At 73.0% G+C, this 57,671-nt stretch carries 44 protein-coding genes and 1 pseudogene (2 of these 45 cut by a window edge); 17 read left to right on the plus strand and 28 right to left on the minus strand.

What is annotated here, in order from left to right; all coding sequences use genetic code 11:
- Both HHX33_RS26365 and HHX33_RS26370 read right to left on the minus strand, forming a co-directional pair.
- Positions 1-1,231 carry the 5' portion of a phosphomannomutase/phosphoglucomutase gene (locus HHX33_RS26365; protein ID WP_182876952.1) on the minus strand. Its footprint begins 125 nt before the window's first position, so only the first 1,231 of its 1,356 coding nucleotides appear in the window; its start codon is at positions 1,229-1,231; its stop codon lies beyond the left edge, outside the window.
- 120 nt (positions 1,232-1,351) lie between these two features.
- On the minus strand, positions 1,352-1,717 hold the full coding sequence (locus HHX33_RS26370; protein ID WP_111701772.1) for a DUF3499 domain-containing protein: 366 nt from the start codon (positions 1,715-1,717) through the stop codon (positions 1,352-1,354).
- A 201-nt stretch (positions 1,718-1,918) separates the two neighbouring features.
- On the opposite strand from HHX33_RS26370, the gene HHX33_RS26375 reads away from it, so the two are divergent.
- Entirely contained in the window at positions 1,919-2,386 is a 468-nt protein-coding gene (locus tag HHX33_RS26375; protein WP_111701770.1) for a metallopeptidase family protein, read from the plus strand.
- A gap of 78 nt (positions 2,387-2,464) precedes the next feature.
- Here the strand turns inward: HHX33_RS26375 and HHX33_RS26380 are convergent, their stop codons facing one another.
- From HHX33_RS26380 to HHX33_RS26395, 4 genes are all read right to left on the minus strand, one after another.
- Positions 2,465-3,943, minus strand: coding sequence for a DUF5719 family protein (locus HHX33_RS26380; RefSeq protein WP_182876953.1), 1,479 nt, complete (start codon positions 3,941-3,943; stop codon positions 2,465-2,467).
- Positions 3,940-6,876, minus strand: coding sequence for a glycosyltransferase family 2 protein (locus tag HHX33_RS26385; RefSeq protein WP_182876954.1), 2,937 nt, complete (start codon positions 6,874-6,876; stop codon positions 3,940-3,942). The genes HHX33_RS26380 and HHX33_RS26385 overlap by 4 nt, the downstream gene beginning before the upstream one ends.
- A 285-nt stretch (positions 6,877-7,161) precedes the next feature.
- The gene (locus tag HHX33_RS26390; protein ID WP_111701756.1) at positions 7,162-7,419 is read right to left on the minus strand and encodes a WhiB family transcriptional regulator; all 258 of its coding nucleotides are present in this window, start codon (positions 7,417-7,419) and stop codon (positions 7,162-7,164) included.
- A 192-nt stretch (positions 7,420-7,611) separates the two neighbouring features.
- A complete protein-coding gene (locus tag HHX33_RS26395; protein WP_182876955.1) occupies positions 7,612-10,068 on the minus strand; it encodes a hypothetical protein in 2,457 nt (818 codons plus the stop codon).
- 171 nt (positions 10,069-10,239) lie between these two features.
- On the opposite strand from HHX33_RS26395, the gene cofD reads away from it, so the two are divergent.
- Positions 10,240-11,175: a 2-phospho-L-lactate transferase gene (gene cofD, locus HHX33_RS26400; RefSeq protein ID WP_111701752.1), complete on the plus strand. Its 936-nt coding sequence runs from the start codon at positions 10,240-10,242 to the stop codon at positions 11,173-11,175.
- Positions 11,176-11,217: 42 nt separating this feature from the next.
- Positions 11,218-12,585, plus strand: a complete 1,368-nt coding sequence (locus HHX33_RS26405) for a coenzyme F420-0:L-glutamate ligase (RefSeq protein WP_182876956.1) — start codon at positions 11,218-11,220, stop codon at positions 12,583-12,585.
- On the opposite strand, the gene HHX33_RS26410 is transcribed toward HHX33_RS26405, so the two are convergent.
- The gene (locus HHX33_RS26410; protein WP_182876957.1) at positions 12,575-15,400 is read right to left on the minus strand and encodes a bifunctional FO biosynthesis protein CofGH; all 2,826 of its coding nucleotides are present in this window, start codon (positions 15,398-15,400) and stop codon (positions 12,575-12,577) included. The genes HHX33_RS26405 and HHX33_RS26410 overlap by 11 nt on opposite strands.
- Before the next feature lie 424 nt (positions 15,401-15,824).
- Between HHX33_RS26410 and HHX33_RS26415 the strand changes: the two genes are divergently transcribed.
- Positions 15,825-16,118 (plus strand): hypothetical protein, encoded by a 294-nt coding sequence (locus HHX33_RS26415; protein WP_182876958.1) that lies wholly within the window; start codon positions 15,825-15,827, stop codon positions 16,116-16,118.
- Between the two features lie 12 nt (positions 16,119-16,130).
- On the opposite strand, the gene HHX33_RS37395 is transcribed toward HHX33_RS26415, so the two are convergent.
- The 5 genes from HHX33_RS37395 to HHX33_RS26445 form a co-directional block, all read right to left on the minus strand.
- Complete coding sequence (locus HHX33_RS37395; RefSeq protein ID WP_310741540.1) at positions 16,131-17,363, minus strand: DNA-3-methyladenine glycosylase 2 family protein; 1,233 nt, start codon at positions 17,361-17,363, stop codon at positions 16,131-16,133.
- 286 nt (positions 17,364-17,649) lie between these two features.
- A complete protein-coding gene (locus HHX33_RS26430; RefSeq protein ID WP_244301802.1) occupies positions 17,650-18,753 on the minus strand; it encodes a sugar phosphate nucleotidyltransferase in 1,104 nt (367 codons plus the stop codon).
- A gap of 516 nt (positions 18,754-19,269) precedes the next feature.
- Complete coding sequence (locus tag HHX33_RS26435; RefSeq protein ID WP_111701734.1) at positions 19,270-20,397, minus strand: glycosyltransferase family 4 protein; 1,128 nt, start codon at positions 20,395-20,397, stop codon at positions 19,270-19,272.
- A 226-nt stretch (positions 20,398-20,623) separates the two neighbouring features.
- Positions 20,624-21,550 (minus strand): lysylphosphatidylglycerol synthase transmembrane domain-containing protein, encoded by a 927-nt coding sequence (locus tag HHX33_RS26440; protein WP_182876959.1) that lies wholly within the window; start codon positions 21,548-21,550, stop codon positions 20,624-20,626.
- Positions 21,547-22,401 (minus strand): class I SAM-dependent methyltransferase, encoded by an 855-nt coding sequence (locus HHX33_RS26445; RefSeq protein WP_310741541.1) that lies wholly within the window; start codon positions 22,399-22,401, stop codon positions 21,547-21,549. Before HHX33_RS26445 ends, HHX33_RS26440 begins: the two co-directional genes overlap by 4 nt.
- 147 nt (positions 22,402-22,548) lie before the next feature.
- Between HHX33_RS26445 and HHX33_RS26450 the strand changes: the two genes are divergently transcribed.
- On the plus strand, positions 22,549-23,493 hold the full coding sequence (locus tag HHX33_RS26450; RefSeq protein ID WP_310741542.1) for a lysylphosphatidylglycerol synthase transmembrane domain-containing protein: 945 nt from the start codon (positions 22,549-22,551) through the stop codon (positions 23,491-23,493).
- Positions 23,494-23,638: 145 nt separating this feature from the next.
- Here HHX33_RS26450 and HHX33_RS26455 read toward each other — a convergent pair whose 3' ends face one another.
- The 3 genes from HHX33_RS26455 to HHX33_RS26465 form a co-directional block, all read right to left on the minus strand.
- Positions 23,639-24,724, minus strand: a complete 1,086-nt coding sequence (locus HHX33_RS26455) for a glycosyltransferase family 4 protein (protein ID WP_182876960.1) — start codon at positions 24,722-24,724, stop codon at positions 23,639-23,641.
- On the minus strand, positions 24,721-25,656 hold the full coding sequence (locus HHX33_RS26460) for a glycosyltransferase family 2 protein (protein ID WP_244301805.1): 936 nt from the start codon (positions 25,654-25,656) through the stop codon (positions 24,721-24,723). The genes HHX33_RS26455 and HHX33_RS26460 overlap by 4 nt, the downstream gene beginning before the upstream one ends.
- A gap of 114 nt (positions 25,657-25,770) precedes the next feature.
- Positions 25,771-27,948 (minus strand): hypothetical protein, encoded by a 2,178-nt coding sequence (locus tag HHX33_RS26465; protein WP_310741543.1) that lies wholly within the window; start codon positions 27,946-27,948, stop codon positions 25,771-25,773.
- A 171-nt stretch (positions 27,949-28,119) separates the two neighbouring features.
- Between HHX33_RS26465 and HHX33_RS26470 the strand changes: the two are divergent.
- The 6 genes and pseudogenes from HHX33_RS26470 to HHX33_RS26495 form a co-directional block, all read left to right on the plus strand.
- Positions 28,120-28,308 (plus strand): annotated as a pseudogene (locus HHX33_RS26470) (type II toxin-antitoxin system RelE/ParE family toxin); the annotation flags it as partial.
- Positions 28,305-28,637, plus strand: a complete 333-nt coding sequence (locus tag HHX33_RS26475; protein WP_182876961.1) for a helix-turn-helix domain-containing protein — start codon at positions 28,305-28,307, stop codon at positions 28,635-28,637. The pseudogene HHX33_RS26470 and the gene HHX33_RS26475, both read left to right, overlap by 4 nt.
- 396 nt (positions 28,638-29,033) lie before the next feature.
- Positions 29,034-30,743, plus strand: a complete 1,710-nt coding sequence (locus tag HHX33_RS26480) for a hypothetical protein (protein ID WP_310741544.1) — start codon at positions 29,034-29,036, stop codon at positions 30,741-30,743.
- Between the two features lie 322 nt (positions 30,744-31,065).
- Positions 31,066-33,168: an LCP family protein gene (locus HHX33_RS26485; protein WP_182876962.1), complete on the plus strand. Its 2,103-nt coding sequence runs from the start codon at positions 31,066-31,068 to the stop codon at positions 33,166-33,168.
- Between the two features lie 238 nt (positions 33,169-33,406).
- Positions 33,407-35,710: an acyltransferase family protein gene (locus HHX33_RS37400; RefSeq protein WP_182876963.1), complete on the plus strand. Its 2,304-nt coding sequence runs from the start codon at positions 33,407-33,409 to the stop codon at positions 35,708-35,710.
- A gap of 86 nt (positions 35,711-35,796) precedes the next feature.
- On the plus strand, positions 35,797-36,993 hold the full coding sequence (locus tag HHX33_RS26495) for a glycosyltransferase (protein WP_182876964.1): 1,197 nt from the start codon (positions 35,797-35,799) through the stop codon (positions 36,991-36,993).
- Positions 36,994-37,009: 16 nt separating this feature from the next.
- On the opposite strand, the gene HHX33_RS26500 is transcribed toward HHX33_RS26495, so the two are convergent.
- Both HHX33_RS26500 and HHX33_RS26505 read right to left on the minus strand, forming a co-directional pair.
- Complete coding sequence (locus HHX33_RS26500; RefSeq protein WP_182876965.1) at positions 37,010-37,879, minus strand: RNA polymerase sigma factor; 870 nt, start codon at positions 37,877-37,879, stop codon at positions 37,010-37,012.
- A gap of 51 nt (positions 37,880-37,930) precedes the next feature.
- Positions 37,931-38,299 (minus strand): YciI family protein, encoded by a 369-nt coding sequence (locus HHX33_RS26505; protein ID WP_182876966.1) that lies wholly within the window; start codon positions 38,297-38,299, stop codon positions 37,931-37,933.
- A gap of 147 nt (positions 38,300-38,446) precedes the next feature.
- Between HHX33_RS26505 and HHX33_RS26510 the strand changes: the two genes are divergently transcribed.
- Complete coding sequence (locus HHX33_RS26510; protein WP_182876967.1) at positions 38,447-39,196, plus strand: acetoacetate decarboxylase family protein; 750 nt, start codon at positions 38,447-38,449, stop codon at positions 39,194-39,196.
- Between the two features lie 21 nt (positions 39,197-39,217).
- Here the strand turns inward: HHX33_RS26510 and HHX33_RS26515 are convergent, their stop codons facing one another.
- The 6 genes from HHX33_RS26515 to HHX33_RS26540 all read right to left on the minus strand — a co-directional run bounded on the left by HHX33_RS26515 (position 39,218) and on the right by HHX33_RS26540 (position 45,335).
- Positions 39,218-40,099, minus strand: a complete 882-nt coding sequence (locus HHX33_RS26515) for a glycosyltransferase family 2 protein (protein WP_182876968.1) — start codon at positions 40,097-40,099, stop codon at positions 39,218-39,220.
- A 285-nt stretch (positions 40,100-40,384) separates the two neighbouring features.
- Positions 40,385-41,143 (minus strand): CDP-alcohol phosphatidyltransferase family protein, encoded by a 759-nt coding sequence (locus HHX33_RS26520; protein WP_182876969.1) that lies wholly within the window; start codon positions 41,141-41,143, stop codon positions 40,385-40,387.
- On the minus strand, positions 41,121-42,161 hold the full coding sequence (locus HHX33_RS26525) for an iron-containing alcohol dehydrogenase family protein (RefSeq protein ID WP_165900762.1): 1,041 nt from the start codon (positions 42,159-42,161) through the stop codon (positions 41,121-41,123). The genes HHX33_RS26520 and HHX33_RS26525 overlap by 23 nt, the downstream gene beginning before the upstream one ends.
- 44 nt (positions 42,162-42,205) lie before the next feature.
- Complete coding sequence (locus tag HHX33_RS26530) at positions 42,206-42,937, minus strand: sugar phosphate nucleotidyltransferase (RefSeq protein ID WP_111701708.1); 732 nt, start codon at positions 42,935-42,937, stop codon at positions 42,206-42,208.
- A gap of 93 nt (positions 42,938-43,030) precedes the next feature.
- Positions 43,031-43,696, minus strand: a complete 666-nt coding sequence (locus HHX33_RS26535) for a DUF5941 domain-containing protein (protein WP_220502213.1) — start codon at positions 43,694-43,696, stop codon at positions 43,031-43,033.
- 73 nt (positions 43,697-43,769) lie between these two features.
- A complete protein-coding gene (locus tag HHX33_RS26540) occupies positions 43,770-45,335 on the minus strand; it encodes a CDP-alcohol phosphatidyltransferase family protein (protein ID WP_310741545.1) in 1,566 nt (521 codons plus the stop codon).
- Between the two features lie 170 nt (positions 45,336-45,505).
- On the opposite strand from HHX33_RS26540, the gene HHX33_RS26545 reads away from it, so the two are divergent.
- The 3 genes from HHX33_RS26545 to HHX33_RS26555 are packed head-to-tail and all read left to right on the plus strand — an operon-like array spanning position 45,506 to position 49,491.
- Entirely contained in the window at positions 45,506-46,912 is a 1,407-nt protein-coding gene (locus HHX33_RS26545; RefSeq protein ID WP_182876971.1) for a bifunctional cytidylyltransferase/SDR family oxidoreductase, read from the plus strand.
- Positions 46,913-46,946: 34 nt separating this feature from the next.
- On the plus strand, positions 46,947-48,821 hold the full coding sequence (locus HHX33_RS26550; RefSeq protein ID WP_182876972.1) for a CDP-glycerol glycerophosphotransferase family protein: 1,875 nt from the start codon (positions 46,947-46,949) through the stop codon (positions 48,819-48,821).
- Between the two features lie 55 nt (positions 48,822-48,876).
- The gene (locus tag HHX33_RS26555; RefSeq protein ID WP_182876973.1) at positions 48,877-49,491 is read left to right on the plus strand and encodes a Uma2 family endonuclease; all 615 of its coding nucleotides are present in this window, start codon (positions 48,877-48,879) and stop codon (positions 49,489-49,491) included.
- On the opposite strand, the gene HHX33_RS26560 is transcribed toward HHX33_RS26555, so the two are convergent.
- The gene (locus HHX33_RS26560) at positions 49,468-50,526 is read right to left on the minus strand and encodes a glycosyltransferase family 2 protein (protein ID WP_111701696.1); all 1,059 of its coding nucleotides are present in this window, start codon (positions 50,524-50,526) and stop codon (positions 49,468-49,470) included. The two genes, HHX33_RS26555 and HHX33_RS26560, sit on opposite strands and share 24 nt — an antisense overlap.
- A gap of 54 nt (positions 50,527-50,580) precedes the next feature.
- Between HHX33_RS26560 and HHX33_RS26565 the strand changes: the two genes are divergently transcribed.
- Both HHX33_RS26565 and HHX33_RS26570 read left to right on the plus strand, forming a co-directional pair.
- On the plus strand, positions 50,581-52,095 hold the full coding sequence (locus HHX33_RS26565) for an LCP family protein (protein ID WP_182876974.1): 1,515 nt from the start codon (positions 50,581-50,583) through the stop codon (positions 52,093-52,095).
- 239 nt (positions 52,096-52,334) lie between these two features.
- Entirely contained in the window at positions 52,335-53,090 is a 756-nt protein-coding gene (locus HHX33_RS26570) for a hypothetical protein (protein ID WP_182876975.1), read from the plus strand.
- Between the two features lie 69 nt (positions 53,091-53,159).
- Here HHX33_RS26570 and HHX33_RS26575 read toward each other — a convergent pair whose 3' ends face one another.
- The 4 genes in view from HHX33_RS26575 to HHX33_RS26590 are tightly spaced (at most 51 nt apart) and all read right to left on the minus strand, a layout consistent with a single transcriptional unit that may run on beyond the window.
- On the minus strand, positions 53,160-54,488 hold the full coding sequence (locus HHX33_RS26575) for an HEXXH motif domain-containing protein (RefSeq protein ID WP_182876976.1): 1,329 nt from the start codon (positions 54,486-54,488) through the stop codon (positions 53,160-53,162).
- Positions 54,485-55,681, minus strand: coding sequence for an FxsB family cyclophane-forming radical SAM/SPASM peptide maturase (locus HHX33_RS26580; RefSeq protein WP_182876977.1), 1,197 nt, complete (start codon positions 55,679-55,681; stop codon positions 54,485-54,487). The genes HHX33_RS26575 and HHX33_RS26580 overlap by 4 nt, the downstream gene beginning before the upstream one ends.
- Before the next feature lie 51 nt (positions 55,682-55,732).
- Positions 55,733-57,379 (minus strand): tetratricopeptide repeat protein, encoded by a 1,647-nt coding sequence (locus HHX33_RS26585; RefSeq protein ID WP_182876978.1) that lies wholly within the window; start codon positions 57,377-57,379, stop codon positions 55,733-55,735.
- Positions 57,376-57,671: the 3' portion of an SIR2 family NAD-dependent protein deacylase gene (locus HHX33_RS26590; RefSeq protein WP_182876979.1), read on the minus strand. The gene runs 586 nt beyond the window's last position; only the last 296 of its 882 coding nucleotides appear in the window; its start codon lies off the right edge, out of view; it ends in the stop codon at positions 57,376-57,378. The genes HHX33_RS26585 and HHX33_RS26590 overlap by 4 nt, the downstream gene beginning before the upstream one ends.

Here is a 57,671-nt window from a genome sequence, read left to right on the forward strand (position 1 = left end):
GACCGCTGACGGTGAGTCCGTCCAGCTCGTCGAAGGTAACACCCTCCCGCGCCGCGAAGGTCTCCCGTACGCGGGCCAGGGCCGCCGCCTGGTCCTCGACCCTGCTGTTGATCTCTCCGGAGGCGGCGTAGCGCGAGTAGCGCGAGAGCACCTCCGAGAGCGGCCGGTCCTGCTCGCCCAGCGCGGCCAGCACGTGCAGCGCGGCCAGCATGCCGGAGTCGGCGAACCAGAAGTCGCGGAAGTAGTAGTGGGCCGAGTGCTCGCCGCCGAAGACCGCGCCGGTGCGGGCCATCTCGGCCTTGATGAACGAGTGGCCGACGCGGGTGCGGACCGGCCTGCCGCCGTGCTCGGCGACGATCTCCGGCACGCCCTTCGACGTGATCAGGTTGTGGATGACCGTGGCGCCGGGGTCCTTGGCCAGCTCGCGCACCGCGACCAGCGCCGTGATCGTGGACGGCGGCACCGACTCGCCCCGCTCGTCGATGACCCAGCAGCGGTCGGCGTCGCCGTCGAAGGCGATGCCGATGTCGGCGCCCTGCGCGACGACCGCCTTCTGCAGGTCGCGCAGGTTCTCCGGCTCGATCGGGTTGGCCTCGTGGTTGGGGAAGCTGCCGTCGAGCTCGAAGTAGAGCGGCGTCAGCTCGATCGGCAGCCCCTTGAAGACCTCGGGGACCGTGTAGCCGCCCATGCCGTTGCCGGCGTCGACGACCACCTTCAGCGGGCGGATGCCCGACAGGTCGACCAGGGTCTTGAGGTGGGCGGCGTAACCCTCCAGCAGGTTGCGTTCCGTCACCGTGCCCGCGCCGGGAGTGCCGCCCAGCCCGCTGTCGAGCAACTCGGCCGCGCGGTCGCGGATCTCCAGCAGCCCGGTGTCGGTGCCCACGGGAACGGCTCCGGCGCGGCACATCTTCATGCCGTTGTACTTGGCCGGGTTGTGGCTCGCGGTGAACATCACGCCCGGCAGGTTCAGGCTGCCGCTGGCGTAGTAGAGCATGTCGGTCGAGCCGAGGCCGGCGTTGACGACGTCGGCCCCCCGGGAGGTCGCGCCCCGCGCGAACGCCGCGGCCAGCGGGCCGGAGGAGGTGCGCATGTCGTGAGCCATCACCACCGACGTCGCACCGGTCAGCTCCACGAACGCCGCCCCGACGGCCTGCGCGATCTCCTCGTCGAGCTCGTCGGGCACCACACCGCGCACGTCGTACGCCTTGAAGATCCTGCTGAGGTCGGCCACTGCACGCCCCTAAAAGTCGTTAAGTCTTCGCACCTGAGCCTATAGCGCCTGATTGCCCCCACAACGGGCGATCCAACGCGGTGCGCGCGATCTCGTCGCGCGGGGTCTGATCGCGCTTCCTCAGCGCTCCCGATTGGGCTGCGCCGACTTGAGCACGCGCAGATGGCCCCGGCGCCCCACCTCGACCGCCTGGCCGACCGGCTCTCCCGCGGCGGGGGCGGGGCGGGCGGCCTCGCGGACCGCGTTCGCCAGCGCCTCCAGGTCGTCTCCGCTCGGGGACGCGGCCTCGGACGGAAGGCGCACGACCTCCCAGCCCCTGGGCGCGGTGAGCCGTTCCGCGTGCTCCGCGCACAGGTCGTAGCAATGGGGCTCGACGTACGTCGCCAGAGGGCCGAGTACGGCGGTCGAGTCGGCGTAGACATACGTGAGTGTGAAGACGGCAGGCTGCCTGCAGGCGGTACGGGAACAGCTGCGGACGGGGCTCACGGAGGGACCGTATCCGGTCCGCGTTCACATTGCCACCACCCCGCCGCTCTTATCGAGCGTGTCGCCACAATTCAGCGTTCTGAGAAGTCCTCATGAGATTGCCGGGCAAAGCGGACACAACGCCGCGCAGTCCGTCGTACCTGCGGAAGGTGCTCAGGCGGTGTCCCTCGGATCACGCCGGTCACGCCTTAAGCTGACTCCGTGAGCGATCGGAGCGGTGACAGGCCGGACCCCCGGCGGCGGGTACGCCGGCGCGACCGGCACGGTCGCGGGATGCGCGGCCCGCTCGCGCCCTCGCACGTTCCCATCGCCAAGTCCCGCGGGGAGCGTTTCGACGACCTGGTGCTCGACGCGGTCGACCGGCTCAAGCCCCGGTGGGGCGCCCAGCTCGCGTCCGTCGAGTTCGCCGTCGAGGAGGTGCCGCCGGCCGACGAGCTGGTGGACGGCCCCGCCCGGTTGTCGTCGGACCCGATCCCGCTGGGACGGGCGGACTCGGCCTCCGGGGACGACCCCGCGACCGTCGTCCTGTATCGCAGGCCGCTCGAAGCGCGGGCCCGCGACCGGGACACGCTCGGCACGCTCGTGCTGGACGTGGTGGTCGAGCAGGTGGCGAGCCTGCTGGGCCTCACGCCGGAGACGATCGACCCCGGCTACGACGACCGCCACTGAGACACCGCCGAGACCGCCCGGGACCCCGTGCCGGGAGCCGGGACCGCCGCCGTTCCGGGGAGATCGTTCGGAAGAACCTCAGGGGAGGACGACACCCGGTGCGTCGACGGCCGGGGGCACCAGGGCCCAGATGCGGCCCACGGCGAGCGGCTGCGCGGTGACCAGCTGGCCGTCCTTGGTCGCCTCGTCCAGGACGCGGCCGCCGTACACCTGGCCGGAGCCGGGCAGCGGACGCACGACGACGCTGAAGGCGTCCTTGCTCCCACGCGGCGTGAGCCTGATCTCCTGGGTGTGGGCTGAGGCCAGCTTCACCTCGATGGGGGCCGGCGCCTCTCCCTTGGCGGGCAGCAGCCGCACCTCCACGGTGGCGGGGGCGAAGGGCGCCGACAGCACCAGCCGCGAGACCTGCTTGCCTCCCGTCGCCTGGGCGTCCGCGACGACGCTGCCGAGATCGATGGATTCGGCGCCGGCCGTGAAGGCGACGTCCTGCCGGGTGCCGGTTCCGGTGATCTTCAGACCCGCCACGATCGGCACGTCCGACTCCAGCACCAGCGCGGCGGGCTGCCCGCCGATGCCGGTGGACAGGTCGAGTGAGGCCGTCGAGCCGGCCGGGACCTCGATCGTCTCCTTGTTCTTCAGCGCGTAGGAGCCGTCCTCCAGCACCGCCTTGATCCGTACGACCGTGTCGCGCTCCCCCGGCGCGGCGACGTACAGTTCGCGCTTCCCCGCGGTGCCGGGGATGCCGGGGACGACGACCCGGGTGGCGGGGGCGGCGGCGACGGGCAGCCAGTCGGCGCCCCGGCCCTCCCCGAGCACGGCCTTGACGGCGGCGGCCACCCGGCCGCTGCGGGTGCTCACCCGCAACGCCATGATCAGCGGAGACGGCGCCAGGTCGCGCAGCCTGATCACACGGTGCCCGCCGGGCTTGACGACCGCGCCGTTGCCGCGCTCGCTCAGCACCGGGCCCTCGCCCGAGTAGACCATGAACGTGATGTCGGCCGGGGCGGAGTCGGGGTTGGCGAGGTAGAGGGTCATCTCGGCCGCGGCGGGTCCCGGCCCGATGAACCACGTGTCGGCGCCCGGCTCGACGCAGCGCACCCCGGCGAGGCCCCGCTGGGCGCCCGAGGTCTCCCTGGCGGTCTGCGCGCTCTCCAGCCCGGCGGCCATCGAGCCGGTGGCGTCGACCATGAGAGGGCCGCCTCCGGAGGCGATCTCCCGCTGCCACAGCAGGCCCGGCCGGTCGATGACGGCGTCCTTCTCCCCCGGGTCCTTCCCCGTTGAGTCCTTTCCCTCCGTGCCCTTCGCGTCCGGTGCGGCGATCGCCGACAGGGTGGCGCTCCCGGGTCCACCGGCGCCGGGCGGGGTGATCACGCTCACCCTGCTGCCCGCCGGAGCCGGGCACACGGCCGTGACCGACTCGACGGGCGCCCTGACGGCCTGCGGCCGCACCTGGGTCACCGGCGCGGGCCTGCTGACGAAGGCCACGCCGAAGAGCGCGCCCGACGCGATCAGCACGAGGGCGAGCAGGCCGAAGCGGTTCTCGATCAGTCGTCTCACGCGGGCACCGTTTCTTCCCTGCCCTTGTCGTTCCGGCCCTTGCCGTCCCGGCCCCTGTCGTTCCGGGACTTGTCGTCCCGGGCCCGGCGGCGGCCCCGCGTCCCCTCCTCGGCGGGAGCGTCGGCGAAATCGCCGTCGGGCTCCGTCGTACGGGCGCCGGGCGAGGCCAGCACGAGCACGAGCACGAGCAGCGCGCCCTGCGCCCACAGCCAGCCACGGTGCAGGGCACTCGCGGGCGCCGCGGGCGGCGGCACCGTGACCTGGCCCGACATGCGCCACAGGCCGCCCGCCTCCGACAGGCTCCTCCTGGCCAGGGCGGGCTCGGAGTCGAGCGCCCGTTGCAGCGCGGGGTCCACCGGGGCGGGCACCGACACGAAGCGGACGCCGAAGGACGCGAGCGTCCGCGCGTACTCGCCGCCCCGCCCGGACGCGAGCCCCGCGACCGCCGCCCCGAAGCGGGTCCTCGCCTCCCCCGGCGGTTCGAGGTCGGACTCGCCGATCAGCGGCCCCCGGCCGGGCAGCAGTGTGTAGCCGACCTCGCCGTCCCTGGACCGCAGCAGCAGCGTGCCCTCTCCCGGCGCCGACTCGACCGCGGCGAGCAGCGGCACGGGATCGGTCACGTCGTGCCGCAGCGGGCCGTCCGCGCCCCGGGCGACCCACAGCCCGGCGGCGGCCAGCGGGGTGGCGAAGGCGACCACGACGATGAGCATCGCGCCCAGGCGGCGCAGCCCCCGGGCGGCGCGGAACTCGGTGATCCGGTGCGCGGGGTGCGCCGCCGCGACCAGCAGACCGGTCGCCGCGAACGCCAGCGGCACGCCGGGCCAGACGGGGACGGCTCCTCCGGCGGCCTCCCCGATGACCCCTCCCACGTGGACGGTGATCCGGCTGACCACGATCGCCACCAGCAGGCCGAAGAGCATGACGCCCCAGCCGATCGCGACGACCATCTGGTGACGCCGCAGCAGCAGGGCGGCCAGCGCCACCGCCACCAGGCCGGCCGTCGCCCACACGGGCGGCACGCCAGGACCGCCGGGGCTCAGCATGAGCAGGGACTCCGCGGCGAGCCGGGGGTCGGAGAGCCGGGGATCGTGCAGGCCGGACTCCAGCAGGATGCGCCCCGGCTCCTGAGCGATCTGGACCAGCCAGGGGAACAGCAGGACGACCGGGGTGCCGAGGCCGATCGCGAGCGATCTTCTGACTCCCCTGCGGATGCCGCCGAACGACACCGCGGCGAGGCCGCCGAGGATCGCCACCAGCACGTACACGAGCGGGACGAAGGCCGTGCCCACGGCCAGGAGCAGGCCGAACCCCCAGGCGGCCCGGCTCGACCCGGCCATCACCCGGATGGCGAGCGCCGCGTAGACGGGCAGCAGCACGATCACGATCGCGGTGCCGAGCCGTCCGCCGGACACCACGCCCGTCGTGACCGGCAGCAGCGCGTAGGTGGCGGCCAGCCAGACCCGCGCCGGGGTGTAGGGGATCATCCGCTTCGTCGCGGCGTACGCCGAGAGCCCGGCCAGCGGCACGCAGGCGAGCAGCAGCACGCCGACGACCAGCCACGTCCTGCCGAGCGCGAGCGCCGACAGGCCGGCCAGCACGGCGACGTACGGCGGTGCCCAGGTGCCGGAGCCGAGCCCGGCGGCGTGGTGGTCCTCGACGTAGAGCCGCCAGAGGTCGGCTGCGCCACCGGTGACCGGCACCAGCGCGCCGCCGCCGAGCAGGCCGTCCGGCAGCAGCGTCCGTTCGGCGGCCAGCGTGATCGCGGCCAGGATCAGGCAGAGCACCACTCCGGGGCTGCTCAGCAGGCGCTGGACGCCACCGGAGTCGGTGAGCAGTTCGTCGCCGTCCTCCTCCCCCGTGTCGGCGGCGGCGTGGTGGCGGCCCGCCGAGTCGACCGGGCCCGTCCCGGCCAGGAAGCCCTGCACCATGTCGGCGAGCCGGCGCAGCGCGGCGCCCGGCGGGGTGAGCTTGCGCCTGATCGCGGGCCAGCTCTGCTTCCTGCCGTTCCTCCGCGCCTTGCGGGCCCGCAGCAGACGCCACGGATGGCCGAGGACCGAGCCGAGCGCGGCCAGTTCGTCCAGGGCGTTGGCCGGCTGCTTGGCCAGCAGGAACAGCAGGGCCCGCAGCGCCGACCCGAAGACGTTGCGCACAACTGATCGCGCGAACGCGCCGAACGGGAGGTTCGCCATCAGGACGAACAGGCCGTTGCGCCGGTCGAGCCTGCGCGGGTGCTCCTCGCTCGTGGCGATGCGGCGGCGCCGCCGCGCGGACGCCTCCGCGTGCCAGGCCACCGCGTCGCTCACGTTGAGCACGCGGTGTCCCGCCGCGCGGGCGCGCCAGCACAGGTCGAGGTCGTCGCGGAACAGCGGCAGGCCGGTGTCGAGGCCGGACAGCTCGTCCCAGACGTCCCTGCGGATGAGCATGCCCGCCGTGGAGACCGACAGGACGTCGGCGATCTCGTCGTGCTGGCCCTGGTCGTACTCCCTGGGCTCCAGGCCGGTGTCGCGCCGTCCGGACCTGCTGACGGTCACGCCCATCTCCAGCAGCACCCGCCGGTCGAGCCAGTCACGCAGCTTGGGGCCGAGGATCGCGGCCTTCGGGTCCTGCTCGGCGGCCCACAGCAGGGCCTGCAGCGCGTTCGCGTCGGGAGCGCAGTCGTCGTGGAGCAGCCAGACCCACTCCTGGCCGGGCGCGGGCGGCAGCCGCCGCAGCACCTCGTGGACGGCCTCGCCGAATCCGGTGGACCTCGGCATGGTCAGCACGTTGTGCGAGCCGAAGGCCTCGGTCAGCAGCTTCGCGCTGCCGTCACGGCTGCCGTTGTCGACACCGACGACACGGTCGAGAGGCCGGGTCTGGCGCGGCAACGCCGCCAGCGTCTCCTTGAGCCAGCGGGCGCCGTCGTGAGCGACGACGATCGCGGTCACCGAGTGCACGTCGAGTCCTAAGGGGGTCGTACGGCTGAGCGCCGACCACGATACGGCAACCCGGACTCACCCGATCACATCCAGGCGAAACAGGATGTCAGCACGAACTTCGGAGAAACCCCACTGACGCGGATCGGGGGACGAACCACCGGTCACGAACCCCGCCGGACCCCGTACGAAGGACCATTCGGAGGACCGTACGCGGGCATCACCCGACATCAATCATGTTGCAGACGAACGCCGCCGGACATGAACGCGGGGCCGCGCGCCGAGCGCGCGGCCCCGTTCGCGTCCTCAGACGGCCTGGCGCTTCATCTTGCGTCGCTCGCGCTCGGACAGACCGCCCCAGATGCCGAAACGCTCGTCATGCTGAAGCGCGTACTCAAGGCACTCCGCACGAACCTCGCACGAACGGCACACCTTCTTGGCTTCCCTGGTGGAGCCGCCCTTCTCAGGAAAGAACGCCTCAGGATCGGTCTGCGCGCACAGGGCGCGTTCCTGCCACCCAAGATCTTCACCATCGAGCGCCTGTGCCATGACCAGCTCGGTCATTGCACACCTCCCTGTCGCTCGCCCGCCCACATGAGGCCCCCCATAAAAACGCCTGCCCCATACCCACCGTTGGGAAGGCGTAACAACATGTCTGTAATTACACGCGCGTGGCGCGTGTGGCGTCAAGCGGCATAACGATACCCGGGGAAAGACCTGCTTGCCCCGGTTCGTATGCCCCGTTGTTCGGTCCTGTCAGCGTTCGGAACCATACCAAGGGAGGTTGGGGTCGGTTCCGCGGCCTGCCTGATCGGGGGCGGAACCTTCCTCATACTTTGCCTGCGACCTGTCGGGGGTGTAAATCGCCGTCGGGTCGATGGGCTCCTCCCTCCGGAGCGGGTCGGTGAGCGGGTCACCGCGGTAGCCGGAGGGGTCGAAGCGCAGGGTCTGCTCGGCGGCGCCCGGCGGCGGGGCCTGGAACGGCGCGGGCTCGGAGCTCTGGGGGTGGCCGAGCGGGTTGTCGTAGTACTCGGGCAGGTCCTGCGGACCGGTGGGGTGGTCCGGCAGGGCGATCTTCTGGTAGCTCTGCGCCTGCTGGTAGGCCTGCGCGAGCTGCTGTTCCCTCGGGTCGGCCGGGCTCTCGTACGCGGGGGGAGCGTCGAAGGCCGGGCCGCCCGCCACGTGCTCGGCGGACTGCGGGGCGAACTCGGAGCCGGAGTAGCCGGAGTGGCCGTACGGCTGCTCCTGCTCGTACGGCCTGCCTTCGGCGCCGGCCGGGGGGAAGCCGGGGCCTTCCGGCGGGTTGGGGAAGCGGCCGTAGCCGCTGGTCTCGCTCTGCTGACCGGCGTAGCCGTACTGGTCGAACACCGGGCCCTGCGGCGGCGCGGAGTAGTCGGGGCGCTGGTGGGCGGGGAGGGCCTCCGGCTGCCCGCCGTAGGCGCCGTTGTCACCCTGCTGACCATAGGCGGCGTTGTCGCCCTGGTGACCGTGGGAGGCACTGCCGGGCTGCTGACCGTAGGCGCCGTTGTCGCCCTGCTGACCGTAGCCGCCGTTGTCGCTGTGCCGGCCGTAGGAGCCGCTCTCGGGCTGCCGGTCGTAGGAGGCGCCGCCGGGCTGCCGGCCGTAGGGGGCGGCCTCCGGCTGCCCGCCGTACCGCCCGCTCTCGGGCTGGCCCGCGTACTGGCCGGTGGAGGGCTGCTCCTGCTGGTGGCCCGGCGCGCCGTAGTCGGAGTAGTGCGCGCCGGTCTGGACGTCCTGCATCGACGGCCGGGCCTGCTGCTCGGCCTGCCACGGCTGCTGGCCCTGCGCCTGGGACTGTGCCGCCTGACCCTGTGCCTGACCCTGGGGAGCGGCCGGTGTGCCGGGCTGTCCGAACAGCGGAGGCTGCGGGGCGGTCGCGGCGGGGTTGTAAGCGGCCTGGGGCTCGTAGGCGTCGCCCTGCCCGGGAGCCGCGCCGTACGGCTCACGCGGATGGTCCTGGCCGTAGACGTCCTGCGGCCGCTCCTGGCCGAAGGCGCCCTGGCCGCCGCGTTCCTGGGAGTAGGACGCGTGCGGCCGGTCCTGCGGAGCGTACGACTCCTGGCCGTAGTGGTGCTCCGGCGCCGTCGCGGGCTGCGGATGGGCGGGACCGCCCTGGGCCTGACCCTGCTGGACCTGACCCTGCTGCGCCTGACCCTGCTGCGCCTGACCCTGCTGCGCCGCCGGTGCCTGCTGGGCGTGCTGGGCGTGCTGGGCCTGCTGCGTCTGCTGCGTCTGGGGATCGCCGTACGCCGGGGCCTGGACGGGGCCGCCGCCCGGCGCGGACATCCCGGCGTGCTGGCCCGCGTGCTGAGCGACGTGCTCACCGAAGGGCGGCTGGCCGGAGTGGTGGGTGTCCTGCGCGCCGTTCTGCCGGCCCTGGCCGGGCTCGCCGTGGACGTTGTGGGCGACAGGCTGCTGACCCTGCCCGTGCTGGCCCGGACCGTGCCGGCCCTGCTGGCCGGGACCGTGTTGAACCGGGCCCTGCTGCCGGTCGGCGGGCATGCCGTTGTGGGCCGCGCCGTTGGGAACCGCGCCGTTGTGGGCCGCGCCGTTGTGGGCCGCGCCGTTGGGAATGACGCCGTTGGGAACCGCGCCGTTGACGACCGGAGCGCCCTGTGCCTGTGCCTGCGGCTGTCCGTAGGACGACGGGCGGCCCTGGGCGTCGCCGTACCCCTGCGGCAGCGCCGGGACGTTCGGCCGGGGCGGATAGGCGTCGTCGCGCCGGCCGAAGAAGTCGCCCGCGGGCCGCTGCGCGGACTGGAGGGCGGCGGCCGTGCTCATCGCGAACAGCGCCCCGAAGGCGGCGAGAGCGAGCATCGGCAGGCCGGTGATCAGGTATTCGAACCGGTCGCGGAAGGTCGGCAGGTCGCCCACGAGGACGCCCAGCACGCCGATCACACCGAAGACGACGCCGAGGCCCAGCGACCCGGCCGCGCCCAGCGCCACCAGGCGGGCCCGGGGCGTCGGGGCGCCCGCCTTGGCCACGAGCAGCACCGCGCCGGCCGCGAGCGCGGTCGACAGGGGGGAGGCGAGGGTGTGCAGGCTCGTGGCCGCGCGTACGCCGAACGTACCGCCGAGCGAGGAGGAGTTGATGAGTAACCGCGCGACACCCACGAGAACGCTTGTGATCACCACCGCGAGCATCGTCCACGCGGCCGGCTCTCTGAGCCGGTCGGTATCGACCTTCAGCACAGCTACCCCCAACGGTCCAGATGGCCCTCGGGGAAGTTTTGCACATGCTGGACTTAAGTGTCGGCAGTCCCAAGAACCTCACAAGCCAGACACACACTACATTTCGCTGGTTATCGCAGTATGTGGGGTGGGGTGGGAGGCCCGTCCGCCGCCCGATGGAAGACTGGCGGCATGCGCATCGTGTCCCTCGCCGGAGGTATCGGCGGCGCCCGCTTCCTCCGAGGTCTCAAGGCTGCCGCGCCCGGTTCGGAGATCACCGTCATCGGCAACACCGGCGACGACATCACCCTTTTCGGGCTGCGGGTGTGCCCCGATCTCGACACCGTCATGTACACCCTGGGCGGCGGCATCAACGAGGAGCAGGGCTGGGGCCGGGCCGGCGAAACGTTCACGGTGAAGGAGGAACTCGCCGCGTACGGCATGGAGCCGCAGTGGTTCGGCCTCGGCGACCGCGACTTCGCCACCCACATCATCCGCACCCAGATGCTGGCCGCCGGTTATCCCCTCTCCCAGGTGACCGAGGCCCTGTGCGACCGATGGCGGCCCGGGGTACGGCTGCTGCCGATGTCGGACGACCGCACCGAGACCCATGTGGTGATCGCCGACGACGCGGGCCGGCGGGCCGTCCACTTCCAGGAGTGGTGGGTGCGGCTGCGCGCGTCCGTGCCGGCCGAGCAGATCGTGCTGGTCGGCGCCGACGAGGCCCGCCCGGCCCCCGGGGTGCTCGACGCGATCCGCGACGCCGACCTCGTGATCCTCCCGCCGTCCAACCCGGTCGTCAGCATCGGCACGATCCTGCAGGTCCCGGGCATCCGGGCGGCGCTGGAGGACAAGACGGTCGTCGGCGTCTCCCCCATCATCGGCGGCGCTCCGGTGCGCGGCATGGCCGACGCCTGCCTGACGGCGATCGGCGTCGAGACGAGCGCCCAGGCCGTGCTCGAACTGTACGGACCGGCTCTGCTCGACGGCTGGCTGGTCGCGGAGGAGGACAAGGGAGTGGCGCTCGACGGCGTGGCGGTGGAGGCGCGTCCGCTCCTGATGAGCGACCCCGGCGCGACAAGGGACATCGCCGCCGCGGCCCTCGCCCTGGCCGAATCCCTCCGGTGACGTCCCTCCCGTGACCCGATCCACGACGCATCGAGGCAGTTCATGACCCATATCACCGTAAGCGGCGTCACCGGCATGCCCGAGGTCGCGCCCGGCGACGACATCGCGCTGCTCGTGGCCGAGGCCGCGCCCGCCCTGGAGGACGGCGACATCCTGGTCGTGACCTCCAAGATCGTGAGCAAGGCCGAGGGCCGGATCCGCCGAAGCGGCGCCGGTGCGGCGTGGAACGGCGGCGGAGCGCCCCCGCACACACCAGGCGCGACGGCGGCGGGGCGCGGAGCACCGCCGCGCGACAGCCGTACGGCCGCGATCGAGGAGGAGACGCAGCGCGTGGTCGCGCGGCGCGGCGACACGGTGATCACGCAGACGCGGCACGGCTTCGTCATGGCCGCGGCCGGCGTGGACGCCTCCAACACCGCCCCCGGCACCGTGCTGCTGCTCCCCGAGGACCCGGACGCCTCGGCGGGCCGGATCCGCCGCGGGCTGCGCGACCGGCTCGGTGTACGGGTCGGGGTGATCGTCTCCGACACGTTCGGCCGGCCCTGGCGGCACGGCCTCACCGACGTCGCCATCGGCGCGTCCGGCGTACGGCCCCTGGACGACCTGCGCGGCGGCGCCGACGCCTACGGCAACCCGCTCAACGCGACGGTGGTCGCGCTGGCCGACGAGATCGCGGCGGCGGGCGACCTCGCGAAGGGCAAGCTGTCCGGCGTCCCGGTGGCGGTCGTCCGCGGGCTGGGCGGCCTGGTGACCGGCGAGGACGGGCCGGGCGGGCGGGCGCTCGTCCGGCCCGCGGACGAGGACATGTTCCGGTACGGCTCGGCCGACGTCGTCTTCGCCCGCCGCACGATCCGCGAGTTCTCCGAGCGGGAGGTCGACCCGGCGGCGGTGCGCCGGGCCGTGGCCGCCGCGATCGCCGCGCCCGCCCCGCACCACACCACCCCGTGGCGGTTCGTGCTGCTGGAGACCCCGCGGGCGCGTACGGAACTGCTCGACGCGATGCGGGACGCCTGGATCGCCGACCTCCGCTCCGACGGGTTCTCCGAGGAGTCGATCGCCCGCCGGATCCGGCGCGGCGACGTGCTGCGGAACGCGCCCTATCTGGCGGTGCCCTGCCTGGTCATGGACGGCTCGCACACCTACCGGGACGAGCGCAGGAACGCCGCCGAGCGGGAGATGTTCGTCGTCGCCACCGGCGCCGGCGTGCAGAACTTCCTGGTCCAGCTCGCCGTGGAGGGGCTGGGCTCGGCCTGGGTGTCGTCCACGATGTTCTGCCGTCAGGTGGTGCGCGAGGTGCTCGGCCTGCCGGACGACTGGGACCCCATGGGCGCCGTGGCCGTCGGCCACCCCGCCGCGCCGCCCAAGGACCGCCCGCCGCGCGACGCGGCCGACTTCTACGTCACCCGCTGACCACCGTCTCCGGGCCGGACCCGGCGGCGGGTGTGGGCGCGGGTGTGGGCGTGGGTGCGGTCCGCGCGGGCGCGGGCGTGACCGTGAGCAGCGGCCTCCGCACCGACCCGCAGACCCCGTCGCTGCGCCGGGCCGCCGCGGTCCGCTCCTCGCTCGGCCGGCCGTACGCGGTGGTGCGCTGGCGGAGCGGGCGGCCGGTCGGGGCGACCATGGCCTCGATCTCGCTGATCGTCTTGTAGGACCCGTTCTCCGAGCCGGCCATCCTGCTGATCGTCTCCTCCATGAGCGTGCCGCCGAGGTCGTTCACGCCGCCGGCGAGCACGTCCCGGCACAGGTCGTCGCGCAGCTTCACCCAGGAGCACTGGATGTTGCGGATCGCTCCGTGCAGCATGATCCGCGCCAGCGCGTGGACGGCCCGGTTCTCCCGCGCGGTCGGCCCCGGCCGGGCGATCCCGGCCAGGTAGATCGGGGCGCTGTGGTGGACGAACGGCAGCGGCACGAACTCGCTGAACCCGCCCGTCTCCTCCTGGATCGACCGGATCAGCCGGATATGGCGCACCCAGTGCTCGTGGGTGTCCACGTGGCCGTACATCATGGTCGAGGTCGTCGGGATGCCGACCCGGTGGGCGGTCGTGATGACCTCCACCCACTCCCGGGTGGGCAGCTTGCCCTTCGTCAGCACCCACCGGACGTCGTCGTCGAGGATCTCGGCCGCCGTGCCGGGCAGCGAGTCGACCCCCGCCTCCCTCGCGGCGTGCAGCCACTCCTCCACGGACAGGTTCGTACGGCTCGCGCCGTTGACGACCTCCATCGGCGAGAACGCGTGCACGTGGATCTCAGGGCAGCGCTCCTTGACGGCGCGGGCGATGTCGAAGTAGGCCGTGCCCGGCAGGTCGGGATGGATGCCGCCCTGCATGCACACCTCCGTCGCCCCGGCGTCCCACGCCTCCCGCGCCCGGTCGGCCACCTCGCCCAGCGACAGCGTGTACGCGTCGGCGTCCGTGCGCCGCTGGGCGAACGCGCAGAACCGGCAGCCGGTGTAGCAGACGTTGGTGAAGTTGATGTTCCGGTTGACGACGTAGGTCACGTCGTCGCCCACCGCCTCACGGCGCAGCCCGTCCGCGATCCGGCACAGCTCGTCCAGGCCCGCGTCGTCGGCGCCCGCGCCCGTCTGGTCCCCGGCGAGGCCGAGCAGCGCCACCGCCTGCTCGTCGGTCAGCCGCGCCGGGTCCGTCTCCGCCCGCCGCAGCGCCTCCCGCACGCCGCCGTCCACCCTGCCGCCCTCCCTGCCGCCCTCCCTGCCGTACGGGTGACCGCTGGATGAGCCGTCGGCGGGGCTCGTGGGCCCGCCGCCGCCGGGCAGGCGCTCACGCAGCGCGTCCCAGTCGCCGTACACGCTGTCGAAGTCGTCGCGGCGGTCGCTCGCGCGGCCCTCGGCGTCGACGGCGGTGTGCAGATCGGCCCGTCCGCCAGTGACGAGACCCCCCAGGCCGCCGTCGGGCTCCTGCCAGGGACGGCCGCGCGGCACGGCGCCCTCCCGGGCGAGCCCGGTGGCGGGGTCGGCCAGCGCCGCGACGTGCCCGGCGAGCCGGGGATCGAGCCAGGGCTCCCCCGCGAGCACGTACTCCGGGTAGATCGTCAGGCGCTCGCGCAGCGTGAACCCGGCGGCGGCGGTCCGCGCGGCGAGATCGTCGATCTGCGGCCACGGCCGCTCGGGGTTGACGTGGTCGGGGGTCAGCGGGGAGACGCCGCCCCAGTCGTCCACACCCGCCCGCAGCATGAGGGCGTACTCCTCGCCGATCAGGTTGGGCGGCGCCTGCACGCGGACCTTCGGCCCGAGCACCAGCCGCGTCACCGCGATCGTCGCGGCGAGTTCGTGCAGGTCGGCGTCGGGCATGCCGCGCATGGCCGTGTCGGGCTTGGCGCGGAAGTTCTGGACGATGACCTCCTGGACGCCGCCGTACTCCCGCGCCACCCGGCGGATCGCGAAGATCGACTCGGCCCGCTCCTCGATCGTCTCGCCGATGCCGATCAGCAGGCCCGTCGTGAACGGCACGCTGGAGCGGCCGGCGTCCTCCAGCACGCGCAGCCGTACGGCGGGGTCCTTGTCAGGGGAGCCGTAGTGGGCCTCGCCCTTCTCGGTGAACAGCCGCCGGGAGGTGGTCTCCAGCATCATGCCCATCGACGGCGCGACCGGCTTGAGCCGCTGGAGGTTCCGCCAGGTCAGCACGCCGGGGTTCAGGTGCGGCAGCAGCCCGGTCTCCTCCAGCACGCGGATCGCCATCGCCCGGACGTACGAGAGGGTGTCGTCGTACCCGTGCGCGTCGAGCCACTCGCGCGCCTGGTGCCACCGGTCCTCGGGGCGGTCGCCGAGCGTGAACAGCGCCTCCTTGCAGCCCATCGCCGCGCCCTGGCGGGCGATCTCCAGCACCTCGTCCGGCGACAGGAAGGCGGCCGGCAGCCGGTGCGGGGCGGTGGCGAACGTGCAGTAGCCGCATCTGTCCCGGCACAGCCGCGTCAAGGGGATGAACACCTTGCGGCTGTAGGTGACGACGCCGGGCCGCCCGGCGGCCTCCAGGCCCGCGTCCCGGACCCGCGAGGCGTACGCGAGCAGCGCGTCCAGGTCGGCGCCGCGAGCGCGGAGCAGGACCGCCGTCTCGGCGAGGTCGAGCGTCTTGCCGTCCCGGGCCCGCGCGAGCGCCCGGCGTGTCCCGCTGCCGGAGGCCGAGCCGGCGTTCGAGCCGGAGGTGGCCGAACCGGCGGAGGCCGAGGTCGAAGGGGTGCCGTCGAGGTCCGGGGGTCGCTTCGCCGTCATAGTCCGCAGCCTATGAGCCCTGGGTACGGACGGCGCGGCCGCCTCCGGACCAACTCTTGGGTCACGGCCGGCGCGATCTTGCCGGGCGGCGGGGTATCAGCCGGTGGTGTACTTCCGATCAGCAGCGATCCGGCGGCTGGTCGTCGTGACGCTCGTCCTCGGTACGCCGGGACCGCCGGCGGCCCCGGCCTTCGCGGCACCGGCGCCCCGGACGCTACCCGTGACCGACCCCGTAGGCCACGGACGCCATACGGGCCACGGCGGCCACGGCCGGCTCCCCGGGGACGCCCCGCGTGCGCGGCGGGCGCGAGAAGCGGCGAAGGCGGTGCGGGCCCGAGGAACGGGGCAGGCGCGGAAGGCGACGGAGGCACCGGAAGCGTCAGGAGCATCGCAGGCGCGTGGGGCTGGGCAGGCGCGAGAAGGCATGCGGGCGCGGCAGGTGGGGCGTGGTCGTGGCGGGCCGGGCGGCGCCTGGCAGGTCACGACCGGCGTGAACGCGGCCAACTCGCCCCAGATGGGCAGCCCTGTCCGGCAGGTGTCCACGGGCAGGCACAACGTGAACGCGCCCGGCGGCAACAGCGGCTCCGCCGTCAACGGCCTCCAGCAGGTGGCGGGCGACAGCGTCTTCCTCAACACCCTGAACGGCGGATGCCTGCCGACCGTGGTCGACTGCGGGATCAACCAGACCCTGGGGTCGTCCCGGTCCGGTGGCCGATGACGGACGGCGCGCTCAGAAGGAGCGGTAGTCCCGTGCGGCCATGCGGGGGCCGCGGGCCGGGGGCCTGATCCCGCTGAGCTCGATCAACCTGATCACCCGGTGGCGGTGACCGCGGAACGGCTCCAGCAGTTCGAGCATGCCGTCGTCGTCGGTCTTCCGGCCGGTGAAGGCATAGCCGACGAGGCCGGGCAGGTGGAAGTCGCCCACACTCGGCGCGTCCGGGTCTCCGTGGGCGCGCTGACGCACCTCGGCCGAGGTCCACACGCCGATCCCCGGCAGCGCCCGCAGCAGCCGGTCCGCCTCCGCCGAACCCTCCGCACCCGCCGAGCTTTCCACACCCGCCGAGTTCTTCACACCCGTCGAGCCTTCCACGCCCGCCGAGCTCTCCGCACCCGCCGAGCCAGTCACACCTGCCGGGTTCTTCACACCCGCCGAGCCTTCCACGCCCGCCGAAGCCCGCCCGCCCGTCGCGACCTGTGCCGCGTCCGGTGTGCCCGCTGAGCCTGGTGCCGCGTCAGGTGTCCGTGCCGGGTCCGGTGCGTCCACCGCGCCGAGGACTCCTGTCGTGCGCTCCAGTTTCGCGGCGTGGCGTGCGGCGTTGACGATCGTCCTGGCCCGTACGGCCTCCGCCCCGGCGCGGTGCCAGTCCCAGGACGGGACCACGCGCCACACCTCCGGCGACGGGACGACGTACATGCCATCGGGGGCCGGGCCGGGAGCGGGCTCGCCGTACCGGCGCAGCAGGAACCGCCAGGCCCGCCACGCCTCCCTGCCGACCACCTTCTGCTCCAGGACGGCGGGCGCGAGCGCCTCGAAGACCCGCAGGCTGCGCCCGATCCGCAGCCCACCGGCGCGTCCGGCCAGATCGGCGACGAACGCGGCGGCGCGGACGTGCCGTGGATCGCCGGAACGGGCGAGCCGCGCGAGCAACGCGGCGAAGCCGGCCACGTCGTCGTCGGCCCCCAGCATCGAGGGAAGCATCTCCAGGAGCCACCCGGCTCCCGGGCCCCACGCCTGTCCGAGGATCTCGCCGTCGCGGCTCCCCGTCACGCGGAGGGTGCCGGGGCCTTCGGGGGTTCGCGAGGTGCGCCAGAACGCGCCGTCGGGCGTACGGCGCCAGGCGGGGTCGCCTCCCCCGCGCCGGTGCGGCGACAGCGTCAGCGCCACGTCGACCGGCGCGGCCGGCCGCCACCGCCGCTCGCGCGTCTGCGCCGCCGGACCGCGGCCGGCAGCAACCACCCCCATGGAAGCCACACCCAAAGGAGCCACGCCGGAAGGAACGACGCCCGGAGGAACGGAGCCCGGAGGAACGGGGCCGGAAGTGGCCGCGCCCGAAGTGACGGTGCCGGAAGAAGCCACGCTTGGAGTGACGGCGCCGGAAGAAGCGGTGCCGGTGGAGACCGCGCAGGACGGAGCGGCGCCCGTCGTGACGGACACGTCGCCAGGCGCGGACGATCTGGACATTCGGCTCGCCTCCACCCGCCCAGTCTGCCGCTCCCCCCGATGACGGGTGGGAGCGGGACCGGTCATGTCACACGTCGCTGGAGAAGCGGACGGCGCACTCGGGCAGCGTGACCCCGGGCCAGACGCGCATGCCGGCCGTGAGTTCGTTGCCGGGGCCGATGAGCGCGCCGTCGCCGACCACGACCTCGCGCAGCACGGTGCCGGAGGCGACACGGGCGCCCACGCCGACGACCGAGTCCACCACGGTCGCGCCGGACGCGACGTGACAGCCCTCGGAGAGCACGCTGCCGCGCACGCTGGCGCCCGCCTCGACGGTGGCCCGGGGGCCGACGACCGTGCCGCCGGTGACCTTGGCCTCGGGCGACACGACGGCCCCGTCGAGCAGGAGCCGCTCCCCGACCGGGCCGGGCAGGGCGGGCGAGCCGAGCTTGCCCAGCACCAGATCGGCCGAGCCCTGCACGAACGCCGCGGGCGTGCCCACGTCGAGCCAGTACGACGCGTCGGCGAAGCCGAGCACCAGCTCACCGGCCGCGATCAGGCCGGGGAAGGTCTCCCGTTCCACCGAGACCACCTGGCCCTCGGGGATCGTGTCGATGACCGAGCGCTGGAACACGTAGCAGCCGGCGTTGATCCGGTTCGTCACGGGGTTGGGCGTCTTCTCCAGGAAGGCGGTGACCCGGCCGTCGTCGTCGGTCGGCACGCAACCGAACCTCGACGGGTCGTCCACCTCCGTGAGATGGAGGGTCACCGCGGCCCCGCGTGAGACGTGCAGGCCGACCTGCGCGGCGATGTCGTGGCCCGACAGGATGTCGCCGTTCAGCACGAGCACCGGCGCCTCGGGCGGGCAGGTCAGGGCCCGTGCGGCGTTGCGGATCGCGCCGCCGGTCCCGAGCGGGGTGTCCTCGGTCACGTACACGATCTCCAGGCCGAGCCCCGCCCCGTCGCCGAACGCCTCGGCGAACATCGAGGCCCGGTAGGACGTCGCGAAGACCACCCGGCGCACCCCGTACGCCCGCGCCTTGGCCAGCTGGTGCGCGAGGAAGGGCACCCCCGCCGTCGGCAGCAGCGGCTTCGGCGTGCTGAGCGTCAGCGGCCGGAGACGCGTGCCCTGGCCGCCCACGAGAAGGATCGCCTCAAGACCGTCCGGCGACCGCACAGAACTGTCCCTCACAGCCGCGAGAGTAGCCTAGACAGAACCTCCGTATGGTGTCCCGCCGCAGACCGCTGCCCGGATATTTCCTGGCAGGCGCGGTATCTCCAAGCGCGAACTCTCAAATCGGACGGCACATAGGGCCACAAACGGACGCCCGAAAATGAGCCCGCCATAATTCCCTTTTCGCCGACCGTATCGCCGATCACATTGCGCAGAACCGGGAGTTCCGGGACATATTTCTCTCCCGCCCAGGGCCGCTTCACGCCGTACCGATCGGGCGAACAGCCCCAACCTGCCGCTGGTCCCCGATCCATGCCGGTCGCGCACGCATCGGCGTATCTCTGCTGGTCTTGACACGAAACGGTAAGCGACGGAAATTCGGCGCGTCCGTACCCAAGTAGGCAATCCGCACAATGCGGGTTGAATAGCATTGAACCGGCACATCGCATGTGTCGGCGCGGTCCAGAGCCCCTATCGGGGCACCAGTCCACTTTCACCCGAATTCGGGGCCATCCCTCCCAGAGCGTCGCGCCGTCAGCCTTCGACGGCGCGTTGGTAGGCGGCGAGGTGGGCCTCGGCGGAGTGCTTCCAGGTGAACTCGCGCGAACGGGTGACTCCGGCGGCGGCCAGGGACGCACGCCGTTCCGGCGACTCCAGCAGGGCCCGCAGCGCCCGCGCGATGCTGTCGGCGTCGGGCTCGGTGTAGACGACGGCGTCGCCGCCCACCTCCGGCAGTGAGGCGCGATGCGTGGTCAGAACGGGTGCCCCGCAGGCCATCGCCTCCAGCACCGGCAGCCCGAACCCCTCGCACCGCGACGGCGAGGCGACCGCGAGCGCCCCGCCGAGGAAGCCCGGCAGATCGGCGAAGGGCAGGTAGCCGGGGCGCACGACCTTCACCCGGGGCGGCAGCGCGGCCACCGCGGCGTCGACCTCCTCGTCCCAGGCCGGGCCGCCCGCCAGCACCAGCGCGGGCGGGTCGGACAGGTGCGCGACCGCACGGCCGAAGCCGGTCACCAGGTTCGGCACGTTCTTACGCGGCTCCAGCGCGCCCAGATAGGCGACGTACGGCCGGCCGTGCAGGCCGATGCGGCCCGCCACCCGGCGCACGTCCTCGGGCGCCGGCGGGTGGAACAGCGCCGAATCGACCCCGTGGTAGGCGACGTCGATCCGGGTCGGGTCGGCGGCGAGCACTCGGACCAACTCGTCCCGGGTGGCCTTCGACGGCACGATCACCCGGTTGGCGTGGCGGACGGCCGTACGGGTGGCCGACCGGAAGAACGAGGCCCTGACGGGGTCGTGCAGGTCGGGGTCGGTGAACGAGGTGGCGTCGTGGACGGTGACCACCGTGGGCAGGCCGGAGCCCAGCGGGATGGAGTAGTAGGGGGCGTGGATCACCTGGGCCCCGGCCTGCCGGGCGAGGACGGGCAGTCCCGTCTGCTCCCACGCCAGCCGCTTGTCCCGGTTGGTGATCGCGGGTGGTCCGGAGAGGATCCGCGCCGCGGGCGCCAGCGCCGCGTACCGCTCGGCGTCCGCGCGCTGGCAGACCAGCGCGAGATCGGCGCCCGCCTCGTGCAGGGCCGCGACCAGACCGTCGACATACCTGATGAGGGCGCCGCGGTCGGCGGGGACGGCGGCGGCGTCGACGAGCACTCGGGGTGTCAAGTGAATCGCTCCCCTCACTGGGCCCGCTCCGGCGGAGCTCCCCCCCGTCCTCGCGGTCCCGCTGTTCCGGCAGGTGTCCGGCAGGGACCCTCGGGCCCACGCCACGCACGGACGCCTGCCCAGCATCCCTCCCTTGTCACTCTATTTCCGGCCTCCCCCGAAACGTGAGTGATATCACATGGGGGTTGTCTCCCATGACGCGCAAATCCGCACCCAATCCACGGAATCAGGCTCGGATGACGGGTTCCTCCCGCGTACGGGTGGATCGACGGGCGGCGAGTCCGGCGGCCCCGGCGCACACCAGGTCGCCGAGGGACACGAGCAGCCGGGAGCACAGCGCGGCGGCGATGGCCGCGGGCCGGTCGAGCACGGGCGCGAGCGCCGCGACCATCGCGGCCTCGCGCACACCCGCCCCGGCCGGCGCCACGATGAAGACGAACCCCAGGCACCAGGCGAGCGCGAACGCGCCGACGCTCAGGACCAGGGCCGGCGTCCCCTCCGCGCCGAGACCCCGCACGATCAGCGCCAGATGCACGCCGTACGCGGCCCAGCCGGCCAGGGCCCAGCCCGAGGCGACGAGCAGGCCGCGGCGCGAGAGCGGCCGTTCGAGCGGCTCCCTGCGCAGTTTGCGCAGTCCGAAGGCGATGACCCGGTTGACCACGGCGGGATGCAGAGCGGCGGCGAGCACGGGCACGAGCAGCAGGAGCCAGGCATACCGGGCGACCGACTGCCCGGCGAGCACCGGCAGCGTGACGGCGGACACCAGCAGGCCGGTGCCCAGGTAGACCGGGTAGGTGAGGAAGAAGGCGGCCGCGCTCCGCGAGCGGGGCACGCCGTGGTCGCGGCCCATCTCCATCTGCGCGAGCATCGGCCACACCGACCCGGGGATGTACTTGCCGAGCTGGCCCACGAAGAAGATCTTCGCCGCGTCGGTGAACGCGAGCGGCGAGCCGAGGTCGGCGAGCAGCGCCCGCCACATTTGCATTCCCGCGAGCAGCGCGCCGAGCACCGCCGCCAGGGAGCCGGTGAGCGCCGCCCAGTGCAGCCGGGCGAAGCCGTCCGCCACGGCGCTCCACTGGCCCGCGACGGCCCAGATCCCGAAGCCGAGGGCGACCAGCAGGAACAGCGTGCGTACGAGCTTGCGGCGGTTCATCGCGACGTGCGCACCGGCTCCGGCGGCTGCGGAAGCGCCGCGCCGAGCGGACGGCGGGGCGTCTTGGTGGCCACCCACAGATAGGTGGGGACGACCGGCAGCAGTGCCCGCAGCGCCGGGCGCGGCGTGCGCTCCAGCGTGGCCTTGGCGGCGCGGCCCACGGCGCCGGGGAACAGCTCGCCCCCCGCGAACCGCTCGGGCGCGGCCAGCACCGGGAACGTGTAGTCCCACACGTGGAAGTCCACGAGCATCCGCCGCAACCCCGGGCGGGTGCGGAAGCGCTCGTAGTAGTGGTCGGCCCGGCCGGAAGCCCGCACGTACCGGTCGGCCGCGGCGGGCGGCAGGTACGACAGGAAGGGCAGCTTGTAGTGCGGCTCCATCACGCCGAGCCGGTTGCCCAGGCCGAGGTAGAGCACGCCGTCGTCGGACAGCACCCGGTGCATGTCGGCGATCACGGCGTCGGGGTCCACGACGTGCTCGTAGATGTGGTTGAAGACCAGCACGTCGACCGACCCGTCCGGCAGCGGCAGCCGGGAGCCGTCCGCGCAGACGAACCCGACCCGGGATCCGAAGCGGTCGGCCGCCCTGCGCAGCCCGGGGACGTCGATGTCGAGCCCGAGCGTGCGGCGCGCGCCCGCGGCGGCCAGTTCGTCGGCGATGAACCCGGCCGAGCACCCCACGTCGCCGACGGTCAGCCCGGACAACGCCTCCTCGGGCTTGCCGGCGTCCCTGCCGAGGAAGTGCGCGAGCACCGCGATGATCTTCGCGGCCTTGCGGCGGCGCTTCTCCTCGTCGAGCATCGCGCCCTGGAACTCGGAGTACTCCAGCTGGGCCGCGCGTTCCCCGCTCACCGGTCGATCACCCTCGCGTCCTGACGGTCGTCCACGCTGCCCAACAGTACCCGTGCCCGCCCCACCCCCGTCGCCGATCAACCCACCCTGTGGACAACCCGCGCGGCGGACCTACCCGCGGGTAGCGTCAGGCCGTACCCTGTGCCCGTGCCGCGCCTGCCGAACCGCCTGCGCTCCGGCCCGCTGCCGCGCGTGCTGCTCGCCCTGGCCGCCCTCGCCTTCCTGGCGTACGGCCTGGCCCGGAACGGGACGGAGACCTGGGCCGCCCTGGAGCGGCTGTCGTGGTGGTCGCTCGGGGCCTCGTTCCTGGCCGTGCTCGCCGGGCTGGCCTTCATGCTGGTCGCCTGGCGCGACATCCTCGCCGGGCTCGGCTCCCCGCTGCCGCTGCGCGTGGCCGCGCGGGTGCTGTTCGTCGGCCAACTCGGCAAGTACATCCCCGGCGCGGTCTGGGCGTTCGCCGCGATGATGGAACTCGCGCGCGACCACGGGGCGCCGCCCCGGCGGACGTTCGGCGCCACCGCACTCGGGCTGGTGACCTCGCTGGGCTGCGCGCTCGCCCTCACCGCGGCCACGCTGTCGGGGCAGATCGCGCGGGAGGCGTGGTGGCTGCTCGCGCTGGTCCCGCTCATCCTCGTCGGCCTCCACCCGCGCATCCTGGCCTGGGGCCTCAACCTCGCCCTCCGCGTCGCCCGCCGGGACCCGCTCGACCGGGTGCCGAGCGGGGCGGACATGACCAGGGCCGCCGCGTGGACGATGGCGGGCTGGCTCGTGTACGGCGTGCACCTGTGGGCGCTGGTGGGCGGCCTGCGACCCGGCGGCGTGTCCCTCTACGCGATCGCGGCCGGGGCGTACGCGCTGGCCTGGTCCACCGGCATCCTCACGGTCGTGGTCCCGGCCGGGATCGGCGTGCGAGAGGGCGCGATGGTCGTGGCGCTCGCCCCGCTGCTCGACACGCCCAGCGCCCTGGTGGTCGCCGTGGTGTCCCGGGTGATGTTCACCCTCGCCGACGTCACCTGGGCCGGCCTCGGCCTCCTCCTCGCCCGCGGGGTCCGCGCCGAAGCGCCGGGCGACCTCTCCGCCCGCGCCCGGTGAGCCGCCCGCGCCCAGTGAGCCGCACGGCCCCGCTGAACGGCTCGGCCCCCAGCGGCGCCCCCGCTGAACGCCCCCGCTGAGCAGGCTTCGCGGCCCGGCCCCGAGCCGCCTGCTGGCTCAGTCGCGACGAGTCCCCTGGCCGCTCTCAGGCCGGCGGCGCGGCGGCGAGCAGGGTGTCCAGGTACACGGCCCAGTGCGGCTCCGGATCGACGGGCGCGACGCCCGCCCGCAGCCGTTCCGGGGTGCCGGGCTCGTAGAACCTCTTGATCGCCTCGGCCAGCGCCCCGGCCGAGCCCGGCTCCACCAGCAGGCCGTCCACGCCGTCGCGCACGTTGTCCGGCAGCGCCCCGACCCGGGTGGCGATCACCGGCACTCCGTGCTCGTGCCCGAGCCAGACGTTCTGGCTGGCCGTCGCCGAACGGTAGGGCAGCACCAGCGCGTCCGCCTCGGCGAACAGCCCCGGCACGTCGTCGGCCGCCACGTACCCCGGCCGCAGGTCGACCCGTCCGGCCAGGCCGAGGCGGCCGATCAGGGCGCGGGTCTCCTCCAGACCGCCCCAGAACTCGCCCGCCACGGTCAGCCGCACGTCCGGCACCTGCGCGAGCGCCTCCAGCAGCAGGTCGAGCCCCTTGTACGGCCGGACGATGCCGAAGAAGAGCAGCCTTCCGTACGGCTCGCGGCCCTCGCCGGTCCGGGCGCCGCGCGCGGGCAGGTGCGGCGCGAGCGCGGCCACCCGCACCGGCGCCGCGGTGAGCCCGCGGGCGAGGTCCGCCTGCTGCTCCGAATGCGCGAGCACGCCGTCCACCCGGCGCAGCAGCGCCTTCACCAGCGGCCGGTCGTACGGCTTGCTCTCGTGCGGCAGCACGTTGTGACACAGTGCGACGACCCGGGCCCGACGGCGCAGGCCGTACAGGATTCCCAGGTAGGCGGGCACCTGCACCGGGCTGAGCACGGCGAGCACGACGAGGTCGGCCCCGCGCAGCCGCCGCCCGCAGGCGACCCAGCCGTCCGGCCTGCGCCAGTCGAGGTCACGGCGGGTGCCGGGGTACGGCTCGCCCTCCGGGCTGTCGATCGTCTGCTGCCCGGGATACAGGAAGGACGGGTACTGCGCCCGCCACGACTCGATGACGACGTCGTGCCCGGCCGCCCGCAGCCGGTGGGCCAGTTCGGTGGTGTGCTGCGCACCGCCGCCCTTGTACGGATACGTCGGGCCGACGATCGCGATCCTCAAACGTCACCCCTGGATCGCACGATCAGGTCGGCGAGCAACGCCACCGCCCCGATCAGCATGCCGGACAGGAAGGTCACGACGGTGTTGCTGGTGAGGTAGAAGGCCAGGTGGCTGATCATGTCGTACACGCCCTTGACCAGGCCGATGCCGACCAGCCAGAGCGCGGGCGGCATCAGCACCTTGAGCGGGTTGAAGTACATGATCATCCGCAGCACCTGCAGGATGTAGCGGTAGGCGTCGGAGACGAAGTTGAACTTCGACTTCCCGGCCCGCTTCGCGTACTCGATGGGCAGGTAGTAGACGTCGTGCTGGTTCGACATGAACGCCAGCGTGATCGTCGTGACGCAGGAGAAGCCGGGGGGCAGCAGCCGCAGGTACGGCTTGGCCACCGACCTGCGGAAGGCCCGCAGGCCCGAGTTGAGGTCGGGGATCTTCTGCCCGGCCAGCCGCTCGGCGACCTTGCGGATGAACCACTTCGCGGGCACCCGCAGGAACTTGTGCGAGCCCTCCTCGGTGGTCCGCGCGCCCACGACCTGGTCGATCGTCTGGTCCTTCTCCAGGATCTGGACCAGCTCGGGGATGCGCTCGTTCGGGTAGCTCATGTCGGCGTCGGTCCACACGACGATCTCGCCGCGCGCCTCCTGGCTGCCGATCCGCCGTACGGTGCCCGACCCGCCGTTGCGGTGGAACGCCCTGATCCGCATGTTCGGGAAGCGCGGCGCGGCCTCCTGCAGCCGCGCGAGCGTCTCGTCCGTGGAGCAGTCGTCCACGGCCAGCAGTTCGTACGTGTAACCGCTGGCGTCCATCGCGGCGGAGATACGCTCGACCTCGTCGACGACGTGGTCCTGCTCGTTGTAACAGGGCAGGACAATCGTGACGTACGGTGTCTGTGCGGGAGTCACGGCGCTTCCAGAGGTCTCGGGCGTGGTCACGTCCGGCAAGGGTACTCTCCCCCGCCAAGTGACGGTCTCACTTCGAATCGCTCGGCCTCGGGGCCGGAGGGCGGTTCCTCGGTCACACGGGAGTCCACACGCCGAACCCTGGATCTATCCGGTGGGAACGGTCGTCCAGACGTCGATGCCGAGCGACCAGGTGCCGTTGGGCGCGTCGGCCAGCGACCGCTCGTCCTGCCGGGTGCGCAGGCTCATCACCCGGCTCGCCGGGCCGTACACCATGAGCTGTTCGGGCTCGGCCGCGAGCAGCACGGGCACCCGGCCGGTACGCCGGACGGCTCCCGCGAGGCGCAGCACGTCGGCGGGGCGCGGCACGTCGGAGCCCTGGGGGTAGCCGACCCGGGCCACCGGCAGGCCGCACTCGCCCCGCACGACCTGCGTGAGGCGGTCGCCCGTGACCCGTTCCACGATCAGCACCGAGGCGTCCTTCGGCAGCGCGCCGCACAGGCCCGCCACCGCCGCGGCCTCGCCCCGGTTGACCGGCGTGAACGCCGTCCCGATCGAGGTGATCGCGGGAGGCACGACGAGCAGCAGCGCTCCCGCCGCGGCGGCCGCCCGCGAGCGCCACGGCCGGGCGGCGAACCACCCGAACGGCCCTGCGGGCTCGCCCGCGAACCGCTCCCGCAGCCGTCCGGAGAGCCAGCGGAGCCCCCAGACGGCCAGGAGCACCAGGCCGGGGATGACGACCGGCACCAGCCTGCGGGAGGCGAAGGGGTGGTCGGGGGTGATCGCGGGACGCCAGAGCGTCGTCACCGTCGTCCAGCCGATCACGGCGAGGGGCAGCAGCCAGGCGAACTCGCGCCCCCTGACCAGGCGGTGGGCGAGCACCGCCGCCGCGACGGTCGCGAGCACGACGACGGGAACGCCGACGTACCAGAACAGCCAGTCGAGGGAGTGTTCGTAGTACAGCCGTGAGCCGTCGGGCGCCAGGCCGTTGGCGATCTGCGTCTTCTCGATGAACTCCGACGTGAGCCGGTCCTCGGGCGTGACCGCGACGCGCCGCACGGTCTGCACCCACGGCCGTACGGCGAAGCCCGCCATGACCAGCACGACGAGGGCCGCCGCGGCCCCGGGCAGCCACCGGGCACGGGGGACGGACGACCCCGTACGCGACGCGAGCCACGGAGCGAGAGCGGCGCCGGCGGCCGTGAGGACCACGACGACGGCGCAGATCGCCAGGAGGGGCTTGAGCGAACCGGACAGATAGGCGAGATAGGGCCGGGCGAGGACGTAGCCATCCGCGAAGCCCCACGTCGCGCCGACGGCCAGGCCCAGCAGGAGGGGCACGCCGAGCCGGCCCTCCGCCCTCCGGTTCCCGGTGATCCTGGCGAGCGCGACCAGCACCCCGGCGAGGACCAGGACGGGCAGCACGTCACGCAGGCCGTCGATGCGGACCAGCAGCGCCAGGCCGAACGACAGCCCCGCGAGCGCGGCGGGCACGAAGCCCGGATTCGGCCGCCCCGCGGGCGCGGCCGGCTCTTCGTCAGGCTCCGGCTCCGGGCGGGAGGGCGTGGCCCGGAGCCGGGTCCGCGCGTCGAGCAGCAGGTTCATCCCGCCGAACAGCAGGATCAGGGAGGGGATCTCGCTGAAGGTGGTCCGGGACGTGTAGAGGACCGGCAGGCTGACCGCGAAGACGAGGGCGGCCAGGGGTGCCGAGCGCGGGCCCGCGAGCCGCGCCGCGGTCCCCGCGACGGTGAGCACCGCGAGCACGCCCAGCACGGGCGGCACGAGCAGCAGGCCGGGCTCACCGCCCAGCCAGTGGCCGATCGCGTGGATCATGGGCGGCCCGGCCATGAACTGGGGGACGATCCCGCCGTCGACCAGGTAGAAGCCCATGCTGCCGAAGCGCAGGGCGGGATCGGGGCCGCCGAAGTCGCCCACCGGGATCGGCAGCGACCCGTGCCGGGCCAGCCAGACGGCGTACTGCGCGTACGTCGCCGGATCTCGCCGGACGATCAGTTGCTCGCCGTGCAGGAACCCGTTGAGGACCCCCGACCCGAGGGCCACGGCGAGGACGGCCGCCGTCGCCCATCGGTGCGCCGTCACGGCCCCCGGGAGGCGACGCAGGCCGTACGCGCACAGCAGGACGGCCGCTCCACCGCCCAGCAGCGTCATCGGCAGCGGCCGGAACCAGCCGAGCAGCAGCAGCGGCAGCCCGGCGAGCAGCCATCCGCACAGCGCGAGCGCGGGCACGACGGAGACGGCCGCGAGCACCCTGCCCGCCGCCCTCCCTGCCACCCCGTCGGCCGCCTTGCCCGCCACCCCGTCCACGGGACCGCCACCCGGCAGCCGCGTACGCCCACGACTGTTCGCTGGAATGCAGCCGAGACTATCGGTCCGCCCCGGCACACGCCCTCTCCCGGCCGTCCCCCCACCACACGCGTCGCCGTCGTCCACAGACACGACTGCGGCGCACAGAGCTGTTGACGCGTCGAAGAGCTACGGCCACGGGTTCCCGGAGAGGCGGAGATCCGCCTGCTGTTCGTCTTCGACCCCACGCGGGAGGCGATCGTGCTGGTCGCCGGTGACAAGGCAGGGGAGTGGAACCGGTGGTATCGCACAGCGATCCCGTTGGCTGAGGCACGGTACGCCGCATACCGTGCCGAGAAGGAGAAGGAGGAACGGGGATGAGCGAGTTCGTGAAGTGGTCGGACACCAAGGCCAAGATCCGCGAGATCGCCCCTGATTGGGACTCCCCCGAGCGGGTGGCGGCTCGGGAGGCCAGCCGCGAAGAGTTGCGGGCAGAGTTGCGCGGTGCCCAGCTCGCCGAGATGCGCAAGCGCCTGGGCATCTCCCAGAAGCTCCTCGCCGAACGCATGGGCATTTCTCAGGCGCGTGTGTCCCAGATCGAGCACGGCCAGATCGGTGGGCTGGACACGTTGCGTGCCTATGTCGTCGCGTTGGGCGGCACACTGGACGTCGTGGCCGACTTCGGCGATCACACCGTGAAGGTGGCCTGAACCGTGCACTGCGACTGGTAAAACGTGTGATCCAGGAGGGCGCGACGCCGTTCCGCTCCGCTGCGCGCGCTGGTCCGCGCTGAGGCCCGAGCACTGCGGGCGACTCCGGTAGCGTACGCCGGGAAGCGGGCAGGGGGGCGAGTGCAGGTGTCGGACAGCGGGAGCGGGTCTCCCGCGCGGGGGCGGCTCCCCAGGCAGCCGCTCCCCGCGGAACCGCTCCCGAGCGGACGAGAGGAATCGCCGCCCGGCGATCCGTACGTGAGCGAACCGCGCGTGGGCGAACCGCACGTAAGCGAAGCTGGCGTGAGCGAAGCGGGCGTGAGCGGGGCGCTACGAGAGGAACCGCTCTCGGGCGAACCGGCCGAGTCGCTCACAGCCGACGCGAGCACAGCGGGCGTGAGCGGACCGCTCCGGGGCGAACCGGCTGAATCGCTGCCCGGCGCAGTAGGCGTGAACGAGGCGTTCTGGGGTGAGGAGCGTCCGGGGTGGGGTGAGGAGCGTCCGGGGTGGGGTGAGCGGCTCCGGCGCTGGGGGCGCGGGCGGCTGGCCCCCCGGGACCCGGTGCGTCCGATGGCATGGGCGCGCGAGGACCTCCCGGGATGGGCGCGCCGGCACCGGTGGTTCCTCGGGGTTTTCGGGCTGGGTGCGCTGCTGCGGCTGGTGACCGTGCTCGGCTACCGGCCCGCGCTGTGGTTCCCCGACTCCTACACGTACGTGGTCACCGCGATGCGGCCGAGGCCGGACCTCGTCCGGCCGGCGGGCTACTCGATGTTCCTGCGGCTGTTCGAGGCGTTCCACAGCTTCGCCCTGGTCGTGACCGTCCAGCACGTGCTGGGGCTGCTCGCCGGCGTGATGGTCTACGTGACCGTCCTGCGGCGCGGAGGCCGCGCGTGGGCCGCCGTCCTGGCCTGTGCGCCGGTGCTGCTCGACGCCTACCAGATCGAGCTGGAGCACCTGCTCGTCTCCGACTCGCTGTTCACGTTCCTGCTCGTCTCGGCGGTGTGCCTGGCGATGCGCCGGCGGCTGACGTCACGTGCGTCCGCCGCGCTCGGCCTCCTGCTGGCCGCCGCCACGCTGACCAGGACCGTGGGGCTCCCGCTGATCGCCGTCTTCGCGCTGTTCCTGCTCGCGTACGGCATGCGGCGGGCGGGCGCCGCGGCGGGGACCACAGCGGAGACCACGGCGGGGACCGAAGGAACGGCGCGGCCGAGCACGGTACGGCCGGGCAGGGTGGTGGCCGCTATCGTCCTGCCCTTCCTGGTGACCGCGCTCGTGCCGGTCGCCGCGTACGCGGGCTGGTTCTACGCGAGCCACCAGCGGCTCGGGATCATCGGCTCGAACGGCGTCTTCCTCTACGCCCGGACGATGTCGTTCGCCGACTGCGCGGTGATGGACCCGCCGGCCGACCTCGCCGTGCTGTGCGATCCCCGCCCGCCCGCGTCCCGCCCGGTGTCCCAGGAGTACATCTGGGACGCCGCGTCTCCCCTGGTCCGGCTGCCCGGCATCACGTTCACCAAGGAGACCGACACGCTGGCCGGGAGGTTCGCCTCGCTCGCGATCCGCAGCCAGCCGCTCGACTACCTCCGTACGACCCTGACCGAGCTGGGCCGGTCGTTCACGCCCGGACGGCCCGTCTACCCCGACGCCGACACCTACGGCTACTACCGTTTTCCCGCGACCGTGCCGCCGCCGCCCGGCCGGTATCCCGCGCTGGTGGGCAAGGAGTTCGCCCGGCGCTACGAGCAGGGGCCGCTCACCGTCCGCATCTCCGAGCCGCTCGCGGGCTGGATGCGGGGCTACCAGCGGGTGGCGTGGCTGCCCGGGGCGGCGCTGCTGGCCGTCCTCCTGGTGCCGCCCGCCGCATGGACGGCGAGGCGGGCGACGGCGGCCCGAAGGGCTCCGGGCGCCCCGGAACCCGGGGGCTGGGGGCTCGCCTGGGCCACGGCCTGGGCGCTGCTGCTCGTTCCCGCCGCGACGGCGCAGTTCGACTACCGCTACACGCTGCCCGCGGTGCCGCTCGCCTGCCTGGCCGCCGCGCTGGCCGTCACACGTCCGGCCGCCTCGGCTGCCCCGCCGGCATCGCGAGGCCGCCGCGAGGGCGCGTGAACGGCCACCCCCTCGGAAGCGCCGCCAGGATGTTGTGACCTGCTCGAACAGCTTCGGGAACACCAAATCGGGGTAAAGACAAACTGATTCTGATACCCAAAATGTCGGTGTTTAGTATGCTCTGGCCCTGGATCATGGGGGGCAGTGGCGCGGCGCAGGCCGGGCCTGGATCCTCCCAATCGTGGCGCCCGCAGGCTCTCCCGTGACCTACGCTCGGAGCGCGCCCTGTGATCGCCAGGCAAGGAGGACAAGTGTGCGAGCGAAACGTTGACCCTGTCCGCCTCTCGCCCACTCGTCCGGCCGCTTCCTGGGCGGGCCCGAGGTGAGCGAGCGCAGGCGCGTCAACCCGCCCGCCGGGCCTCCTTCTCCCGCCTCCGCCGACCAGAGGGTCTGGGGTCCCCCCGGCGACGGCTCGTACGGCGGCGCCTTCCATCCGCCGGCGCGTGACGGCCGGACGGCGGCGGCTCCCGTGCCCGCCGGGTACGCCGACCTGCCGGCCGACCCCGCGGGCTACGCGGACATGCCGCGCGGGCGCAGGCGGCAGCAGGACGGCCTTCCTCCCGACGCGCAGGAGGGCGGCCGTGGACGCCGCCGCTCCGGCCAGCGTCCCGAGCCCCGTCACGAACCGGGTAACGGCCCCGGTTATGGGCCGGGTCATCAGCCCGGCTACGAGGCCGGTTACCAGCCTGGTCACGAACCCGTACGCGAGACCCGCCGCCCCGCCGGTGACGGCCACGAGAGCGAGCCGTCCGGGCGGCGGGGCCGCAGGCGCGGCGACGAGGAGACCGCTTACGGCGCCTCCCCCGCCGGACCCGGCGGACCCGGGCCAGGGCCAGGCGGACCCGGCGGACCCGGCGAACACGCCGGCCGCAGACGGCGCGAGTCCGGCGGCGACCGTGGACGTCGTGGCTCGGGCGGCGACGGCCTGCCCCCGGACGACGAGCCACCCCGGCGACGCGGGCCGGGCGGCGGCCGGTCGCGCCTGAGCATCGCCGGCTGGATCAGCATCGCGATGACCTGCGTGCTGGTGATCGGCACGCTGACGGCCTACAAGGTCTACCGGAGCACGCTCGGCCTGATCAACAGGGGCGCGTCCACCGACGAGCTCGACAAGAACCGCCCCGTGAGCCCGACCGGTGCGATCAACGTGCTGCTCGTCGGCTCGGACACCCGCGCGGGCGACAACAAGAGGTACGGCCAGCACCTGGTCAACGACGGCGAGCGCACCGACACGATCATGCTGCTGCACGTGTCGCCCAACCGGGACGCGGCGACGCTGCTGAGCTTCCCCCGCGACTCGATGGTGCTGATCCCCGCCTGCTACTCCCGCAACAAGACGCTGATCCCCGCGCACACGGGGATGATCAACTCCGCGTTCTCCGACGGCGGGATGATCTGCACCCGCCGCACGATCGAGAGCCTCACCAACATCCGCATCGACCACTTCATGAAGGTGGACTTCACCGGCTTCAAGAACATCGTCAACGCGCTCGGCGGCATCCAGATCTGCCTGCCGCAGGCGGTCAACGACAAGAGCTCGAAGCTCACACTTCCCGCCGGCAAGCAGGTCGTGATGGGTGAGGCCGCGCTGGGCTACGTACGGCTGCGGCACATCGGCGACGGCAGCGACATCTCCCGCATCAAGCGCCAGCAGGTCTTCATCTCCCAGGTGGTGAAGAAGGCGACCAGCAGCGCGCTGCTCAGGGACGTGGGCAAGCTGCAGAAGTTCATCGCCGCCGCGGCGCGGTCCGTCACGATGGACGACGCGCTCAACACCGAGGAGCTCATCAAGATCGCGACGAGCGCGCAGAAGCTCTCGGCCAAGGGCTTCAAGGCCACCACGGTCCCGTGGGAGCCGTACGCGGCCGACAAGAACCGCGTGCAGTGGAAGCAGCCGGCCGCCGGCAACCTGTTCCGGGCCATCGCGAACGACACCGAGGTGACGCCCACCGCCTCCGCGAGCCCGGCCGCGTCCGCCGCCGCCTCGCCGAGCGGCCCGGTGGTCACCAAGCCGCAGCAGGTCAAGGTGCAGGTGTTCAACGGCACCAACAGGTCCGGCCTGGCCAAGGAGGTCGCCGAGGAGCTCACCGGGCTCGGCTTCAACGTCGTCGGCGTCGGCGACGCGAAGAAGCCCGACGGCAGCGACCAGCCCAAGACCATGGTCCGCTACACCGGCCAGGGCTGGAACTACTCCAAGATCCTGATCGGCAAGCTGCTCAACCCCGTCTCCCCGGAGACGGGCAAGGCGGCGACCGGGCCGGTCACGCCGTTCACCCCGGCGTCGCCGCCGCCGGACGCGCCCACGGGCCGGGTGCGCGGGCCGATCGTCCAGCTGGTGATCGGCGCCGACTGGAAGGGCGTGCGGATTCCCCTCCAGGTCGGGGACAACGCGGTCACCTCCGACACCGACATCTGCTCCAGCTAGGAACGGCCGCGGAGGGCCGGACGCGACGGATACACGTGGGTTACGTCCGGCCCCCGGGGCGACACAGGTGTCCAAGAACGTTAGGGTGGTGATCTGGCGAACGCGCCCCGTTCGCCCGTTCGGCTGATGCGCCGGGGCGCCTTCGCTAGTGTCCGAAAGGACGCGGTGCACGCCTCGGGTGCCCCTGAGGCGTGGCCGTCCCCCGAGCCTCCCCCGACAGATAGCTGAGCGTTTCTCCGTGAGTGACACCCGCCGTCATCCCCCGGTTCCCGGTTCCCCGCCAGGCGTCGACGACGACGCCGAAGAGGCCCCAACCGGAGTGATAGGCCGCATCACCGGAGACTGGCCCGCTCCGGACGGCGGTCCGGCCCGCCGGGACCCGTCGGCCGCGGGCGCTCCGGAGCAGGGACCCCACGCGGACCGGACCGGTGCGCCGCTTCACGGCCGCCACGAGGGCGGCTTCCCGGGCTCGCGCCCGGAGGGCGATCCCGATCTGCCCGTGCGCGGCCGCCACGAGGACGGTCAGCCGGGAGACGCGCCGCCGCGGGCGCAGCAGGGTGCGGGAGGCGCCGCTCCCTCGGGCCAGGCGCCGTACGAGAAGCAGCCCCTGCCCGTACGCAAGCCGCGCAGGCCGGGGGCCGCCCGGCTGGGCGCGCCGCCCCCCGAGTCCGCGCCCTCTGCCCCGGGCTTCGACTACTTCTCCGCCGGCCGGGGACAGAGCGGACCCGGCCGGGGGCAGAGCGGGCCCGGCCGCCGGCCTCTCGCGTCCGGCCCGGACGCCCCCGCACCCGTCGCCGGCGAGGCTCCCGCCTTCCCCGCACCGGCCTTCGGCGGCGGCGAGACCGAGGTCTTCGGAGCTCCGCCCGGCCCCGCTTCCCCGCCTCCGGCCTTTCCCGCGCCGGCCTTCGGCAGTGGCGAAACCGACGTCTTCGGGACACCGCCGGCGCCCGCTTTTCCCGCATCGGCCTTCCCCACGCCGGCCTTCGGCGGCGCCCAGACCGGTCCTGAGACCGGTCCCGAGGCCGGCTCCGACATGTCCGTGAACCCGTTCCTGGACACCCCGCCGACCGGCACCGCCGCGCCCTCCTCGCCGCCGGACGATCCCTTCGGCGCGCCGCCGTTCCCGCAGCGGACCGCGTCCGGCGGGCGCGGCGAGCGGCCGTTCACGGACGACGACCCGCCCACCGCCTTCCAGGCGCCGCTCACCGACTTCCGGACGCCTCCCACCGCCGCCCAGGCGGCGCCCGCCGCCTTCCAGGCCGCGCCCGTGCCGGAGGCCCCGGCGGCCCCGCCGTGGCCCGGCCCGGAGGGCGACCCGGGTGACTGGGACCCCTGGCGGCGCGCCCAGGACGGCGGCGTGCCGGACCCCCGTCAGACGGGCCCGCTCGGCAGGCCGCTGCGCGCTCCGCTGCCCGCCTGGGCCGAGGCGCCCAGCCGGTCCGCCGACCCGTTCGCCGACCCCTTCGCCCGGCGTACGGACCGGCAGGACGGGATGGAGGGCGGCGAGCCCGGGCAGGAGCCCGCGCCCCGGGCCAGGAAGCCGCGCGATCCCTACCTGGACAACGTGAAGTTCGTCGGCATCGCCATGGTGCCGATCGGGCACGCGCTGGTCCCGACGCTCGCGGCCGACTCGTCCCGGGCGGCGTACTTGTTCATCTACGTCTTCCACATGCCGCTGTTCGTCATCATCAGCGGCTACCTGTCCAGGAACTTCTGGAACTCCAACGCCAAGACCAACAAACTGGTCGACACGTTCCTCGTGCCGTACGTGATCGTCGAGGTGGGCTACGCCCTGCTGCGCACCGCCTTCGGGCACAAGTTCAGCATCACGATCATGGATCCGGCGTGGTTGAACTGGTATCTGCTGGCGCTGTTGTTCTGGCGGCTGTCCACACCGGTGTGGAAGCGCATGCGCTACCCGTTCGTCATCTCGATCGCGGTGTACCTCTTCGCCGGGTTCTCCGAGCTGACCGGCGACTTCAGCATGGACCGGTTCTTCGGCCTGCTGCCGTTCTTCGTGCTCGGCCTCGTGCTCAAGCCGGAGGTCTTCGACTTCCTCAAGCAGCGCTGGGTGCGGGTGCTGTCGGTGCTCGTCCTGCTCGGCGCGGCGGGCGTGGCCGTCTTCCTCGTGAAGAACTACTCCGTCAAGCTCGGGCCGATCTACTACAAGAACAGCTTCAAGGACCTCCACCTGGTGTGGTGGAAGGGCATGGCCCTGCGTACGGGCCTGCTCGTGGCCGCGCTGGCCATGTCGGCGGCGGTGATGTCGCTGGTCCCCCGGCGGCAGACGTGGTTCACCGACCTCGGCACCCGCACGCTCTACTGCTACCTGCTGCACGGCGTGCCCGTCATGATCGCCAAGGAGATGGGCTGGCTCGACGTGCCCTGGCTGTACGGCCCGCTCGGGGTGGCGGCCATCGCGTGCTCGAGCTTCGCCCTGGCCATCCTGCTGTGCCTGCCGGTGACCCGCACCGCGTTCAAGTGGCTGCTGGAGCCCCGGCTCACCTGGCTCTACCGCAGGCCGAGCGTGCAGGCGAAGTAGCGCCCGCACGGGAAGTTCAACCGCATTTCGGGGAGGGTTCACCCGAGGCATCCGGTCATTTCGGACTGCGCGGCCAGCCTCCCTGTATGAGGGTATGTGTCGCCACGACCGTGCATCACCCGGAGGACGCGCGGATCACCCACCGGCAGATCCGGGCGCTGCTCGACGCGGGGCACGAGGTGACCTTCGTCGCGCCGTTCACGCACTGCAACGTGACTCCTTCGCCGGGGATCCGGGCCGTCGACGTGCCCCGGGCGGTGGGCCTGCACCGGAGCAGGGCGCTGCGGGCCTCCTCCTCGGCCCTGCGCAGGGCCACGCGGGACGCCGACCTGCTGCTCGTCCACGACATCGAGCTGCTGCTCACCCTGCCGCGCAGGAGGCCGCCCACGGTCTGGGACGTCCACGAGGACACGATCGCGGCGCTGGACGCCAAGTCGTACCTACCGGGACCGCTGCGCGGCGTCCTGCCGCCGCTGATCCGGGCGATCGAGAGCCGGGCGGAGCGCCGCCTCCACCTGATCCTCGCCGAGGAGGCCTACCGGGCGCGCTTCCCCGGCCCGCACCCCGTGGTGCCCAACCACACGTACGTGCCGCCGACGCCGCCTCCGCCGCCCGGCGACTCCCGCGTCGTCTACGTCGGGCACATCTCCGCGGCGCGGGGCGCCGCCGAGATGATCGAGGTCGCCCGGCGGCTGCGCCCGTACGGCATCCGCCTGGACCTGATCGGGCCGGCCGACGCCGCGGTCCGCCCGATGCTGCGCGACGCGCAGCGCGAGGGCGTGCTCGACTGGTTCGGGTACGTCCCCAACCGGCACGCCCTGCGGATGGCCGAGGGCGCCCTGGCCGGGCTGTCCCTCCTGCACGACCTGCCGAACTACCGGCAGTCGACACCCACGAAGATCATCGAGTACATGGCGCGTGGCATCCCCGTCGTGACGACCCCGCTGCCGAATGCGGCGTCCCTGGTGGGACGGGTCGACTGCGGCACGATCGTCCCCTTCGGCGAGGCCGGCGCGGCGTCCGGCACCGTCGCGGACCCGGTGGCCGGCGCGGCGTCCGACTCGGCGTCCGACTCGGTGGCCGATGCGGTGGTGCGGGCGGTGCTGCGCCTGCGCGACGACCCCGAGCGGCGGGCCGAGATGGGCGCCCGGGGGTACGTCGAGGCGCTCAACCACTACCACTGGCCCGCGGTGGCCGGGGACTTCGTCGCCCTGCTGGAGCGGTGGGCCGAGGCCCCCGGCCCCGTCTCCGCCCTGTCTCCCGGCCGCACGGTCCCCGCCTGACGGGCCGGCTCCGGCCTCATTCCTCACCGAGCTCCCGGCGGCGGCGTTCGAGGAAGGAGCGCTCGGCGGCGTTGCCGCTGCGGGCGGCCGCCGCCTCGTACGCGCGGGCCGCCTCCCCGGTGCGGCCGAGCCGTCGCAACAGATCGGCCCGTACGGCGTGGAAGACGTGGTAGCCGCCCAGGTCCAGGGGTTCCAGGAGGGCGAGGGCCGCGCGGGGACCGTCGAGCTCGGCCACCACGACCGCGCGGTTCAGCGCGGCCTCCGCACACAGATCCTCGCGGACCAGCCGGTCGCCCGCGCTCGCCGTGTGCCCCTCGTTGAAGATCAGGTAGACGACGGCCAGCACGGCCCGGAGGCGGTCCGGCAGGTCGGCCTCGCGCGGGACCCGGTACGGGATCCCGGCGTCGCGGATCTTGGCCTTGGCCCGCACCAGCCGCTGGGCCATGGCGGGCTCCGCGACCAGGAACGCCCGCGCGATCTCGGCCGTGGTGAGCCCGCCCAGCAGGCGCAGCGTCAGCGCCACCCGGGCGGTGGGAGCGAGCGCGGGATGACAGCAGGTGAAGATCAGCCGGAGCCGGTCGTCGTGCACCGCGCCCTCCTCGTCCGGTTCGTCGTGGTGGTGCGACAGGGCGGCCCGCACCTGCCTGTCCTCCCGCGTGGCCTCCCGCCGGAAGCGGTCGATCATCCGGTTGCGGGCGGTCGTGATGATCCATCCGGCCGGGCGCGGCGGAGTTCCGTCCCGCGGCCAGCGCCGCGCCGCCTCCGCGAAGGCGTCCTGGACCGCTTCCTCGGCGAGGTCGATGTCGCCGAAGTGGCGGACCAGGACCGCGACGGCGCGGCCGTACTCCTCGCGGAACACCCGTTCCACGTCGGGAAGCCCCGTCATCGCCCTCGCCCCGGCGGAGGGCCGACGCGGGCCCGCGCGCCGCACGGCATGTCAGACACCGCCGTCGTCGTCCCCCACGACGTGCGCGAACGGACGCACCTCGATCGGAAGCGTGGTCGCCCGCGCGAGCCTGCGGCCCCACTCCAGCGCCTCGTCGAGGTCGGACGCCCTGATGATCGTCAGGCCGCCGACGTGCTCCTTGCCCTCGGTGTACGGACCGTCGGTGACGAGTTCCTCGCTGTCGCGCGCCCGGACCACCGTCGCCGTGTCCGGGGCGTGCAGCCCACCGCTGAAGACCCACGCCCCCGCGGCCCGCAGGTCCTCGTTGAGCACCGCCAGCTCCCGCATGATCGGGTCCAGGACCTCCGGCGGGGGCGTACCGCCGCCGGGCTGCCGGATGCTCAGCAGATAGTGCCTCATGGTCTTCCGTACCTCCTCTGGCGGGCAGGCGGGGCGCCGGCCCTCACCCTCTATACGATCGGCCTCCCCGCGCATCGACATCCGATCTGGGACAACCTTGCCGCCGTACGACTGTCCTCCGGCGGCCGGGCTTGCTGTACTGGAGGCATGGCAAGCCATGTCGTGCAGGGGCGCCGGGTCGAGATGCCGGTGGAGGTCCGCGACGCCTCGATGTGCCTCGCCGCCTATCTGGTGCGGGCCGACGCCGCCCGTGCGGTCCTCGCGTACTCCGGGATGGACGTCACCGAGGTGCTGCCCGGCAAGGCCATGTGCATGCTGGCGTTCGTCCGCTACCACGACTCCGACCTCGGCTCCTACGACGAGTTCGGCGTGATGTTCCTCGTACGGCCGGCCGGTGCGGGCGCCCCGCCGAGGCGCGGGCTGCTCGCCGGTCTGAAGGACCTGCGCGGGGCGGGGTCGGGGGCGTTCGTCCACTGGCTCCCGGTCGACCAGGGCTTCACGATGGAGGCGGGCCGGAGCATCTGGGGCTTCCCGAAGGAACTGGCCGACGTCGACCTGCGGCTCGGCTCGCCGTACAAGCGGTGCGTGCTGCGCAGGGACGGCCGGATGGTCGTCGACCTGCTGGTCAGGCCGGGGATGCCGGCCGCCCCGGCGCCGCTGGTCGGGAAGTCCGTCGCGGTGCCGGACGCCTACACCCACCTCGACGGGGTGACCCGGCGCGTCTCCTGGGCCGCCCGCGCCAGGGGGATCCGCTGGCGGCCGGGCGGCGCGCTCGTCCGGCTCGGCAACCATCCGATCGCCAAGGAGCTGAGCGAGCTGGGGCTGCCCCGGCGGGCCCTGCTGACGGTCACCGCCGAACACGTGTCGATGACGTTCGAGGAGCCGCGGCAGGCGTGACGCCCGGCCGTGCGCGCGGCGTCAGACGATGGGGGGACGGCCGAGGCGGAGCATGCGCCAGGCGGTGCGCCAGGCCATCGGACGGCGCTCTCCCGCCGGTTCACGCAGCCCTTCCACGAAGCCGCCGAACCACGCCTTGACCGCGGGCAGCGACCGCTCCCGCACGAGCGTGAGCACCATCCAGTTGAGCAGGTAGAGCGTGGCGAGCGGCCACGGCAGGTTGCGGCGGGCCAGCCACACCCGGTTGCGGGCGTTCAGGCGGTAGAAGTCCGTGTGCCGGCTCGGCAGCACCAGCGGGTGGTACATCACCGTCTCGGCGTCGTACTCGATGCGGTAGCCCTCCCCGAGCAGCCGCCAGGCCAGGTCGGTCTCCTCGTGGGCGTAGAAGAACCGCTCGGGCAACCCGCCGACCTGGAGGAACGCCGACTTGCGGATGGCGCAGGCGCCGCCCAGGAAGGTCGTCACCGGAGAGGAGCGCTCGGGGTCTCCGGCCCGCAGGCGGGGCACGTGGCGCCGCTGCACCAGGCCGCCCTCGGGGTCCATCACCCGGAAGGAGATCACCGCGAGGTCGGGCTCGTGCGTGAACCGCTCGCGGACGTGCGCGGCCACCTTGGAGTTGGCGTACCAGCCGTCGTCGTCGAGGAACAGGACGATGTCGCCGGAGCACTCCTGCACGCCCCGGTTCCGTCCCTCGGGAATGCCCGTGTTGTGCTCCAGCCGGACCGTCTTTATCGTCGCCGAGCTGCCCGCCGGCGGCGCGGCGGTCAGCTCCGGCACGTCCGCGCCGTTCCCGACCACGACCACCTCGATGTCGCCGTCGGTCTGCGTGAGCGCGGACTCCACGGCCCGGTCGAGCTCGGCGATCCTGTTGCCCATGGTGAGGATGACACAGGAGATCTTCACCGCGTCATCGCCTCGACGCTGGGCGCACTGCACACGACTTCATGTTCACCGAGTCTGTATGGCCGGGCGATCCGGGAGCTGCCTGGTTTACCGTGGCACAAGGGTATCGGAACTGCCACCAAACCCCCACCCAACCGCGGATGTACGGATGACCGGCAGTGTCTCCCGCTCGCCATCGGGGCGCTCATGTCCGCTCGGTCGTGCCGTAGGCGCGCCATGAACCCCCCTCGTCGCTCGTTCCTCGCTCCTCCGTCCAGACCGGCGGCGCGCCCCTCAGGATCGCTCTCATGAGAGCCGCCGGGACGCGAGGATGCTGACCAGGTGCAGCACGAGCTGGACCGCGGCGATGACGACGCAGGCGACCATGAGGATCCGGGTGGCGGAGAACCAGTTGTCGAGCACCGCCGCGGCCACGACGATCAATGACAGCTCGACGGCCTGGATCACCCGGTGGAACCGCAGCGCCGCCGCGGCCCGGCGGGCCAGCGCGAGCCGCGGCGAGGCGAACTGCTGCGCCGCCGCCTCGGTGGTCGCGACCAGGCCGGACCGGGCGCGGGCCACGTCGACCAGGTCGGTCTCCGCCTTGATCAGGATCGCGCCCAGCGCCGCCGCGACGCCCATGACCGTGTACCAGTCGGGCAGCGTCTCCGACGCCCGGAAGCCCAGGCCGATCAGCAGCGCCGCCTCGGCGAAGTAGTGCCCGACCCGGTCGAGGTAGACCCCGGTGATCGAGGTGCGGCCGGTCCAGCGGGCCAGCTCGCCGTCCGAGCAGTCGAGCAGCAGGTAGACCTGGATCAGCAGGGCCGCGGCCAGCGCGGCCCAGAGTCCCGGCAGGGCCAGGACGGCTCCCGCCGCCACCCCGCACAGGATCATCAGCCCGGTGACCTGGTTGGGGGTGATGGGGGTCTTCGCCAGCAGCCACGTGGCGTAGATGGACAGCCGCCGCATGTACAGCAGGCCTGCCCAGTGCTCGCCGCTGCGGCGGTCCATGGTGGTCTGCGGCTGGGCGACCGCGCGAAGCTCAGCTACCGACGGCGCGGACATAGTCCTCAACTCTCGCCCGGACCTCGGGCTCCGACAGCCGGAGGTGCTCAAGGATGGTGTAGCGGCCGGGCCGGGTGCTGGGGGCCAGCATCACCGCGGCCGTGAACTGGTCGGTCGTCAGGCCGACGTCGCCGGGCACGACCGGCAGGTCGTGCCGTCTGAGGCAGCCGGTCACCTGGCCGAGCCGGTGCGCGTCCTCCCGGAGGAAGTAGCAGAACGCCGCGCCGATGCCGGCCAGCTCACCGTGATTCGAGGTGCCGGGGAAAAGCTGGTCCACGGCATGAAGGATCTCATGATCGCCGCCACTCGCCGGACGACTTGACCCGGCGATGACCATCGACATGCCCGAGAGGATCAGCGCCTCCGCGAGCACGGTCAGGAACGCGTCCGACTCGATCGAGTCCTGCCTGCCCAGGACGGCCTCGGCCGACGTGCGCGACATCGAGATCGCGAGGCCGTCGATGGGCTCGCCGCGTTCGACGTTGCCGAGCTGCCAGTCGTCGATGGCCGACAGGTTGCTGAGCACGTCGCCGATCCCGGACCGGACGAGCGAGGGCGGGGCGTCGTGGACGAACTCCAGGTCCACCATGATCGCCAGTGGCATGGGCACCCCGAACGAGCCCTTGCCGCCCTCGTGCACGAGCGAGGCGACCGGGGAGCAGATCCCGTCGTGGGAGAGGTTGGTGGCCACCGCGACCATCGGGATGCCCGCCAGGGACGCGGCGTACTTGGTGGCGTCGATGGTCCTGCCGCCGCCGACGCCGATCACCGCCTCGTAGTTGCCCTTGCGCAGGTCGGCGCCGAGCGACACGGCCGCGTCGACCGTGCCGTCCGCCACCCGCAGCACCTTGGCCTCACCGAGCGAGGGCGCGATGACCTCGGCGATCCGGTCGCCCTGCCCCACGCCGACCGCGACCGCGACCCGGCCGGAGGTGGCCACCCTGCTGTCGGCCAGCAGGGTGCCGAGCTGCGCGATCGCGCCCCGCCGCACCTCCATCGTGAGGGGGGCGGGGAGCATCCTTGCCAGAATCGGCATGCGAACTCCTCAGAAGGCCGCGCGTCTCAGTAACGGCACGCGATCTCGCGGGCCTTCGCCAGGTCGTCGTGGTTGTCCACCTCGACCCAGTCGACCTTTCCGATCGGCGCGACGGCGATGTTCTCGCCGCGCCGGACCATCTCCTGGTAGCCGTCCTCGTAGTAGAGCTGCGGGTCCCGCTCGAAGGTGGCCCGCAACGCGTCGGCCAGCCGCTCGGCCGCGCCGGGCCGGATCAGCGTGGCGCCGATGTACTCGCCGTACGCCTCGGCGGGGTCCATCAGCTTGGTGATCCGCTTCAGCCGGCCGTCCTCCAGTGTGACCTTCATCTCCTCGTCGGCCAGGGACTTCACGTCGTCCACGGCGAGCAGGATGTCCGAGGTGTCCTCGGCGGCCAGCAGGGTCCGCTCCACCGACACCGGATGGACGGTGTCGCCGTTGACCAGCAGCGCGCCCTGCGAGAAATGGTCACGCGCGCACCACAGCGAGTACGCGTTGTTCCACTCCTCGGCCTTGTCGTTGTGCACCAGCGTCAGCGACACCCCGTGACGGCGCTCCAGGTCGGCCTGGCGCTCCCGTACGGCCTGGGCCTGGTAGCCGACGATGACCACGACCTCGCGCAGGTCCACGGCCGCCAGGTTGCGCAGGGCGATGTCGAGGATCGTGGTCTCACCGTCGACCGGCACCAGCGCCTTGGGCAGCGTGTCGGTGTACGGCCGCAGACGACGTCCGGCTCCGGCGGCCAGCACCATTCCGAGCAATTTCCCGCACTCCTTGAGGTCGAGCGTCAGACAGTAACCCCAAAGGTTAGTTGGCCCGGGGCCGCACTTGGGTAATCCGCCGTTGGTCTGACGTTAATCCTGGGGAGCCGGTTCCACCGCCTGGTCGGGCGTACGGGGGGCGGCCAGCCAGCAGGTCAGGCTCTCCCAGCCGAACAGTCCCCACAGGTAGAGCGCGAGCAGGACGAACGCGGGGGCCACCATGTCGAGCAGGCCGGCCAGGGCGACGACCAGCATCCGGCCGTCCCAGCCGAGCCCGGCCGTGGCCAGCCACGGTGGCGGATACACGTGCTGACGCACCCGGTAGACGATGTCGTAGTGGTGGAAGGCCATCGCGCCGAGCAGCGCGAAGGTGATCACGGGCGGCACGGAGCGGGCGAACCCGGCGGAGGCGACGAAGCCGTACTCCGTCAGGCGCAGGATCGGCGGCGCCAGCCAGTCGAGCCGCCCGTCGTGCCGGTGCGCGCTGCCCGCCCCGGCGAGCAGCAGGGCGACCGCGGGCGCGAAGACCGCGAAGTCGTCGGCCCCGGCGATGCCGAGGACCAGCAGCACGGCGGTCACGAACGCCCCCGCGAGCGCGGGCGGCAGGGGCGGCAGCTGCCCGGCGACGAGCAGCCCCATCGCCCGCGACAGCGGGCCGTCGTCACGCTGGGCGACCACGACGCTGCGCGGCACCGGGGTCATGTGTACGGAGATCACGTCGGAGCCCTCCCGAGCGGCGTCGTGGGCGGGGCCGCTCATGCCACCTCCTCGCCTTCGGCTCGGAGCGGCATGCGCCAGGCGCTGTGTTCACTGATTCGCTCGCTGCGCTCGCTCATGCGAACGACCTGGCCATCCGCCCGGCGGCCGTGTAGACGAGCGCCACCCCGCCCCAGCCGAGCAGCGCGAGGAACGTCACCCGCGCGTCGAACAGCGCCGCCGTGACGCAGATCAGGGCGGTCCGCTCCCCGATCGGCAGCACGATCATCTTCTTCAGCCAGTAGGCCACACCCCGGTCGAGCCGCCGCGACAGCGCCAGCACCGACCCGGTGCCCGAGGCCGCGGCCGCCGCCGGGGCCTCGTCCCAGGGCACCGCCATCGAACGCGGGGCCGCCGCCCGCAGGCCCGCCGCCCGCGCCCGGTCGGCCAGCGCCCCGGCGTAGGCGAAGTCGACCATGTGCCGGATCGTCTGCAGGACCAGCGCGGCCACGGCCAGGGCCCAGATCCGCCAGGACTCCCCGGGGCCGGACGTGTATCCGAGCACCAGCCCGACGTAGACCACGTACTCCTTGATCCGGTCGCAGATGGCGTCGAGCCAGCCGCCGAGCGGGGAGAACCGGCGCGTGTACCGCGCGACCTGGCCGTCCAGGCAGTCGAGCACGAAGGACAGGTAGAGCGCGACCGCCCCCACGACGAGCCCCGCCCGGTGCCCGTCGGAGAACCAGACGGCGGCGATGAGCGCGAACGCGACCGAGATGCCGGTCACCGAGTTGGGCGTCAGGCCGAGCCGTACGGCCGGCCGGATCAGGTGGCGGGACCACGAGCTGACGCAGTAGGTCGTGAAGAAGCCGTCTCCGCTCTTCACGGCGGACTCCAGCCGGGCCCGCGCCTCGTCGACGTCGGCGAGCTCGCGCACCGCCCGCTCGGCGGCCGGGCGGGTCGCGACCCGCCCGCAGTGCAGCGCGCCCGGCGCGACGGCGTGCACCGGGACGCCCGCCCGGGCGAGCCCGGTGAGCAGCAGCTCGGGAACCTCGGTGTCGCCCACCCGCCCGAGGTGGCGGCGCTGGGCGAGGTCGGCCAGCTCCTCGGCCAGGTCGGCGAGACCGGCCAGGTGCGCCTCCCCGACCTGCAGGACGCCGCGGAAGGTGCCGTTGGCCCACTCGACCTCGTGGAAGGAGGTGCCCGCCGACACGACGCGGCCCCACTCCGTACGCACGGGCGGCCGAAGCGGGGCGGGATCGCCGCCGGCGACGATGGCGCCGGTCGGGCGGGCGGGATGTTCGAGCAGCAGGGCCAGCGCGTCGGTGTGCGCCACGACGTCGGCGGCCAGCACGGCGACCGGGGAGGTCGAGGCGCGGGCGGTCTTGGCCACGATCCGCAGGTCCTCGGCGAGGCCGTCGCTCACGCAGATCTGGTGCCGCGGGCCGCTGTCGACCTCCCGCTCCCGCCCGCGCGCCGGATCGGGCGGCCGCCCGCCCGCCGTCTCCGGCCCGGGGCCGCGCGCCGCGATCTGTCTTCGCTCGCCGTCCCAGCCGTCCTGGCTCCGCACCACGATCAGCACCTCGCGGATCGGCAGGGTGAGAAGCTGGGCGACGAGCCGCTCCAGGAGGCTGCCCTCCGACCGGGCGCCGTCGGAGCAGGGCAGCCCGGCGGCCGGCGAGGTCGCGAGGACGACCGCCACCGTCTGTGTGTCCCGTACCGTACCGGGCTTGCTCGGATCCGCCCCCATATGGAAACCCGTTTCACGTCGGCCGCACGTGCTCACCTCGCAAAGTAACCGAGTGATCACTAGGTGGCAATCACCTTCTCCGGCTTCTGGCACGGGTATGGTCTGCTGTCGGGGAGGACATCATGATCGCGGAATCGCGTCTGCGCAGGGTGGGGGTAGTGCTGGCCGGCGGCGTCGGCCAGCGCGTGGGGCTGAACACCCCGAAACAGCTTCTGAAGATCGCCGGAAAGACGATCCTGGAGCACACCCTCGACGTGTTCGACGGCCATCCGGAGATCGACGAGGTGATCGTCCTGATGACCCCCGGGTTCGTCACGGACGCCGAGGAGCTCGTCAGGCGGAACGGCTACACGAAGGTCTCCCGGGTGCTCGAAGGAGGCGCGAGCCGTACCGAGACGACCTGGCGGGCCCTGTCCGCGCTGGGCGAGCGGGAGTGCGACGTGCTGCTGCACGACGCGGTCCGGCCGCTGATCGAGCCGCGCGTCATCAGCGAGTGCGTGGCCGCCCTCGACCGCTACGAGGCGGTGGAGGTGGCGATCCCGTCCTCCGACACGATCGTCGTGGCCGCGCCCGGCCCGCGCGGCGAGATCATCCGCGACATCCCCGACCGCTCGCGGCTGCGCCGCGGGCAGACCCCGCAGTGCTTCCGGCTGTCGGTGATCCGGGCGGCGTACGAGCGCGCCCTGGCCGACCCCGAGTTCCCCTCCCTGCCCACGACCGACGACTGCGGCGTCGTGCTGCGCTACCTGCCCGACGTGCCGATCTACATCGTGCCCGGCAGCGAGCGCAACATGAAGGTCACCCACCCGGTCGACGTCTACCTGGCCGACAAGCTCTTCCAGCTCGCCGAGAACACCGCGCCCGCGCTCACCGACGAGCAGTACCGCGCCGGGCTGGAGGGCCGCACCGTCGTGGTCTTCGGCGGCAGCTACGGCATCGGCGCGGACGTCGTCGCGCTCGCCCGGGGCTACGGCGCGAGCGTCCACTCCTTCTCCCGCAGCGAGAACGGCGTGCGCGTCGAGGACGCCGCCGCCGTGGAGGACGCCCTCGCCCGCGTGTACGCCGCGACCGGCCGGATCGACCACGTCGTCAACACGGCGGGCGTGCTCCACATGGGCAGGCTCGGCGAGGCCGGCCAGCACACGATCGAGGAGACCATCGGCGTCAACTACCTCGGCCCGGTCAACATCGCCCGCGCGGCGGTGAAGTACCTGATGGAGACCAACGGCCACCTGCTGCTCTACACGTCCTCGTCCCACACCCGCGGCCGGGCCGACTACAGCCTGTACTCCTCCACCAAGGCCGCCGTCGTCAACCTCACCCAGGCGCTCGCCGACGAGTGGGCCTGCCAGGGTGTCCGCGTCAACTGCGTCAACCCCGAGCGCACCGCCACCCCCATGCGGCTGCGCGCGTTCGGCGACGAACCCGCCGGAACGCTTCTCTCCCCCGCCGCCGTCGCCCGCACCAGCCTCGACGTGCTGCTGTCCCGCCTCACGGGACAGGTCGTGGACGTGCGGCTCACCCGATGACCGCAACCACGTACGGAGGGACGGGCGCTCGCCCATGGGGGGAAACATCACGGGGCGCACGGCCCCCGAGGCGCTGCTCACGCTGCTCGCACGGCGCCTGACTCTGATCGCGGGGAACGGCCGGGGCCTGCGGAGGCTGGCCGGGGGACGCCGAGGGGCGCTCGCCGCGCTGACGCTCGCGTCGTACCCGGCCCTGCTCCTGGCGGCCGTCTGGCCGCTGCCCGCGACCTTCGCGGTGCTCGCGCCGCTGTCGTACGCCGCGGAGACGGCGCTGCCCGGCCGGGCGGCGGCGGCGCTGAGCCGGGCCCATCTGGGCGCGACGGTCCGCTTCCTCGCCCGGGAGACCGCCGCCGTGGTGCTGCTGGCACGGGTGGCGCCGGGGCGGCCGTGGTGGTACGCCGCGCTGGCGACCGGCCTGTTCCTGTTCCACGGCGTGCGGGCCGCGCAGACCTGGCTCGCCTGCCGGCTCGACCGCGTCCACCACCAGACGCCGGTGGTGACCCGCAACATCCACCTGGCGGCGCCGATCCCGCCCCCGCCGCCCCGCACGCTGCTCGCCTGGCGCGGCACCCGCCTGCTCTACCTCGACGCGCTGGCGATCGTGCCGGCCGCGGCCCTGACGCCGTCCGGTCTCGGCTGGACGGGGGCCGCGGGCGCCGCCACCGCCGTGCTGCTGGAGGTCGCCGCGGCCGCCGCGCTGCTGGTCCACACCCGGCGGGCCGTCCACCTGGGCGACCGGCGGCGCGTCCTGTCGGCCGTGGACGAGTGGGTCGCCGCCTACCGGCCCGAGGTCGTCATGTACTTCTCCGGCCCGGCCACGGCCGCCTACCAGGCCACGATGTGGCTCGGCACGCTGGAGCGGATCACGCCGAGGACGCTGGTGGTGCTGCGCGAGCGGTCGCTCGCCACGGCCCTCGGCCCGACGACGCTGCCGGTGGTGTGCATCCCCTCGTCGGTGGACCTCATGAACTTCCGCGCGCTGGACGGCGCCCGGGTCGCGCTGTTTCCCGCCAACGTCGGCAACAACATCCACATGCTGCGGGTGCCGGGCGTCCGCAGCGTGTTCATCGGCCACGGCGACAGCGACAAGGAGGCGTCGTTCAATCCGTACACGAAGGTGTACGACGAGGTCTGGGTGGCCGGGCCCGCCGGGCGCGACCGCTACCTGCGCGCCCAGGTGGGCGTCCGGGACGAGGCCGTCGAGGAGGTGGGCCGCCCCCAGCTCGCCGGGATCCGGCGCACCAGCCCGTACGCCGAGGGCGTGGCGCCGTACCGGACCATCCTGTACGCGCCGACGTGGGAGGGGTGGAGCGACGACGTGTTCCACAGCTCGCTCGTCGCGATGGGGCCCGCGATCGTGCGCGCCCTGCTGGAGCAGCCGGTGCGGCTGATCTACAAGCCCCACCCGCTGACAGGCCACCGCTCCCCGGCCGCCCGGACGGCCCACCGGCGGATCATGGCGCTCCTGGACGAGCGGACCGGCATCCCGCATCTGGCCGTGACCGGCCCGGAGCCGTCCCTGTACGACTGCTTCAACGAGGCCGACGTGCTGATCTCCGACATCTCCAGCGTGGTGTCCGACTTCGTCGCCAGCGGCAAGCCGTACGTCGTGACGAACGTGGCCGCCCTGTCAGGGGACCGCTTCCGCGAGCGCTACCCGGCCGCCGGGGCGGCCTACCTGCTCGGCCCGGACCTGGCGGAGCTGCCGGACGTCCTGCGCCGTCTGGACGCCCCGGGAGAGGACGAGATGGCCGGCGCCCGCCGCGCTCTGCGGGGCTACCTGCTCGGCCCCGACCACCGGGACCCGCTGGCCCGCTTCGAGGAGGCCGTACGGCGGGCCGCCGCCCGCGCCGAGGAACGCGCCCGCCTCCTCGGCCTCGAAGCCCTCGCCCCCTCCGCCCACGACTGAGATACTGGCGAAGTCAACTCAGCGTATCGACGCGGACACGAAGGGATGCGAATCCATGGTCGCGATCTCACGCAAGCCACACGGTCCCGGTCTGGCACCCGTACCGGACCGGCCGCTCCCCGGCACTCCTCGTGAGCTGTTCGATTCGCTGCCCCCACTTCCGGGTCTGCGGACCGAGATCATCGACGGGAGACTGATAGTGAGCCCCGTGGGCACCCCCGAACACGCCCGAGCGGCCATGCGGCTGTTCCGAGCGTTCATTCCCCTCATGGACGAACGAGGATGGGAGGGCTTCAGCGGCAACGTGGACGTGTGCATCGACGGCAGCCGGGACCCGCTCGAACCGGACTTCGTCATCGCACCGTTCGACTGCCCGCGCTGGGGAGAACGAGAGCTGTTCTCTTCCGGGCTGATGCTGGTGGCCGAGGTGGTGTCGAAGGGGAGCGCGGAGGACGACCGCCTCAAGAAGCCGGCGATCTATGCCGGGGGTGGTGTCCCGGTGTTCCTGCTCGTGGATCCGCTGACCCGGCCCGCGTCGGTCACGGTCCACAGCGACCCGAAGGAGGGGCGGTACCAGGTGACCTCGACGGTGCCGTTCGGGCGGGAGATCCTCGTCCCCCACCCGATCGGCTGCACGCTGGACACCTCAGTCTTCGAAGAGGTCGTCTAGGCTCGCCCGCTCGGCACGCGGCTGGGGCTTGCTGAGCTTCGGGGGGCTGGTCAGGAAGCCGGTCCCCCAGGAGACGTGCATGGTGGCGTACACCACCGGAAGGCGTACGAGCGCGGCGCCGGGCAGCCCTCGGCCGGTGAGGACCGAGCCCGCGACGATCGCCGCGAGGTAGCCCCCGGGGACGAGCAGGCCGGGCCAGAACACGGGCGAGACCACCAGGCCCAGAGCCATCGCCGCGACGGCGGCGGGCGGGGCGAGGTAACGCAGGTTGATCGTGCCCTGGTGGGTGCGGGAGACGACCCGCCGCCAGCGGCCGTAGTGGAAGTACTGCTTGGCCAGGGCGCGCACGTTGGGCCGGGGACGGTAGGTGACGCGCATCCTCGGCTGGAACCACACCAGCCCGCCGGTCTCCCGGATGCGGTGGTTCATCTCCCAGTCCTGCGCGCGCAGGAAGTGCTCGTCGTAGCCGCCGACCCGGTCGAGCGCGCTGCGGCGGAAGACGCCCAGGTAGACGGTGTCGGCCGGGCCGGCCTCCCCGCCCGTGTGGAACCGGGCGTTGCCCACGCCGATCTTCGAGGTCATGGCGCAGGCCACCGCCTGCTCGAACGGCGTGATCCCCTCGGCGGCCATGATGCCGCCGACGTTGTCGGCGCCCGTCTGCTCCAGCGTCTCGACCGCCGTACGGAGGTAGTCGCGGGGCAGGATCGCGTGCCCGTCCACCCGCGCGATGATCGGGTTGCGGGACGCGGCGATCGCGGCGTTCAGCGCGTTGGGCGTGCGGCCGGTGGGGTTCGGCACGACGACGACGCGGCGGTCCTCGGCCGCGATGGCGTCGGCCACCTCCTGGGTGCGGTCGTGGGACGGGCCCACACTGATGACGACCTCGAGAGGGCCCTCGTAGTCCTGTTCGAGGACCTGCCGGACGGCGTCGCGCAGGTGCCGCTCCTCGTTCAGCACCGGCATGATCACCGATACCGGCGGCCAGTTCCGCGCGGGATTCTGGCTCGACTGTCGCGAGTCGGGAAAGGGCTTCATGGCGGCGCTCACGCTACTGTACGGAGGGGTGGAGACGGCAACCGGAGGACGGGAATGCCCGGCGACGATCAGGAGGACTCCGGCGTCCGTATAGGCGGCGACGGGTACGGCGGAGTGCGGCTGACGGCACAGCGCGCCCGCCGCCGCGGGAGCAACCTCCGATCCCTGGTCATCTCGGGCGCGCTCTCCGGGATCGTGCTGGTCGGCTCGGGTGTGCTGTGGGCGGTGCCCAACTTCGCCTCCGGCCGCATCCAGTCGGTGGACGCGGGCACGAGCGAGTCCTCGTCACGGGGCGCGATGAACATCCTGCTCGTCGGCGTGGACAGGCGTGACAACCTGAGCAGGCGCCAGCAGGTCCAGCTCCACCTCGGCCGCGACGTCGGCGAGCGCACCGACACGATGATGGTGCTCCACCTGTCGGAGGACCACAGCAGAGTGACCGTCGTCAGCCTGCCGAGGGACACCTGGACGACGATCCCCGGCAAGGGCGACCACAAGATCAACTCCGCGTACCAGTTCGGCGGGCCGAAGCTGACCGTCAAGACGGTGGAGCAGGTGACCGGCCTGCGCATCAACCACTACGTCGAGGTGAACGTCCTCGGGTTCATCGGCGTCGTGGAGTCGCTCGGCGGCGTCACCGTCTGCACGCCGGTGGCCATCGACGACTCCAAGACGAAGCTCAACCTGCGGCCGGGGACGTACACCCTGGACGGGGTCAACGCGCTCGCGTACGCCCGCACGAGGGCCACGGCCCGGTCCGACCTCGACCGCATCGACCGGCAGCAGCAGGTCGTCTCGGCGCTGCTCGACAAGGCGCTGAGCGGCGGCACGCTGGCCAACCCGGCCAAGCTCGCCGGGTTCCTCGACTCCACGTTCAAGACGCTCACGGTGGACCCGGCTCTGCAGAAGGACCTGCTCGGCATGGTCAGCCAGTTCAGGGACGTCTCGACCGACGACGTGTCGTTCGCGACCGTGCCGCTGGCCGACGTGAACTACCGCTCGCCCACGGGCGAGTCGGCGGTGCTGTGGGACAAGCCGGCCGCCCGTGAGCTGTTCCGGCGGATCGACGCCGACCAGCCCCTCGTGGAGCCGTCGGCGAAGGCGTCCGCGTCCGTGAAGCCGTCGGCCTCCCCCACGGCCCCGGCCAGTCCCGCGGCCTCGCCGGGGGCGCTCACCATCCCGCCCGCGCGGATCTCGGTCAAGGTGCTCAACGGCACGCTCGTCACCGGCCTCGGCGCGGCCACGAAGGCCAAGCTCGTCGAGGCGGGGTTCATGGTGCCGTCGCCCCCCGGCGACACGGCCCGCCGCGACTTCGCGAACACGGTCGTGCGCTACCCGCCCGGCCGCGAGGACTCGGCCCGTACGGTGGCCGCCGCCGTCCCGGGAGCCGAACTGCGCGAGCAGCCGGACGTGACCGGCATCGAGGTGGTCGTGGGCCAGAAGAACCACGACGTGAAGAAGGTGACCGTGACGGCGGCCCCCACCGCGCCCTCCACCGGGACCCCTGCCTCCACGCCCGTGGCGACCCCCTCGGCCCGCACCGCGACCCAGAACATCTGCAAGAAGTGACCCTCGCCGGCCCCGGTGAAAGGCACATCGGAATTCCGGTTCGTGGATAACTCATACACCAGACGGCACTGAACGCACCTCCGGGAATTCTCGGAACCCGCATAACGCTCCGCACGTTGAACCAGGCGAACGAACCATGAAGACGACGGAATCGGGGCCGATCGTCCGCGTCGAAGGTGACGACCGACGAGTGCGCGGACAACAGATGTCGAACGGCGACGTGACCACGGAGCACTCCCATGTCAGACCCCCTGCGGCTGGCGGTGCGCGTCATCGCGGTACTGATGATCCTCGCGGCCCCCGCCGCCTGCACGGACGAGACCACTGAGATCACTTTTCAACCGACCGTCCTGCCCGTGAAACTGAAATGGTCGGACGGGGACGTCGGCGTGGAGGGCGACGTCGGCCTCGTCACACCGGTCGGCAAAATCGAGCTGAACGCCGGCCTTCCCCTGCCCGACACCGGCGGCAGGGCCATCTATGTCATCTTCCGGGACAAGCGGGCCTCGGTCGACGACGTCTACCGGGTCAAGAGTGGCGCCGGAACGTTCCACGCGGTGGTCGACGGCACCACCGACTTCTCGGTCGACGACCAGCGCGTGGTCATCGAAGTCCTCCGGGGGACCGCCAAGACGATCGAATTCAAGAAAGCGGAACGGGTGCCCGTCCAGAAGGGCACCGGTGTCATCCACAAGTGGACCGAGTACTGGCAGACGACCTTCCACCGCCCGTTCTCGTGGTCACGGTGGGCGTACGACGACTCCACCATGCACGACTGGCCTCCGCTGGGATTCGTGTGGTTCCTGGTCCGCCTCGTCGTCGCGATCGTCCTCGGCGTGATCGACCTGCTTCTGTTCGTCGTGCAGGTCCTGGCCGCGATCGCCTTCGCCCTCGCGGGGACCGTCGCGATGAACGTCGTGTACGGCGTGGCGGCCCTGGTCTTCCTCCTGGTCCTGCTCGGTTTCGTCTCACTGCTGTCCACATCCTTACCCTGAGATCACTGACAGCCGACGTGATCTCCACACCGCAGCTCGCCGAGCGCAGTCATGCCGCGTTTCTCGTGCTCAGGCGACCGGGGCCGCCGGGGTGGGGAGCTCGCCGTTGCGCGCGCGCCACGACGTGAGGTGCCGGTCTGCGGCCTCCCTGGCGATCGTCGCCGAGGCGGCCGGGACCGGCTCGCGCCGCCACTCGTCGAGCCGCCGCGCCATGCGGGCGACGAACCGCTCGCCGGGCGCGGTCAGGCTGCCGCTCGTGAGGAGGGTGCCCGACACCACGCGGGCCGCCTCACGCCACCGGGCGAACTCGGCCGCGGCGCGTACCGCTTCCGCGCCGCTCTCGTGGTACCGCTGCCGCCGCCAGAAGCCCGCGACGCCGAGGAACGCGTACGCCCCCTGCAGCAGGCCACCTGCCGGCCGGGGGTCGTCGCGCCAGGGGGCGTAGTAGCGGGCGCCGTCGTCGGGCCGGGTGAGCGGCACGATGTCGAGCAGCGCGGACAGCTTGGCGTGCTGCGTCTCGTGGGCGAGCGTGACCGCCAGCGTCTGCGCGTCGGGGGGCGTGGACAGCGCGACGCAGCCGAACGTCTCCCGGGAGGTCGCGCTGGACAGGCCGTGCTCCGGCGGCGCGAGCGGGGTGAAGACGGTGATCGCCGCGGCGACCTCGTCGGCCACCCGGGGGTGATTGCGGGCCAGCAGGTCCCACGCCTCCTGGAGCACGCCCCGCCAGCGCTCCGCCTCCGGCTCGCTCAGGCGGCCGCCCAGGTTGCCCGTGCCGGGCATCCGGTGCGGGTCGAGGTCGTCCACGAGCACCCGGAACCGCCGGCCGTCGGCCTCGGCGGACAGCGACCGCAGGCCCGTCCACCCAGGCTCGGCTCCCCCGATCCGTACGGCAAGGCCCTCCACGCCGACCTCCGCTCCGCCGGGAGCGGAGTGGACGGTCGCGGTGGCGGTCCGGGCCGCGCTCTCGGCGGGCAGGGTGACCTGGCCCAGCGAGGGGAGCGTGACCACGCCGGCGGTCACCGGGACGTCGACCTCGCAGGTCACACCGGCCCTCACCACCGCGGCGGCGGCGACGGACGCGAACCGCTCGAAATCCTCGCCGGTGGCGACCGCGTGCCGGGCCCACGCCCCCACCGACGGGTGGCGGAGCACCGCGGCCACCGCCTCCGGGTGGTGCGCCTGGACGGCCGCCAGCAGGTCGTAGGCGCGGCGCGCGGCGGCCCACCGCGCGTGCCCGGCCCTCCGCGCCGCGTCCAGCACTCCCCGTACGAGCAGCAGGTGCTTGCTGTACTGGGCCGCTACCAGGCGGCCGACCGCCGGGGCGCCCCCCGCGCCCCCGGCGAGCTCGTCGAACGCGTCGGCCGGGATCCGGTGCTCTGTCAGCTGCGGTGGGATCATCGAGGTTCCTTGGGACGGGCCGACAGGTCGGCCTGGACGGCGGTCCCGATCCGGCGGATGAGCGACAGCAGGTCGGGACAGTAGACCGAGGGGTTCTGGAAACCACTGCCGTGCCGGTAGCGGTGGGCGTAGAGGCCGCCGCCGCAGATCCCGCCGACCGGGCAGGCGGCGCATTCGGCGGCGAGCGCGAGCGCCCCGATCTGCCGGGCGGCGGTGCCGGGGAGCCGCAGCAGGTCGTCGAAGGCGTGCGTGGCCACGTGCAGGCCGGTGCTCCCCGCACCCTCGTACGCCGACTTGAGCAGGTCCGACTGCTCGATCTCCCCGTCGGTCTCGACGACCACCATGGCCGCCGGGGACAGGCCGACCTGCTCGGAGGCGGACCACCCGCCGAGCAGCAGATGGACGATCTCGCCGAACAGCCGGACGCGCGGAGCCCGGCCGGGCGCGGCGTACCAGCGGTCGAAGACCGCTCCGAGCCAGTCGGCGTACGGCGTGGCCGAGGGATCGGCCGTACGGCCGGGCGGCGGGGCGGACCAGTTGCCGTGCGGCAGCAGGAAGTCGACGGCCGGCGGGCCGAAGCCGCACAGCGCCTCGTACGTCTCGACGGGGTCGTTGCGCAGGTCGACGGTGCACAGCAGCCCGCGGAACAGGTGCCGGAACGCCGGGGAGGTCAGCCGGGCGAGCGCCGCGGCGGTGCGGTCGTAGCTACCGCGGCCGTCGGCGGTGCGGCGGACCCGGTCGTGCGCGTCCCGGCTCCCGTCGAGGCTCACTCCGAGGCCGATGCCGAGGGCGTCGAAGAGCCGCAGGTAGTCGTCGTCCAGAAGGGTGGCGTTGGTCTGCGCGAGGACGTCGACGCGGGCGGGCACCGCGGCCCGCAGCGCGCGGACGGCGTGCTCGATCTCCGCGGGCCCGGCCAGCAGCGGCTCACCGCCGTGCAGGACCACCTCGACCGACTCGACGCCGTGCGCCGTCACGTGCTCGGCGATCCGGGCGGCGGTGGTCTCGACGGTGTCCCGGCTCATCCGCCGGGGACGGCTCCGCCAGGTCTGGTCCGCCATCTCGTACACGTAGCAGTAGGAGCACGCCAGGTCGCAGCGACTGTGGATCTTCAGGATGAACTGCCTGAACGGGGTGGGCCGCCAGCCGTCCGCCAGCAGCGCCTCCACGTCGAGAGTCGACGGCCACTCGGGCACCGCGGATCAGCCTCCACGCTGGGGCTCCTAAGGGTGCCCAGCATAGTGAGATCACGCTGTCTGCCGGAGCATTTCCCTCGCCTGCTTGAGCAGGTCGGGCGGCAGCCGGTCGAGCACGCCGGTCACGACCTGGGCGGCGGCCTTGGGAGTGCCCGCCCTGACCAGGGCCTCGGCGAGGGCCAGGTGAGCGGCCATGTCGTTGGGCGCCCAGCTCAGCGCAGCGGTGATGCGCTCGATCGCCTTCACGTGGTCCCCCTGGCGCAGCCACAGCAGGCCGTCGGCCCGGAGCATCCGCGCCACGCCGTCGAACCTCTGGCGCTCGGCGTAGAGTTCGACGGCTTCTTCGCAGTACCGCCGTGCGGTCTCGTACTCGCCGTTCTCCACGGCCACCTCGGCCAGGATCTCGGCGGCCTCCGCCCGCACCCACGACTCGCCGAGGTCGGAGGCCCGCACCGCCTCGTCGGCGAGCCGCCGGGCCTGCTCCCACTTGCGGCCAGCCAGCGCGGCACGGGCCGCCCGCAGGTACGCCTCCGGGGAGTCGGAGCGGGAGATCGGCCGGATGAGCCGGTCGTGGGCGAGCTCGTACCACCGGATGCCCCGCCGGTGCTCGGCGCGCAGGATGTGCCGGTCCTCCAGGGCCCGTGCCACCGCGTTGGGCATGCTGCGGGTCTGCTGCAGTCCCTCGTACACCATGTTGCGGGTGCCGTGCTCGGTGACGAACGTGTTGCGCAACCAGAACTTGATCTCGCCCGGCGACATGTCGAACGCCTCGGCCACCTCGGCGACCACCCGTTTGCAGAAGTCGTAGAGGAACTCCTCCACGTCGGCGTACGCACGGGCGTGCCGTTCGGTGATCTCGGTGACGCCGGGCGGGAGCGACTCCCACAGCGCGGCGCAGACGACCTGCAACTGGACCGGCTCGACGGTGTCCAGCATGATCTTCGACTCGTGGCCGGCCTCGTCGACGATGACGGCCGTGCGCAGGTCGTCCACGAGCAGTTCGGCGGCGGCCGTCGTGATCGTCCTGCCGGTGTGCCCGAGCGGCCGCGCCACCGCCTCGCGGGCCGCCTCGGGGGTGAACGGCCGCAGGTGGAAGCGGGCCCGCGAGCCCTGCCCGAACGGCCGCTCGTACGGCAGGACGAGGAACAGGTACTCCTCCCGGAGCGAGAGCAGCAGGTGCAGCCCGGTGTGCTCCTGCACGGCGGTGGTCAGCTGGTCCAGCAGCTCGGCCCGGTCGCGTTCCCCGGCCGGCCCGCCCTGGAACATCTCCTCCGCCTGGTCGACGGCCGCGAGGATCGGCATCGGGTCGCCGTACTCGTCGGTGCGCTCGGGCCGGGCCCGCAGGAACTCCGTAACCGTCAGACCGGCCGTCGCGCGCGGGTCCCGCTCGGGTTCCCAGCAGGACAGCAGCGCGGCCACGTACGGGTTGCCGCTGCTCTCCGGCGGCCGGGGCCGGGGATGGACCCTGGCGACCGGCAGCAGGTCGACCCGCCCGGGATCGAGCCGGGGGAGCACGCCCGCCTGCAGCAGCGAGGTCTTGCCGACTCCGGACGCGCCGTAGAGGACGGTGAGCCCGGCCGCCTGCCACAGGGTGGCGATCTCCCGCGCCTCGCGGTCGCGACCGTGGAACAGGGCGCTCTCGTCACGGTGGTACGGGCGCAGTCCCACGTAGGGGCGGGCGGACGCGGTCTCCGTCATGTCGTCCTCATCCTGTCCAGCAACTCCTGGAAGAAGTCCTCGGTGCTCCCGATGTAGATGGAGATGCTCCAGCCGTCGAGGTAGCGCTCCAGGTACTCCTGCGCCTTGCCCGCGGCGCCGGCGACCGTCCCGCTCAGCTCCGGCAGAAGCTGGACGCTGACGTGCCGCCGCCTCCGCGTGAGCGGAACGGGCCGGATGAGGCCGTGGAAGAGCACCCGGAAGTTCCAGTCCTGAAGGCTGTAGCCCACGAACAGCAGGGGTCTGGCGGTCATCGCGGCGAGCACGGGGGTGG

The sequence above is a fragment of the Microbispora sp. H10670 genome (assembly GCF_014161385.1).
Lineage (GTDB): Bacteria > Actinomycetota > Actinomycetes > Streptosporangiales > Streptosporangiaceae > Microbispora > Microbispora triticiradicis.

What these genes read in the sequence shown, in the direction of transcription:
- HHX33_RS26500 (WP_182876965.1), bottom strand. Translation starts at nt 37,879, where the DNA reads ATGACGGGGCTTCCCGACGTGGAACGGGTGTTCCGCGAGGAGTACGGC.
- HHX33_RS26475 (WP_182876961.1), top strand. Translation starts at nt 28,305, where the DNA reads ATGAGCGAGTTCGTGAAGTGGTCGGACACCAAGGCCAAGATCCGCGAG.
- HHX33_RS26440 (WP_182876959.1), bottom strand. Translation starts at nt 21,550, where the DNA reads ATGAACCGCCGCAAGCTCGTACGCACGCTGTTCCTGCTGGTCGCCCTC.
- HHX33_RS26495 (WP_182876964.1), top strand. Translation starts at nt 35,797, where the DNA reads ATGAGGGTATGTGTCGCCACGACCGTGCATCACCCGGAGGACGCGCGG.
- HHX33_RS37395 (WP_310741540.1), bottom strand. Translation starts at nt 17,363, where the DNA reads ATGGGGGTGGTTGCTGCCGGCCGCGGTCCGGCGGCGCAGACGCGCGAG.
- HHX33_RS26390 (WP_111701756.1), bottom strand. Translation starts at nt 7,419, where the DNA reads ATGACCGAGCTGGTCATGGCACAGGCGCTCGATGGTGAAGATCTTGGG.
- HHX33_RS26520 (WP_182876969.1), bottom strand. Translation starts at nt 41,143, where the DNA reads ATGTCCGCGCCGTCGGTAGCTGAGCTTCGCGCGGTCGCCCAGCCGCAG.
- HHX33_RS26570 (WP_182876975.1), top strand. Translation starts at nt 52,335, where the DNA reads ATGTCAGACCCCCTGCGGCTGGCGGTGCGCGTCATCGCGGTACTGATG.
- HHX33_RS26415 (WP_182876958.1), top strand. Translation starts at nt 15,825, where the DNA reads ATGCGGGCGCGGCAGGTGGGGCGTGGTCGTGGCGGGCCGGGCGGCGCC.
- HHX33_RS26560 (WP_111701696.1), bottom strand. Translation starts at nt 50,526, where the DNA reads ATGAAGCCCTTTCCCGACTCGCGACAGTCGAGCCAGAATCCCGCGCGG.
- HHX33_RS26410 (WP_182876957.1), bottom strand. Translation starts at nt 15,400, where the DNA reads ATGACGGCGAAGCGACCCCCGGACCTCGACGGCACCCCTTCGACCTCG.
- HHX33_RS26505 (WP_182876966.1), bottom strand. Translation starts at nt 38,299, where the DNA reads ATGAGGCACTATCTGCTGAGCATCCGGCAGCCCGGCGGCGGTACGCCC.
- HHX33_RS26525 (WP_165900762.1), bottom strand. Translation starts at nt 42,161, where the DNA reads ATGCTCCCCGCCCCCCTCACGATGGAGGTGCGGCGGGGCGCGATCGCG.
- HHX33_RS26545 (WP_182876971.1), top strand. Translation starts at nt 45,506, where the DNA reads ATGATCGCGGAATCGCGTCTGCGCAGGGTGGGGGTAGTGCTGGCCGGC.
- HHX33_RS26535 (WP_220502213.1), bottom strand. Translation starts at nt 43,696, where the DNA reads ATGAGCGGCCCCGCCCACGACGCCGCTCGGGAGGGCTCCGACGTGATC.
- HHX33_RS26510 (WP_182876967.1), top strand. Translation starts at nt 38,447, where the DNA reads ATGGCAAGCCATGTCGTGCAGGGGCGCCGGGTCGAGATGCCGGTGGAG.
- HHX33_RS26575 (WP_182876976.1), bottom strand. Translation starts at nt 54,488, where the DNA reads ATGATCCCACCGCAGCTGACAGAGCACCGGATCCCGGCCGACGCGTTC.
- cofD (WP_111701752.1), top strand. Translation starts at nt 10,240, where the DNA reads ATGCGCATCGTGTCCCTCGCCGGAGGTATCGGCGGCGCCCGCTTCCTC.
- HHX33_RS26555 (WP_182876973.1), top strand. Translation starts at nt 48,877, where the DNA reads ATGGTCGCGATCTCACGCAAGCCACACGGTCCCGGTCTGGCACCCGTA.
- HHX33_RS26405 (WP_182876956.1), top strand. Translation starts at nt 11,218, where the DNA reads ATGACCCATATCACCGTAAGCGGCGTCACCGGCATGCCCGAGGTCGCG.
- HHX33_RS26585 (WP_182876978.1), bottom strand. Translation starts at nt 57,379, where the DNA reads ATGACGGAGACCGCGTCCGCCCGCCCCTACGTGGGACTGCGCCCGTAC.
- HHX33_RS26565 (WP_182876974.1), top strand. Translation starts at nt 50,581, where the DNA reads ATGCCCGGCGACGATCAGGAGGACTCCGGCGTCCGTATAGGCGGCGAC.
- HHX33_RS26550 (WP_182876972.1), top strand. Translation starts at nt 46,947, where the DNA reads ATGGGGGGAAACATCACGGGGCGCACGGCCCCCGAGGCGCTGCTCACG.